The organism is Brevibacterium sp. MGP-B1 (assembly GCF_057766545.1).
The window spans coordinates 2,975,147-3,032,817 of sequence record NZ_CM173407.1; the positions used below are offsets into that span (position 1 = coordinate 2,975,147).

49 protein-coding genes (1 of these 49 cut by a window edge) are annotated in these 57,671 nt (G+C 66.0%); 17 read left to right on the forward strand and 32 right to left on the reverse strand.

Translation table 11 applies throughout. The features are described 5' to 3' along the window. The first annotated feature begins 47 nt into the window (after positions 1–47). On the forward strand, positions 48–1,127 hold the full coding sequence (locus tag AC3CD9_RS13620) for a Fic family protein (protein WP_488364414.1): 1,080 nt from the start codon (positions 48–50) through the stop codon (positions 1,125–1,127). 23 nt (positions 1,128–1,150) lie between these two features. On the opposite strand, the gene AC3CD9_RS13625 is transcribed toward AC3CD9_RS13620, so the two are convergent. From AC3CD9_RS13625 to AC3CD9_RS13650, 6 genes are read right to left on the reverse strand one after another with little or no spacing between them, the layout of a single operon-like run. Then, complete coding sequence (locus AC3CD9_RS13625; protein ID WP_488364415.1) at positions 1,151–2,317, reverse strand: MFS transporter; 1,167 nt, start codon at positions 2,315–2,317, stop codon at positions 1,151–1,153. Then, complete coding sequence (locus AC3CD9_RS13630) at positions 2,304–3,659, reverse strand: Wadjet anti-phage system protein JetD domain-containing protein (RefSeq protein WP_488364416.1); 1,356 nt, start codon at positions 3,657–3,659, stop codon at positions 2,304–2,306. The genes AC3CD9_RS13625 and AC3CD9_RS13630 overlap by 14 nt, the downstream gene beginning before the upstream one ends. Continuing rightward, the gene (locus AC3CD9_RS13635) at positions 3,656–7,189 is read right to left on the reverse strand and encodes an ATP-binding protein (RefSeq protein WP_488364417.1); all 3,534 of its coding nucleotides are present in this window, start codon (positions 7,187–7,189) and stop codon (positions 3,656–3,658) included. The genes AC3CD9_RS13630 and AC3CD9_RS13635 overlap by 4 nt, the downstream gene beginning before the upstream one ends. Continuing rightward, positions 7,186–7,995, reverse strand: a complete 810-nt coding sequence (locus AC3CD9_RS13640) for a DUF4194 domain-containing protein (protein WP_488364418.1) — start codon at positions 7,993–7,995, stop codon at positions 7,186–7,188. The genes AC3CD9_RS13635 and AC3CD9_RS13640 overlap by 4 nt, the downstream gene beginning before the upstream one ends. Next, positions 7,992–9,455 (reverse strand): DUF3375 domain-containing protein, encoded by a 1,464-nt coding sequence (locus tag AC3CD9_RS13645; RefSeq protein WP_488364420.1) that lies wholly within the window; start codon positions 9,453–9,455, stop codon positions 7,992–7,994. Before AC3CD9_RS13645 ends, AC3CD9_RS13640 begins: the two co-directional genes overlap by 4 nt. Before the next feature lie 55 nt (positions 9,456–9,510). Continuing rightward, positions 9,511–9,945 carry an MmcQ/YjbR family DNA-binding protein gene (locus tag AC3CD9_RS13650; protein WP_488364421.1) on the reverse strand — a complete coding sequence of 145 codons (435 nt, stop codon included), beginning with the start codon at positions 9,943–9,945 and terminating at the stop codon, positions 9,511–9,513. Between the two features lie 53 nt (positions 9,946–9,998). Between AC3CD9_RS13650 and AC3CD9_RS13655 the strand changes: the two genes are divergently transcribed. After that, on the forward strand, positions 9,999–11,000 hold the full coding sequence (locus tag AC3CD9_RS13655) for an asparaginase (protein ID WP_488364422.1): 1,002 nt from the start codon (positions 9,999–10,001) through the stop codon (positions 10,998–11,000). 7 nt (positions 11,001–11,007) lie between these two features. On the opposite strand, the gene AC3CD9_RS13660 is transcribed toward AC3CD9_RS13655, so the two are convergent. After that, positions 11,008–12,015, reverse strand: coding sequence for a LacI family DNA-binding transcriptional regulator (locus tag AC3CD9_RS13660; protein WP_488364423.1), 1,008 nt, complete (start codon positions 12,013–12,015; stop codon positions 11,008–11,010). Positions 12,016–12,332: 317 nt separating this feature from the next. Between AC3CD9_RS13660 and AC3CD9_RS13665 the strand changes: the two genes are divergently transcribed. From AC3CD9_RS13665 to AC3CD9_RS13685, 5 genes are all read left to right on the forward strand, one after another. Continuing rightward, positions 12,333–13,694, forward strand: a complete 1,362-nt coding sequence (locus AC3CD9_RS13665) for an MFS transporter (protein WP_488364424.1) — start codon at positions 12,333–12,335, stop codon at positions 13,692–13,694. 1 nt (position 13,695) lies between these two features. Further along, the gene (locus AC3CD9_RS13670; protein WP_488364425.1) at positions 13,696–14,049 is read left to right on the forward strand and encodes an L-rhamnose mutarotase; all 354 of its coding nucleotides are present in this window, start codon (positions 13,696–13,698) and stop codon (positions 14,047–14,049) included. An 84-nt stretch (positions 14,050–14,133) separates the two neighbouring features. Next, positions 14,134–15,303 (forward strand): L-rhamnose isomerase, encoded by a 1,170-nt coding sequence (gene rhaI, locus AC3CD9_RS13675; protein ID WP_488364427.1) that lies wholly within the window; start codon positions 14,134–14,136, stop codon positions 15,301–15,303. 103 nt (positions 15,304–15,406) lie between these two features. Further along, on the forward strand, positions 15,407–17,443 hold the full coding sequence (locus AC3CD9_RS13680) for a bifunctional aldolase/short-chain dehydrogenase (RefSeq protein WP_488364428.1): 2,037 nt from the start codon (positions 15,407–15,409) through the stop codon (positions 17,441–17,443). Positions 17,444–17,472: 29 nt separating this feature from the next. Further along, entirely contained in the window at positions 17,473–18,927 is a 1,455-nt protein-coding gene (locus AC3CD9_RS13685; RefSeq protein ID WP_488364429.1) for a rhamnulokinase, read from the forward strand. A gap of 96 nt (positions 18,928–19,023) precedes the next feature. Here AC3CD9_RS13685 and AC3CD9_RS13690 read toward each other — a convergent pair whose 3' ends face one another. Both AC3CD9_RS13690 and AC3CD9_RS13695 read right to left on the reverse strand, forming a co-directional pair. Then, entirely contained in the window at positions 19,024–20,046 is a 1,023-nt protein-coding gene (locus AC3CD9_RS13690) for an NADP-dependent oxidoreductase (RefSeq protein WP_488364430.1), read from the reverse strand. Positions 20,047–20,121: 75 nt separating this feature from the next. Beyond that, entirely contained in the window at positions 20,122–20,964 is an 843-nt protein-coding gene (locus AC3CD9_RS13695) for a ribonuclease FAU-1 family protein (protein ID WP_488364431.1), read from the reverse strand. 69 nt (positions 20,965–21,033) lie between these two features. Between AC3CD9_RS13695 and AC3CD9_RS13700 the strand changes: the two genes are divergently transcribed. Next, positions 21,034–22,044 (forward strand): amidohydrolase family protein, encoded by a 1,011-nt coding sequence (locus AC3CD9_RS13700; RefSeq protein ID WP_488364432.1) that lies wholly within the window; start codon positions 21,034–21,036, stop codon positions 22,042–22,044. A 3-nt stretch (positions 22,045–22,047) separates the two neighbouring features. Here AC3CD9_RS13700 and AC3CD9_RS13705 read toward each other — a convergent pair whose 3' ends face one another. The 14 genes from AC3CD9_RS13705 to AC3CD9_RS13770 form a co-directional block, all read right to left on the reverse strand. Next, positions 22,048–22,587, reverse strand: a complete 540-nt coding sequence (locus tag AC3CD9_RS13705) for a DUF421 domain-containing protein (RefSeq protein ID WP_259357258.1) — start codon at positions 22,585–22,587, stop codon at positions 22,048–22,050. Positions 22,588–22,688: 101 nt separating this feature from the next. After that, a complete protein-coding gene (locus AC3CD9_RS13710; RefSeq protein ID WP_488364433.1) occupies positions 22,689–23,438 on the reverse strand; it encodes an SDR family oxidoreductase in 750 nt (249 codons plus the stop codon). A gap of 68 nt (positions 23,439–23,506) precedes the next feature. Further along, positions 23,507–24,442: a DUF4097 family beta strand repeat-containing protein gene (locus AC3CD9_RS13715; protein ID WP_488364434.1), complete on the reverse strand. Its 936-nt coding sequence runs from the start codon at positions 24,440–24,442 to the stop codon at positions 23,507–23,509. Between the two features lies 1 nt (position 24,443). Next, positions 24,444–25,088, reverse strand: a complete 645-nt coding sequence (locus tag AC3CD9_RS13720; protein WP_139909223.1) for a response regulator transcription factor — start codon at positions 25,086–25,088, stop codon at positions 24,444–24,446. Further along, entirely contained in the window at positions 25,076–27,013 is a 1,938-nt protein-coding gene (locus AC3CD9_RS13725) for a sensor histidine kinase (protein ID WP_488364435.1), read from the reverse strand. The genes AC3CD9_RS13720 and AC3CD9_RS13725 overlap by 13 nt, the downstream gene beginning before the upstream one ends. Before the next feature lie 276 nt (positions 27,014–27,289). Then, positions 27,290–28,576, reverse strand: a complete 1,287-nt coding sequence (locus tag AC3CD9_RS13730) for a trans-sulfuration enzyme family protein (RefSeq protein ID WP_488364436.1) — start codon at positions 28,574–28,576, stop codon at positions 27,290–27,292. A gap of 263 nt (positions 28,577–28,839) precedes the next feature. Then, positions 28,840–30,870 carry an FAD/NAD(P)-binding protein gene (locus tag AC3CD9_RS13735; protein ID WP_488364438.1) on the reverse strand — a complete coding sequence of 677 codons (2,031 nt, stop codon included), beginning with the start codon at positions 30,868–30,870 and terminating at the stop codon, positions 28,840–28,842. Beyond that, positions 30,863–31,828 carry an LLM class flavin-dependent oxidoreductase gene (locus AC3CD9_RS13740; protein ID WP_488364440.1) on the reverse strand — a complete coding sequence of 322 codons (966 nt, stop codon included), beginning with the start codon at positions 31,826–31,828 and terminating at the stop codon, positions 30,863–30,865. Before AC3CD9_RS13740 ends, AC3CD9_RS13735 begins: the two co-directional genes overlap by 8 nt. Then, complete coding sequence (gene ssuE / locus AC3CD9_RS13745; protein WP_488364442.1) at positions 31,825–32,442, reverse strand: NADPH-dependent FMN reductase; 618 nt, start codon at positions 32,440–32,442, stop codon at positions 31,825–31,827. Before ssuE ends, AC3CD9_RS13740 begins: the two co-directional genes overlap by 4 nt. Position 32,443: 1 nt before the next feature. Beyond that, entirely contained in the window at positions 32,444–33,874 is a 1,431-nt protein-coding gene (locus AC3CD9_RS13750; protein ID WP_488364444.1) for an NtaA/DmoA family FMN-dependent monooxygenase, read from the reverse strand. After that, positions 33,867–35,795, reverse strand: a complete 1,929-nt coding sequence (locus AC3CD9_RS13755) for a dipeptide ABC transporter ATP-binding protein (RefSeq protein WP_488364446.1) — start codon at positions 35,793–35,795, stop codon at positions 33,867–33,869. The genes AC3CD9_RS13750 and AC3CD9_RS13755 overlap by 8 nt, the downstream gene beginning before the upstream one ends. Then, positions 35,792–36,730 carry an ABC transporter permease gene (locus AC3CD9_RS13760; protein ID WP_488364451.1) on the reverse strand — a complete coding sequence of 313 codons (939 nt, stop codon included), beginning with the start codon at positions 36,728–36,730 and terminating at the stop codon, positions 35,792–35,794. Before AC3CD9_RS13760 ends, AC3CD9_RS13755 begins: the two co-directional genes overlap by 4 nt. Then, entirely contained in the window at positions 36,727–37,797 is a 1,071-nt protein-coding gene (locus AC3CD9_RS13765) for an ABC transporter permease (protein ID WP_488364452.1), read from the reverse strand. Before AC3CD9_RS13765 ends, AC3CD9_RS13760 begins: the two co-directional genes overlap by 4 nt. Continuing rightward, positions 37,797–39,431, reverse strand: coding sequence for an ABC transporter substrate-binding protein (locus AC3CD9_RS13770; RefSeq protein WP_488364453.1), 1,635 nt, complete (start codon positions 39,429–39,431; stop codon positions 37,797–37,799). Before AC3CD9_RS13770 ends, AC3CD9_RS13765 begins: the two co-directional genes overlap by 1 nt. Before the next feature lie 512 nt (positions 39,432–39,943). On the opposite strand from AC3CD9_RS13770, the gene AC3CD9_RS13775 reads away from it, so the two are divergent. Continuing rightward, the gene (locus tag AC3CD9_RS13775) at positions 39,944–40,309 is read left to right on the forward strand and encodes an ArsR/SmtB family transcription factor (RefSeq protein ID WP_488364454.1); all 366 of its coding nucleotides are present in this window, start codon (positions 39,944–39,946) and stop codon (positions 40,307–40,309) included. Next, on the forward strand, positions 40,306–40,797 hold the full coding sequence (locus AC3CD9_RS13780; RefSeq protein ID WP_488364455.1) for an SRPBCC domain-containing protein: 492 nt from the start codon (positions 40,306–40,308) through the stop codon (positions 40,795–40,797). The genes AC3CD9_RS13775 and AC3CD9_RS13780 overlap by 4 nt, the downstream gene beginning before the upstream one ends. On the opposite strand, the gene AC3CD9_RS13785 is transcribed toward AC3CD9_RS13780, so the two are convergent. After that, a complete protein-coding gene (locus tag AC3CD9_RS13785) occupies positions 40,766–42,346 on the reverse strand; it encodes an acyltransferase family protein (protein WP_488364456.1) in 1,581 nt (526 codons plus the stop codon). The two genes, AC3CD9_RS13780 and AC3CD9_RS13785, sit on opposite strands and share 32 nt — an antisense overlap. 267 nt (positions 42,347–42,613) lie before the next feature. On the opposite strand from AC3CD9_RS13785, the gene AC3CD9_RS13790 reads away from it, so the two are divergent. Beyond that, a complete protein-coding gene (locus AC3CD9_RS13790; protein ID WP_139469095.1) occupies positions 42,614–43,645 on the forward strand; it encodes an NAD(P)H-dependent flavin oxidoreductase in 1,032 nt (343 codons plus the stop codon). Between the two features lie 48 nt (positions 43,646–43,693). Here the strand turns inward: AC3CD9_RS13790 and AC3CD9_RS13795 are convergent, their stop codons facing one another. After that, positions 43,694–44,425, reverse strand: coding sequence for a response regulator (locus tag AC3CD9_RS13795; protein ID WP_216657057.1), 732 nt, complete (start codon positions 44,423–44,425; stop codon positions 43,694–43,696). Positions 44,426–44,593: 168 nt separating this feature from the next. On the opposite strand from AC3CD9_RS13795, the gene AC3CD9_RS13800 reads away from it, so the two are divergent. The 3 genes from AC3CD9_RS13800 to AC3CD9_RS13810 all read left to right on the forward strand — a co-directional run bounded on the left by AC3CD9_RS13800 (position 44,594) and on the right by AC3CD9_RS13810 (position 48,494). Further along, positions 44,594–45,505: a hypothetical protein gene (locus AC3CD9_RS13800; RefSeq protein WP_488364458.1), complete on the forward strand. Its 912-nt coding sequence runs from the start codon at positions 44,594–44,596 to the stop codon at positions 45,503–45,505. Beyond that, positions 45,502–47,496: a sensor histidine kinase gene (locus AC3CD9_RS13805; protein WP_488364459.1), complete on the forward strand. Its 1,995-nt coding sequence runs from the start codon at positions 45,502–45,504 to the stop codon at positions 47,494–47,496. The genes AC3CD9_RS13800 and AC3CD9_RS13805 overlap by 4 nt, the downstream gene beginning before the upstream one ends. 74 nt (positions 47,497–47,570) lie before the next feature. Continuing rightward, on the forward strand, positions 47,571–48,494 hold the full coding sequence (locus AC3CD9_RS13810) for a hypothetical protein (protein ID WP_488364460.1): 924 nt from the start codon (positions 47,571–47,573) through the stop codon (positions 48,492–48,494). Positions 48,495–48,499: 5 nt separating this feature from the next. Here AC3CD9_RS13810 and AC3CD9_RS13815 read toward each other — a convergent pair whose 3' ends face one another. Both AC3CD9_RS13815 and AC3CD9_RS13820 read right to left on the reverse strand, forming a co-directional pair. Next, positions 48,500–48,901 (reverse strand): hypothetical protein, encoded by a 402-nt coding sequence (locus tag AC3CD9_RS13815; protein WP_488364461.1) that lies wholly within the window; start codon positions 48,899–48,901, stop codon positions 48,500–48,502. Further along, on the reverse strand, positions 48,901–49,911 hold the full coding sequence (locus tag AC3CD9_RS13820) for a CPBP family intramembrane glutamic endopeptidase (RefSeq protein ID WP_488364462.1): 1,011 nt from the start codon (positions 49,909–49,911) through the stop codon (positions 48,901–48,903). The genes AC3CD9_RS13815 and AC3CD9_RS13820 overlap by 1 nt, the downstream gene beginning before the upstream one ends. A gap of 181 nt (positions 49,912–50,092) precedes the next feature. On the opposite strand from AC3CD9_RS13820, the gene AC3CD9_RS13825 reads away from it, so the two are divergent. Together AC3CD9_RS13825 and AC3CD9_RS13830 are read left to right on the forward strand one after the other, a co-directional pair. Beyond that, positions 50,093–51,496 (forward strand): sensor histidine kinase, encoded by a 1,404-nt coding sequence (locus tag AC3CD9_RS13825; RefSeq protein WP_488364463.1) that lies wholly within the window; start codon positions 50,093–50,095, stop codon positions 51,494–51,496. A 2-nt stretch (positions 51,497–51,498) separates the two neighbouring features. Then, complete coding sequence (locus AC3CD9_RS13830; RefSeq protein ID WP_488364464.1) at positions 51,499–52,131, forward strand: response regulator; 633 nt, start codon at positions 51,499–51,501, stop codon at positions 52,129–52,131. A 14-nt stretch (positions 52,132–52,145) separates the two neighbouring features. Here AC3CD9_RS13830 and AC3CD9_RS13835 read toward each other — a convergent pair whose 3' ends face one another. From AC3CD9_RS13835 to AC3CD9_RS13845, 3 genes are all read right to left on the reverse strand, one after another. Next, positions 52,146–52,907, reverse strand: a complete 762-nt coding sequence (locus tag AC3CD9_RS13835) for a 3-hydroxyacyl-CoA dehydrogenase (RefSeq protein WP_488364465.1) — start codon at positions 52,905–52,907, stop codon at positions 52,146–52,148. A 219-nt stretch (positions 52,908–53,126) separates the two neighbouring features. Then, positions 53,127–53,705 (reverse strand): NADPH-dependent FMN reductase, encoded by a 579-nt coding sequence (locus AC3CD9_RS13840; RefSeq protein WP_488364466.1) that lies wholly within the window; start codon positions 53,703–53,705, stop codon positions 53,127–53,129. 8 nt (positions 53,706–53,713) lie between these two features. Next, positions 53,714–54,100: a hypothetical protein gene (locus AC3CD9_RS13845; RefSeq protein WP_488364467.1), complete on the reverse strand. Its 387-nt coding sequence runs from the start codon at positions 54,098–54,100 to the stop codon at positions 53,714–53,716. A 1-nt stretch (position 54,101) separates the two neighbouring features. Here AC3CD9_RS13845 and AC3CD9_RS13850 point away from each other — a divergent pair, with 1 nt between their 5' ends. Then, a complete protein-coding gene (locus AC3CD9_RS13850) occupies positions 54,102–54,761 on the forward strand; it encodes a TetR/AcrR family transcriptional regulator (protein WP_488364468.1) in 660 nt (219 codons plus the stop codon). Between the two features lie 76 nt (positions 54,762–54,837). Here AC3CD9_RS13850 and AC3CD9_RS13855 read toward each other — a convergent pair whose 3' ends face one another. Beyond that, positions 54,838–55,905 (reverse strand): IS110 family RNA-guided transposase, encoded by a 1,068-nt coding sequence (locus AC3CD9_RS13855; RefSeq protein ID WP_488364469.1) that lies wholly within the window; start codon positions 55,903–55,905, stop codon positions 54,838–54,840. A gap of 309 nt (positions 55,906–56,214) precedes the next feature. Then, on the reverse strand, positions 56,215–57,671 hold the 3' portion of the coding sequence (locus tag AC3CD9_RS13860) for a dipeptide ABC transporter ATP-binding protein (protein WP_488364470.1). 343 nt of this gene lie beyond the right edge of the window; only the last 1,457 of its 1,800 coding nucleotides appear in the window; its start codon lies beyond the right edge, outside the window — the gene reads right to left on this strand; it ends in the stop codon at positions 56,215–56,217.

Genomic DNA, 57,671 nt, shown 5'->3' on the forward strand with positions numbered 1-57,671 from the left:
CGCCGTTTTTTTTACACGTTTCGTAAACGTGGCAATAGACTTATCACATGTGGACACCGACTGAGCCATACAACGAACTGAGCAACCCACCCGTTGAGAGTCTCGAATCCAGGGACGTCCTCAAGTCGACAACGGAGGCGCGAGCCGGATTGGCCGCACTTGACCAGGCGGTGCATCGTCTGCCCAATCCGTCGATTCTGCTCAACGCGGTCACACTGCTCGAAGCACAGGCGAGCTCGGAAATCGAGAACATCGTGACGACCACAGACGAACTCTTTCAGCTCGCATCAGTCGAGGGAACTCATGCCAACCCTGCTACCCGAGAGACGCTCCGATACAGGACCGCGCTGTATACAGGAATCGCTTCGCTGAATTCTCGGCCTCTGTCCACCACCACTGCCACGCAGGTCTGTTCGAGCGTCAATGGTCGAGACATGCAGATCCGCGATCTTCCGGGGACTTTCATCGGAGACCCCGTCGCGCACACTGTTCGGTACACCCCACCAGATGGCCCCGTCGTCATTGCCGAAATGCTCGACGATTGGGAACGTTTCGTCCACGGGCACCACGAGCTCGATCCTCTGGTAGTCATGGCGGCAGCTCATTATCACTTCGAAGCCATCCACCCGTTCCCCGATGGGAACGGACGCACTGGGCGAATACTCAACATCCTCATGCTCATCGAGTTCGAGCTTCTGAGAGAACCGGTCTTGTACCTCTCCCGGTACATCATCGAAAACAAGAACGAGTACTATCGGCTGCTGCTTGAAGTCACGAAGAATTCGGCGTGGGAGGAGTGGATACTCTTCATGCTCGAAGGAGTCCGGCAAACGGCAGAGTTGACCCTCGGTCTCATCGACGAGATTCAAGCACTGCAGGAAGATTTCCGAAACGAGATGAGAGCGAAGACGACAGTCGGCGCCAATTCCGACGTGCTCGACCTGCTGTTCGAACGCCCTTACTGCCGCATCGTCGATGTCATCGAACGCAGTGATGTCTCTCGACCGACAGCCTCCAAATGGCTGAACGAGCTCGTATCCCAGTCGATGCTGGAGACCGTCAAAGTCGGCAGAGACCGCCTCTTCATCAACTCACGACTGTTGAAGGCGCTGACCCGACCTTCCTGACCCACCACGCACCGCTCCACCGCTCACGTCCGCGCCGACAGCAGGGTCGCCAGCGTGAGCAGCCCGGCCATGGTCACCGCCATCATCGGGTACCCGCTGAGTACCCCGGCCAGCGCCGGACCCGCGACCGGTGCGAGCGCCGTGCCCGCGGTGATCGGGGCAACGAAGACGCCGTTGACGGCCCCGAAGTTCCTCGTCCCCCACCGGTCGGACACCGCCGTGGCCTGCAGCAATGTCATGCAGCCGCGCACTCCACCGCCTAACATGGCGATGCCGATGAGCAGCCAGATCGGGCCGGGAACCAGGGCGAGCAGCCACAGACCGACCGCGCCCGAGGCGAAGAGGATGACCGTCCGCGACCGTGTCGACGAGTGCCGTTCCAGACTCGGGTAGCCGAATCGACCGGCCACCTGACCGAAGCCGACGAGGCCGAGGGCGACAGCCGCCAGACTGTAATCGGCACCGCGTTCGATGATGAGCGGGATGATGTTGATCGTCACCGCGAAGAGGGTGAACGTGGCGATCGCGACGGCGATCTGCAGGGTGATGAAGCGCGGGTGTTGAGTGACGCGGCGCAGTTCGGCCCGACTGGGCTTCACCGTGGATGCGGCCGCCTCGTCGGTCCAGGTCCGATTGAGGAAGAACAGGTGCATCGGCAGTGCGAGTGCGGCGAGCAGTCCGGCGAGCACACCGTAGGTTCCCCGCCAGCCGAGGCTGTCGATGAGCCACGCGATGATCGGGGCGAAGACCGTCGAGGCAAGCCCGCCGACGAGCGTGATCGTCGTCAGGGGCTTCGTTCGTTCCGCCCCGTACCAGCGGGTGATGACGGCGAAAGCCGGTGGGTAGAGCGTCGCCGCCTGGGCGAATCCGGCGAGGACCCAGGCGGCGAAGAACACGAAGAGGTTCGGCGCGACCGCGACGAGTCCGAGTGCGACGACCCCGATTACCGCGCCCGCGCCCATGATCAACTGCGGCCCGTGCCGGTCGAGCATCCGCCCGACGCTGGGTCCCATGAGCGCTGAGACGATGAGCCCGACTGTCAGCGCCGCCGTCACCGTCGTGTGGCTCCAGCCCATATCGTCTGAGATCGGAGTGACCGCCACCGGCAGGGAATAGTAGAGCAGGCCCCAGCACACCAGTTCGGCGACGCAGAGGGCGGTCAGTCCCCCGCGCGGCTTATCGGTCGTCATCGAGGCCCTCGCCGAGGCGGTGCTCCGTTCCCACGCCACGTCCCGTTCCTTCGCCGAGGTGACCCGAGGTCTCCACCTCGGCCGCGGTCCGCAGACGGTTCAGAGCCGCATCCCAGGGGATGCGTTCCTGTTCGAGCCGGACGCCTCCTTCAGCATGTAGTCGTTCGAGGGCACGTGCTTCGGTGCCGGTGAGATGCGCGAAAGTGCCGGTGCTCGGCTTCGGTTCCGGCACCCAGAGATCCTGGTGTGCGAGCAGAGTTGCTTCGTCCATGAGCACGGATTCGACCTCCGGCAGGTGGCTACGCAGGCGGTTGAGGATCGCGAAACCATGGGAGTCGAGGTCGCCCCAATAGATCACACGCGCACCGGCGATCCAGTCCAGTCGAGCGACCCCGTCGACGGCATAGCCGGAGCCGTGCACGGCCACGGCACCCGGCCATTCCGGCATGGCGAGCACGGATTCGAGGTTCTCGAAGACGAAGACCAGCCTCGGCGATATGGGCAGTCGACCGAGTTGGGAGATCGGAGCGGTCACGTCGTCGAGGGGCGCGGCGGCTGCTCTGACCGAGGTGCGATCGGCGATGACCTCGTGATCCGCGCTACCGATCAGGGTCGCGTCGAGGATGCGCAGTCGCGGTTCGGCGTCGAGGACGGTCACGGCACCGGCGTGGCCGATCCCGATCAGCAGGGCAGTGACGAGGCCGCGGTAGGTCTCGAACCACTTCGAGTCCACCCCACGGATGGGCAGCTGTCTGGGCCGGAGCGACCCCAGCGGATGGGTACTCAGCCAGTCGACGACGTCGATGACAGTAACGAATGCGGCGTCGGACAAGGAGAGGATTCGCTTCGACTGGGAACGTATCGCTGCGGCAAGGGAGTCCCCGTCCGAGTTGGCCTCCGCGTCTGCGTCGCGAGTCGCTGCGGTGCCGTTCGATACGGACCCGAATCGCTGCCGGATGCAGACGGCACGGTCTCGCAGTCTCCGCCATTCTCGAGCGGTGTCGCCGCCGACGAAAGCGGCCACTGCATCAGGGGTCATCAGGCGCAGTCGGACCGGGACGCGTTGCCTGCCGACGCGGGCCCAGCTGCGTTCTTCCCAATCGATCTCGAGTTCTGCAGGTGCGCCCGCGGCTGCCGCCCCCGCATGCTCCCGGACCGTCCGCCAACTGCCGGCCCAGTCGGCGGCAGCAGCCTGATCGGAGAGCACCTGCTTCTCCGTCGGTGGTTTGAGGGCGATCTCAACACGCACCTCGCCTGTTGCCTCCGCCGCCCACGAGGCCATGGACGAACTCAGGCGAGCACGGGCCTTCGTCCGAGCCTCGGCGACGGGGAGCATCGTCATCGGGCGTCCGACTCCTCGAACTCAAGCTCGACTTCACCGGCCACACGGACACTCTCGGAACTGTCCGAACCCTTGGAGTCACCGATCCCACCAGATCCAGCCGGCTCCTCGTCCGCACCGTCGGCCGATACTGACTCCGAGTCCGACTCCGCTCCAGAAGCCTCCCCGCGCTCTGTCTCGTCCCACACCATCGTCGAGGTCAGGGTCTTCTGCCTGCTCGGATTCTCGATCGAGGTCGCCGCTCCCACATAGGGTTCGATCGTCTGCAGCAGCTTCTGCGGAGTCGCCAGCACCATGTGGAATCCGAACTCGATGAAGATGTCCAAGGCCATACGCGTATACCGCGTATCTGCTTTGTCGAAGGCCTCGTCGAGGATGATCGTGCCGTACTTCGAGATCGCCTCATCCGGGTCGGCGAGCTGATACCGCAACGCTGCCGCCAGGCAGAAGATCACGAGCTTCTGCTGCTGACCGCCGGACATCGCCGCACCCGAATCGTAGGTGGCATGTGCGCGCCCGTGGTCGTCGATCTCTTCGGCGAGGAAGCTCACGTGCAGCCGTGTGTCCAGACATTGGGTCTTCCAGACCTTGTCGACGTGCTCACTGGACGCGAATCGGCGCATCACCTCGGCGAGGGTGTCGTACTTCCTCTCCGCAGTCTCCATATCGTCCTCACCCCAGCTGCCGCTTGCCACGAGGCGGAGATCGGCGATGAAGGCGTTGACGGTCTCGGACCGCCGGGTCTTGACCTTCAGCCGCAGGTACCGGTCCTCGTCGAACTGCGACCGCAGCAAGGAGGAGTTGATCGGCGCGACCCGGTCCTCGATCTCACGCGGGGCGGCATGGATCTCGTTGAGGAGTTCGCCTATGAGGTCCCGGGACCTCTGCTGCAGCAGATCCCGGAAACGGTTCTCATGATCGGGCAAGCCGTGTGCGAGGATCTCATCGAGCATCGACAGGTAGGCGCGACGATCATCGACTTCCGCGGTGAGCTGGGACGATACCGACGGCCACGCGGCCTTGAACTCGGCAGCCAACCGAGTCACGGACTGCCCCGACCGACTTGCATCGGCTTGCGCCCGGTCCTTCTCCTCCTGCAGCACCTGCGAGACCTGCTGGCCCACCTCGGCGAGGTTCTCCCGCTTGATGCTGCGCTGGTTCTTCCGGAACCGTTCGTCCAATTGTTCGCCGAGGTGGCCCTCGACTTCCGCCACCCGACCTGCGTTGACGTCGTCCTCGATCCGGGTCATGTTCGAGCGCAGACCCGTCGATTCCTCGTTCGCCCGGCGAAGGGCATAGTCGGCTTCGTTCTTCGCTGTCTCGGCCGCGTCCTTGACCGCCTTGGCTTCGCGTTCGGCGCCGATCGCCTGCTGCAGGTCGCCGTCGGCATCTTCGAGTTCGGCCAGCTGCCGCTCGAGAGTCGCGACCTTCTCGGCCGCCCCGTCTCGGTCGACGTCGCGCCAGGACTGTTCGCGAATACCGGCGAGGATGCCGCGGCGACGGTGAGCCTGTGCGGTTTCGGCATCAGCAGCCGCGACCACCTGTTCGGCCGCGGCCAGTTCCGACTGAGCCTCCTTGAGGGATTCGACGAGGGCTTCGAGTTTCGCTTCGCGGTCGCCGAGGACCCATTGGCTGCGATCGTCGATGGCCCGCCGGTCGTCCTTCTCGTACCGGGTCCGTGAGGTCTTGACCTGGCCCTTGACGGTGACGGCGCGCGGATGGTCGTCGAGTTCGTCCGGGTGGTCGACACAGGCGAAGTCGAAGCGTTCGGACAAGGTGGTCCGGACCCAGTCGCCGAAGCCGGTGTCGCTGACATTCACCTTGTTGACCAGCGACTTCTCACTGCCCACGGGGCGGGGGCTCGGCACTGAGCGCGGGATCTCCTCGAAGACGAGGCGTCCGCGGATGCGGTGGGAATCCACCCAGGTGCGCACGGCCGAGAGGTTCTCAGAACGGACGAGGACGGTCAGAGCCATGGGCCGCAGCACCCTCTCGATGGCACCCGTCCACCGGGCCTCGTCGGGGTCGACTTCGATGAGTTCGGCCGCGAACGGCAGCGCCTTCTCGCTCAGTCCGGTGCCGGCGGCGAGCTCGGACCTGATCGTCATGAGGTTGTTCGGCACGGTCGATCCGGACCGCCGCAGGGATTCGATCTCCCCTTCGAGTTCGCGGACCTTCGCCCGCGCCTGAGAGAACCGGTCGTGATCGGCGTGGCTGGGTCCGGCGACCTGCGTGTCGTCGTCGAGGTTGGAGGCGATCTGAGCCTGCAGTTCGGCGAATTCGGCGGCCGTGGTCGGGGCGTGCTCGATGCCGGCCTGCTCAAGCTGGCGAGCCAGCCCAGACCAACGTTCGGCGATGGCGCGGCGTTCGGTTTCGGCGGTGTCGATGCGCTGCTGAAGGTGTTCGGCCTCGGAACCACCGAGTTCCAAAGTGGCCCGTCGGGCTAAGTCGTATTCGTCGACTGCGGCGTCGAATTCACGTTTGGCGCGGTCGGCGGTGACTTCGAGTTCGACGATCTGCCTGGTCAGCGCCGAAAGGTCGGCGCGGAGGATATCGAGCTCGCGCCGCTTCTGGTACGGCAGCAGAGCTTCGGTGAGCGCGATCGACTTCGCGGCGATGTCGTTGGCAGTCTCGAAACGGGAGGCGGCTTCGCGCAGCTGCAGCAGATGATCGCGCTGTTTGCGCAGTTCGACGACATGGTCATGAGCGTCCTTGAGGTCACCGAACTGTGCGACGGCAGTCTCGGCGAGGTCGAAGGTCACCGGACTTTCGAGCATATGGTCTCGGAAGAGCCGGTCGAGGCTGTCCAGGCTCTTCGCCGATTGTGTCTTGTGCAGCAGCTGGAGTGCGGACTCGTCGGCCATGCCGAAGGTCTTGCGCATCCGTGCATAGAACTTCCCGTGGTGGCCGTTCGAGGTGACCACCGCATCAGGATGGTCGGCCTTGAGTTTGCGGGTCTCGAGTCCGGAGCGCGCATAGTGCTGCAGGTCGGAGAGGTCGAGGTCCGCGCGCTCGAGGACACAAGCGTCGGAAAGGTCCGTCGTTTTCGTGCCCGAACCCTTGATGAAGAAGAGTCGGGCCAACGACAGGGGCTTGTCGCTGCCGTTGTCGTAGCGGAGGATGATTCCGCTCCAGGTGGCGCGCGGGCGCAGATATTTGCTGACGACCCGGTCCTCTTCGGAATCCGCGGTGCGAGTCCAGGCCCCGCGGACGTAGCTGACGAGGCTGCGCTGGTCGAGGCGAGCGCCCGCGGTCTGAGCGGCGACGTTGAAGCGCAGCCACTTGTCCGGGGTGAGGACTGCGGCGATTCCGTCGAGGAGGGAGGACTTGCCCGAGCCCGAGGGACCGGTGATGAGGTGGCCCTTGTGGGAGACGGGGATGCGGTGGATGTCGGCGTCGAAGGTGCCCCAGTTCGCGATCTGGATCTCGCTCAGGCGCCACTGACTGCCGACGTCGGGCCGGTTCGCTCCGCGAGCACGCGCCTGGTCGGCGACGAAGGCGGCATCGAGCGGGAAGAGTGCCTCTGTCACGCTTCGTCCTCCTCGGTGTCGGCGTCGATGTCGCTATCGGCATCGGATGCATCGGTGGCGGTATTGTCGACGACCGCCTCGGCGATGGAGTCCTCACCGTCATCGATCTCGTCAGCGTCGATTTCTCCAGCATCGGCTTCACCGGCGGCGATGCGTTCGTAGACGGCGATGAGCTCGCGCACGCGATCCTCGTCGATGAGGAACTTCACCATGGGAGAGATCTCGAAGCGGTCTTCACCGGCTTTGTGGAGCACACGCAGTCGGTTGCTCATCCGCGACCACGCGCCGTTGAGATTGCGCTGGAAGGTCGATTCGTCCCCTGTGCGGTAGATCGCGAGTCGTTCATAGACCTCTTCGCGATCGACGATGACACGCTTCTCCCCCGGCGCGGCCAACAGCAGCTGCCGGAGCACCAGCAGCATTGCCGTGTCGAGGAAGGTGAGTCGTTCGCTGCGCACCGCGGCGGGCGCGTCGATCTCGTCGGTGACGATCTTGCGGGTGAATGCGAATTCGTCGACCCGGTCGATGACGAGGTCGAGGAACAGATCGTGCAGGCGCGAACGGACGAGGCCCTCGTCCGCGACGAGAGCGGCCCACAGCTGCGGGGCCTGCGTCCCGGACACATACGGCCCTTTGAGCAGTTCGAGCAGCACTCGGCGAGTGCGCTCTCCCAGCGTTCCGGTGTCGCCGGACCACAAACCGCTGGGGTTGCGGCTGAGGTCGTCCGCGGAATCGGTGGATTCCATCGCCGAGGCGGCCCCCACCTCGGCGGGAGCTGTGTCGTTGTCGTGGTGGGTGGGGCTCATAGGGTGATGCCTTCGGTGAAGTAGTGGCGGCGGATCGCGGCGGTGCGGACGATGCCGTCGATGCCGGCCCAGGTGAGGATTTCGCGGTTGCCGACATCGACGTGGCCATAGGTGCTGGCCAGGGACAACAGGCCGACGACGCTGGCGAGGCCCTGTGTGGCGGGGAAGGTTTCAAGCACTTCCGCGACGGAGGCTTCGTGGGCGGAAGTGACGACGGAGTTGATGTTCTCGGTGAGTTCGGCGAAGTCGATTTCGGATTCGCGGGCGACTGCGATGAGTTCGGCGAAGTCGATCTCGGAGTCCGTGGCCTCGCCGAGTTCCGCTCCGGCGTCGAACTCCTCGGGATCATGGAGGATGACCTCACCGACGCTGCCGAGTGAGACGCTGGAGAGTTCGAGGTCGATGCCGATCTCGTCGTAGGGTTTGAGCTCCTGCGACACGGGAGCGGCCGCGGCGAGACCCTCCTGGAGGAGAGTGCGCATGACGCGGTCGCGTTGGAATTCGTGGGAGTGGACGTAGCGGCGCAGTCCACGGGCGAACTCGGTGAGGATGTCCGAAACCTCGTGAGACCCGTCCTTCATCTGGCGCATCAGGGTGCGCAGGGAACGGCGGGTGGCCAGAGAGAGGGTGGCGGAGAAGTCCCGGTCGAGGATGGCGGCGATGTCGTCGTCGAAGGCCGCGGACTGTTCGGGGTCGCGGACGAGGGCGGAGAACGCCGAGAACGTCCGACCTTCGTCAGATGACTCGATGAGGTCGACGCCGCGGAACACTTCGTCGAGCACTTGGGACTGGGAGTCCTCGGCGGCGAGGATCGAGACCCGCAGTTCCTGATTGAGTTCTTCGAACCTTGCGCGCACGCGGGCGAAGTCGGAGGGCAGTCCCTGCGCCTGCTGGAGGATGTCGGAGACGCGTTCGTTCGCGCGGCGCCGGTCGAGGACGACGGAGCGCGGATCGCCGCGGCGCACACGGGCGATCTCGGCGTCGATGCGGTCGCGTTCGGCGCGCAAGGAGGCGAGGCGGCGGGAGCTGTCCGGGTCGGTGTCGATAGCCAGCTGTCGCACGGATTGGGCGAGGCTGACCAGCCGGGATTCGGTGGCGGTCTGTGGTGGGGTGCGCAGCTGCTCGAGCATGCGGATGGCATCGAAGCCGGCGGCGGAGAGTTCGTAGGTTTCGCCCCTGGCGGCGGTGGCGGGACGGCGGACGAGGATTTCGGCGCGACGCCAGTCATCGCAGTAGGCCTTCGCCGTCCGCAGCGAGAGGTCGAAGTGGTCGCGGAGCTCTTCGAGGTCGGCGTCGATGCTTTCGTGCAGATCCTCGGTGTTCATCCTGGTGCCGGGCTTGCCGAGATGAGCGTCGAGGGTTCCGGCCATGACAGCGAGGTTGTCGGCCCGGAGCATGCGCAGGGTGGCATTCGATTCGAGCAGTCGCCGAAAGGCGAGCGCGGATGACAGGGCGGACATAGGAACTATTCTCTGCGTCAGGGCGGGTGCGCGCCAATTCGCGACTCGAGTGAGGTCAACGGCCGTCGCTCCTCCCGCCGAAGGTGTCCGGGTCAACAGGTCGGTCCTTCTTGGGCATCTTGGCCACGACAAGACAATAGGACTCGAGCACGAGGTCGTGGAGAAGATCGGGATCGAGACGAACGCCAACCGCTGCGGCGCCGGGGTCGCCGCCGTCATCGCTTCCCTCCCCTGCGACGGTGATCCAGTGCTTCTTGTTCATGTGATAGCCGGGTGAGATCTCCGCATAGGCGTCTCGCAGCACTTCGCCGTCGAGGGGATCGATCTTGAGGTTGAGGCTGGGGATACCGCGCAGTTCGAAGGCCATCATGAACATCTTCCCGCGCACTTTGTACACGGCATTGTCCGGTCCGAACGGGTGGTCGAGTTCGACCGAGGGGTACTGCATGGCTTGGTCGTGGGACAGTCGGAGCACGGTGGCGGGGTCCATGCGTGGAGACTAGCAAAGGCCACTGACGTAGGAACTGACGTTAGACTCGAATCATGCCTGAGACCTCACCGCACACCGCCCCTCACCTGCTCTTGGCCGCTCTCGGCGGGACCATCGCGTCGACCGCCAATGCCGCAGGTGGGGTTGCTCCAGCGCTCAGCGGCGCGGAGATCGCTGCGGCCGCGGGTCTCGATCAGGTCTGGCCGGATCTGCAGGCCGATTTCACTCAGGTTGCTCAGGTTTCGAGCGCGAATGTCACCCTCGAGATGCTCTTCGACGTCGTCGAGCTCGCCCGTACGTCCGGGGCCGATGGAATCGTCCTCACCCAAGGCACCGACACTCTTGAAGAGTCCGCGTTCGGGCTCTGGCTGCTCAATGACTCGAGCACTCATATCGCTGTCACCGGGGCCATGCGCAATCCGACCCTGCCCGGAGCCGACGGGCCGGCGAATGTCCGGGCCGCCGCGCTCACTGCCCTGTCCGACCAGGTCAGAAACCTGCCTGCGTCCCTTGTGTTCAACGACGAAGTCCACGATCCGAGGTTCGTTTCGAAGGCGCACACCACCTCGACGGCCGCGTTCTCCTCCGGGCCCATCCTCGGCGCGATCGGATGGCTGAGCGAAGACGATCTCCATCTCCCGCACGCGCCCCAGCCTCCGAAATCACCGTTCGCCGGACTTCCCCGTCCGTCTCAGCTGAGCAAGGTCGCCCTCGCCGAGGTGGGGATGGGCGAACCGGAAGAGACCGTTGATCTCATCGCCGGTTCCGGATTCGACGGCGCCGTGCTCTCCGGGGTCGGCGGCGGCCACGTCCCCGAGGAGCTGCTGCCCGCGGTGACCCGTCTTGCCGATGTGATGCCGGTCGTCCTCGCTTCCCGTACCGGTTCGGGTGCGAGCCTGCGCCGCACTTACGGCTATCCGGGAGGAGAGATCGGCCTGCTCGAAGCGGGACTCGTTCCCGCTGGCATCCTCGATGCCCGCAAGGCCCGCATCGTGCTCAATCTGGCACTGAGCTTCGGCCTTGACCCCGCAGAGGTGTTCGCTCACTTCGCGTGACACCGGTTCACACCGGTCGGGTCGACCCCCGAATCACGAGTTCCGGGGTGAACCGGCGATCGTGATGATCGCCCGACGCCGATGCGTTCTCCTGCAGGAGTGTCTCCACCGCTGTCCGTCCGAGCAGCGCGGCCGGTTGCCTGACCGATGTCAGCGGCACGATCGTTGAGAACGCATAGTCGATGTCGTCATAGCCGAGGATCGCAATGCCATCAGGGATGCGCAGGTCGCTGAACATGATGACGGCCTGCATGAAACCGACCGCCAGCAGATCATTGGCGCAGAAGACCGCATCGGGTCGCTGGTCTGCCGGCAGACCGACGACTTTCTCGCCCGCATCGCGCCCCGCCAGGATCGTCAGTTCCGGGGTGCTGTACACCGGCAGATCAAGTCCGGACTCATGCGCCCTCTCCGCAGCTCCGGCCAAGCGATCGGCGACCTGCGGCAGCGACTGCGGTCCCCCGATGAAGGCCGGACGTCGGCAACCTCCGGCAATGATGTGGTCGAGCGCCATCCGCCCTCCGGCGATATTGTCCACCGTCACCGAGGACAGGCCGTAGCCATTCGAGTCACGGTCGACGAGCATGACGGGAGTGCCCCGAGACGCGATCGATTCGAGGCGCGACAGATCCGAGGCGGTCGGAGTAACGAGCAGACCATTGACTCGCTGTTCGGCGAAGAGGTCGAGGTACTTCCCCTCACGCTGTTCGTCGGTACCGGAGTCCCCGATGAGCAGCGCCATTCCGGCCTCGTCACAAGCCTGCCTGGCACCATGCGCAACAGAGGCGAAGAAAGGGTTCGACGTATCGAGCACGACGAGTCCGAGACTGTTGCTGTGCCCCGAGCGCAGCTGCCTGGCGGCGGCATTGCGCACGAAGCCAAGTTCCTCGATTGCCTCATTGACTTTCCGCGCCGTCGCTTCGGCGACCTTCGACGACCCGTTGACGACGTGGGAGACCGTGCCGACCGAGACTCCCGCGCGATCGGCGACCTCGCGCATGCTCACTTTCGCCATGGGTCTCCCTTTGTCATCCGTACTGCTTCAGCCGTCCGCACTGTGCCCGCAATCAGTACCGTGGCTCTCTGGAATATTGTCGGCAGGCATGTCTCATTGTGCCTGACGCACCGTCACTCCGGCCGTCGCGCCCTCCTCGACCCACACAGCCGCCAACAACTGCCTTGATGTGACCTGAACGACATGCTAGTGTTCCGAGCAACACTATTGAAACGTTTCAATACTATCGATTTTCACACTTACACCTTTCACCGTCACCATCGTCAAACCCGTCGGATTCGCGAAGTCGCGATCACCGAGCCATCCTGGAGGAACCTATGAAGGACACAACGACGTCGTCCAAATGGAAGGCCACGGTCGCCGTGGCTATGTCGAACTACATCGAAGCCGGCTCGATCATCGCGATCGCCACGAGCATCAGCCTGTGGCAGACCGAATTCGGCCTCGACAGCATGGCCGTCGGCCTGCTGTCCGCTTTGAGCGCCAACGCTTTCGGCGCCGCGATCGGAGCGGCCATCGGCGGACCGCTCTGCGACCGCTACGGCCGGAAGTTCATCTACACCTACGACCTGCTCCTGTACATGTTCGGCACCCTGTTCGCCATCTTCGCCTTCAACTTCGCCTCACTGCTCATCGGCTTCGTCCTCACCGGCATCGCCGTCGGTGCCGGTGTCACCGCCGCTTGGACCTATATCGCCGAGGAGGCCCCCGACGGCCGTCGAGCCGGCCACGTCGGAGTGGCCCAGTTGGCCTGGTCGATCGGGCCGATGATCGGCTTCCTCCTTGCAGCCCTGCTCGAACCCATGGGCCTGCTCGGCTCCCGCATCATCTTCGCCCACCTCTTCGTCATCGCTTTCATCACCTGGTGGGTCCGCCGCGGGCTGAGCGAATCGCGTCGCTGGACGGAGAAGCAGGCCAACCCGAACACCGTGGGCACCTACCGCGGAATCTTCGAGATGTTCACCAAGAAGAAGAACATCACAGCACTCCTCTTCCTCATCGGCGTCTATGGTCTGTGGAACACGGTGGCCGGTCAGGCCGGAATCTTCCAGCCCCGCATCTACGAGGCCACGGGGCTCACCGATGCTCGCTCCCAGTACCTGCTGCAGGTCCTCGTCTGGGGTCTGACCAGCGCCGCAACGTTCTTCGGCTTCATGCGCTACGGCGACAAGGTCTCCCGCCGCTGGCTCTACGGCTTCGGCGCCGGACTCGGCGTCATCGCCTGGGCCGTGCTCATCTGGGGACCGGCCGGTTGGTTCTCCCTCCTCGTCTTCGCCATCGGCTGGGGCATCTCCTCCGGACTGGGCGCTCAGGCCTTCTACGGACTGTGGGCGGCCGAGCTCTTCGCCACCCGCTACCGCGCCTCGGCCCAGGGCTTCATGTTCATGATTGTCCGCGTCATGGTCGGCGTCCTGTCCCTGTGGTTCCCGCTCATGCTCGAGAAGACCGGCATCCACGGAGTCGGATTCCTCATCGTCGGACTTCTCGTCGCCGCGCTGCTCATCGGCATGATCTGGGCCCCGAACACCCAGAACAAGACCCTCGAAGAGATCGAGATCGAACGCTACGGCCGACTCCTCGATGCCGATCACGCCACCGAGGTGGCCGCGGGCAATATCCGCACCGACGGAACCGCAACATCCGGTTCGACCGATTCCACCGCAGTCAAGGAACGCTGAGATGGAGCGGGTGTGCTTCCGCATGCAGGTCGATCCGGCCCGCCTCGACGAGTACATCGCGGCCCACCGAGCCGTATGGCCGGACATGCTCGAGGCTCTCGAAGCCACGGGCTGGCGCAACTACTCGCTCTTCGCGGATCCGACCGGCATGGTCATCGGTTACCTCGAAACAGACGACTACGAAGCCGCGCAGAAGGGAATGGAGCTCACCGAGATCAACGCCGCTTGGCAGCAGTCGATGTCGCCGTACTTCGCTGCCGGAGGATCGTTCGATGCCGGCCCTGAACGGCTGCGCGAAGTCTTCCATCTCGAAGACCAGCTCACCGCGACCCGGGCGGCAGTCCACCCCGATTGACCACTGCATCGGTTCCCAGCGCCCCGCTGATTCTTCAGCCCCACAATGCACCCAGCACCACCGCAACAGTAAGGAACACCGACCATGAGCACTCGCCCCACCTTCGCCGACATCACCGATCAGCTCGCCGCACAGGAGATCGAACTGCCCTCCTGGGCGTTCGGCAACTCCGGCACCCGCTTCAAGGTCTTCGGCACCCCGGGCACACCGCGGGACCCGTTCGAGAAGATCGCCGATGCTGCAAAGGTCCACGAACTCACCGGACTCGCTCCACAGGTGGCCCTGCACATTCCGTGGGACCTCTGCGATTTCGATGAGCTGGCTGCCCATGCCGCCGGACTCGGGGTGCGTTTGGGCACCGTCAACTCGAACACATTCCAGGACGACGACTATAAGTTCGGTGCTCTCACCCATGAGGACGAGCGCATCCGCGCCAAGGCCATCGACGCTCATCTCGAATGCATCGACGTCATGGATCGCACGGGATCCAGGGACCTCAAGATCTGGCTGGCCGAAGGATCGAACTATCCGGGTCAGGCGGACATGCGGGACCGTCAGGACCGCCTCCACGATTCGCTTTCCCAGATCTACGACCGCCTCGGCGAGGAACAGAGGATGGTGCTCGAATACAAGTTCTTCGAGCCCTCGTTCTACCACACGGATGTGCCCGACTGGGGTACGAGCTACACCCAGGTCGCAGCACTCGGCGACAAGGCGCTGGTCTGCCTCGACACCGGCCACCATGCTCCGGGCACGAACATCGAATTCATCGTCATGCAGCTGCTGCGCCTGGGCAAGCTGGGCTCGTTCGACTTCAATTCCCGGTTCTACGCCGATGACGACCTCATGGTCGGCGCCGCCGATCCATTCCAGCTCTTTCGCATCATCCACGAAGTGATTCGCGGAGGCGGCCTCAACAGTCCCGATATCGCGTTCATGCTCGACCAGTGCCACAACGTGGAGAACAAGATCGAAGGACAGATCCGCTCGGTGCTCAACGTCCAGGAGATGACCGCCCGAGCCCTCCTCATCGACACCGAGGCGCTCACTGCGGCTCAGCGGACAGGCGATGTCATCACCGCCAACGACATCTTCATGGATGCGTTCTACACCGATGTTCGCAGCGACCTCGCTGACTGGCGCGTCTCCCGCGGACTGCCGGCCGACCCTATCCGTGCCTTCCGCGAATCCGGCTACCAGGAGCAGATCGCAGCCGACCGCGTCGGCGGCACCCAAGCCGGCTGGGGCGCCTGAGCGCGGAGACAGTGGGCGTACCGACATCGCGGCACTCACTGTCTCGACCCGCCTCGCTGCATCACGCACTTCGACACCCGCACCATCTCTTTCGAGGAGAACCATGACCCATCCGACCGTCAACGAACTCATCACCCGCTCGAATTCGCTCGGCGCCGACCGTCGCAATACGAACTACGCCGGCGGCAACACCTCGGCCAAAGGCACCGATGTCGACCCGGTGACCGGCGAAGACGTCGAACTCATGTGGGTTAAAGGCTCCGGCGGAGACCTCGGAACGCTGTCTCCCGAAGGTCTCGCGGTCCTCCGCCTCGACCGGCTGCGGGCGATGGAGAACACCTACCCCGGTGTCGACCGCGAAGACGAGATGGTCGCGGCCTTCGACTACACCCTGCACGGCAAGGGCGGAGCCGCACCCTCGATCGACACCGCCATGCACGGACTCGTCGATGCCGCCCACGTCGACCACCTCCATCCGGATTCCGGAATCGCCATCGCCACTGCGGCCGACGGTGAGGAACTGACACAGACGATCTTCGACGGCTTGGTCGTCTGGGTGCCGTGGCGTCGGCCCGGTTTCCAGCTCGGCCTCGATATCGCAGCGATCAAGGCAGAGAACCCGCAGGCCATCGGCACCATCCTGGGAGGTCACGGGATCACGGCGTGGGGAGCCACCTCGGCGGAATCCGAAGCCAACTCACGGTGGATCATCGACACCGCGGCGGCCTATATCGCCGAACACGGCCGTCCCGAGCCTTTCGGCGCGGGCCGCGCCGACTTCGCGGCTCTGCCTGCCGATGAGCGGCGGGCCAAGGCCGCGGCCCTGGCTCCGCACCTGCGCGGGCTCGCTTCGGCGGACAAGACGATGGTCGGGCACTTCACCGATGAACCGGCAGTGCTCGAATTCCTCGCCGGGGAGAAGCTCAACGCTCTGGCCGAACTCGGCACGAGCTGCCCGGACCATTTCCTCCGCACTAAGGTGAAGCCGATGGTCATCGACCTGCCGGCGGCCACCTCGGTGGAAGAAACCATCGCCGCACTCCCGGCACTGCACGAGGCCTACCGAGCCGATTATGCGGCCTATTACGACCGCCACGCCGATGCTGAATCACCCGCCATGCGCGGGGCTGATCCGGCGATCATCCTCGTTCCGGGGGTGGGCATGTTCTCCTATGGCGCGGACAAACAGACAGCGCGAGTCGCTGGCGAGTTCTACGTCAATGCCATCAACGTCATGCGCGGAGCCGAAGCGCTGTCGACCTACGCTCCCATCAGCGAGGCGGAGAAGTTCCGCATCGAATACTGGGCCCTCGAGGAAGCCAAGCTGCAGCGCAGGCCTGCACCCAAGTCGCTGGCCGGTCGCATCGCGTTCGTCACCGGTGCCGCGTCCGGCATCGGCAAGGCGATCGCCACTCGCCTCGTCGCCGAGGGGGCGTGCGTCGTCATCGCCGATCTCGACCGGGCCAAGGCGCAGGAGGTTGCGACCGAGCTCGGCTCGACCGATGTCGCCATCGGTGTCGCCGCCGATGTCTCCGATGAGGGCGGAGTGCAGGCGTCCTTGAATGAGGCGGTGCTCGCCTTCGGCGGTCTCGACCTCATCGTCAATAATGCCGGGCTGTCCCTGTCGAAGTCGCTGTTCGACACGACCGAGGCCGATTGGGACCTCCAGCACAATGTCATGGCCAAGGGGTCGTTCCTCGTGTCGAAGAATGCCGCCCGGATCCTCGTCGACCAAGGGCTCGGCGGTGACATCGTCTACATCTCCTCGAAGAACTCCGTCTTCGCCGGACCGAACAATATCGCCTACTCGGCGACGAAAGCCGATCAAGCTCATCAGGTGCGTCTGCTCGCGGCTGAACTCGGCGAACACGGAATCCGTGTCAACGGCATCAACCCCGACGGCGTGGTGCGCGGTTCGGGAATCTTCGCCGGCGGTTGGGGTGCGCAGCGCGCGAAGACCTATGGGGTGGAGGAGAAGGACCTGGGCAAGTTCTATGCTCAGCGGACCATTCTCGGCCGCGAGGTCGTTCCGGAGAATGTGGCCAACGCCGTCTACGCGCTGTGCACTTCCGACTTCTCGCATACGACCGGCCTGCACGTACCCGTCGACGCCGGTGTCGCCGCGGCCTTCCTGCGCTGAGCCACGTGCGAACGGAGAAACACACGCAAATGGACACCACTGATTCCGCTGTCGGCCTGACTCTCGCCGCGGTCGATCTCGGCGCCACGAGCGGCCGCGTCATCCTAGGCGGGGTGAGCGATGGAGTGTTGCGGATGAAGCCCGTGACTCGGTTCGCCAATGTGCCGCAGCTCTTGCGCGAGAAAATGCACTGGAACATCCAGTCGCTCTTCGCCGAACTGAGCACGGGCCTCCGGGAAGCCATCCTCAGAAGTCCGGGACTCGTGAGCATCGGCATCGACTCGTGGGCCGTCGACTATGGGCTGCTCCGCGGCGGAGAATTGCTCGGGATTCCGCATCACTACCGGGACGGACGGAATCTTCGTGGAGTCGAGCTCGTCCACGAGCGTGTCGCCCCCGATGAGCTCTTCACCCACAACGGGTTGCAGCATCTTGATTTCAACACCGTGTTCCAGTTCGCGGTCGAAGCCGAATCCGGGTTCCTCGACCTCGCCGAGGCGGCACTGCTCGTTCCCGATCTCATCGGCTTCTGGCTGACCGGGCAGATGCGCACCGAGCTGACGAATGCTTCGACGACTGGGCTGCTGTCGATCCGCGACGGAGACTGGGACGCCGATCTCATGGAACGGCTCGGGCTGCCGGCCGATCTTCTGCCCGCCCTCATCTCCCCCGGCGAGAGCATCGGGGAACTGAATGCACCGGTGGCTGCCCGTCTCGGGGCGGCCGACCCGATCCAGGTCACGGCCGTGGGCAGCCATGACACCGCCTCTGCGGTGGTGGCCGTGCCGATGGAACGGCAGAGCTCTGCTTATATCTCCAGCGGCACCTGGTCCTTGGTCGGTCTCGAAATCGACGAACCGGTCGTGACCGAAGAGGCGCGCCGAGCGAACTTCACGAACGAAGGCGGAGTCGACGGAACGATCCGGTTCCTCAAGAACGTGTCCGGTCTGTGGCTGCTCAGCGAATCGATGCGGCAGTGGGAACACGACGCCACCGACGCTCAGCGCAGCTCGGATCTCGAGACCCTCCTCGCCGAGGCAGCCGCAATCACGACGCCTGTGGCTGTGTTCGACCCGTCCGATGACCGATTCACCCCGCCCGGGGACATGCCCACCCGCATCCGCGACTGGTGCCGTGAGCACGGCATCGACCCTCCGCACACCCGCGCCGAGGTGGTCAGGTCCATCCTCGAATCGCTTGCTGCCGCTTATGCTCAGACCATTGCAAAGGCCGAGAAGCTGACGGGCCGGAGTGTGGAGACGATCCACATCGTCGGCGGCGGTTCGCAGAACACGCTGCTCTGCCAGCTCACCGCGAACCGCTCCGGTCGGAAGGTGCTCGCCGGTCCCGTCGAGGCGACGGCGATCGGCAATCTGCTCATCCAGGCCCGAGCGGTCGGTCAGGTCGATCCGACCAGCAGTTTGGACGAGCTTCGTCAGGTCGTGAGGAACTCGTTCGCCGTCACCGAATACCTGCCTGACTGAACAGCGTTACGAACCGCAACGCAAGAAAGAGGCGGCGCCGACCAATTCTGGTCGACGCCGCCTCCTCGTTTCCGATTCAGTGATGAACTGACAGTCTCAGCTCTCGGCACCCACGGCGACGACCATCTTGCCGAAGTTTCCGCCGGTGAGCAGATCGTTGAAGTATTCGGGAGCCTTGTCGAGACCGGGACGGATGTCCTCGCGGAAGCGAACCTTGCCCTCCTTGAGCCAGCCGCTCATGTCCGTAAGGAACTGCGGGGTCAGACGCTCGGCGAACTCGGTCTGGATGAATCCGCGCACGAGCAGCGACTTCGTCAGGATGTTCCCCATGAGCGCTCCCGAACGGTCCGGCCCTTCGGGCAGCGAGGTGAGGTTGTAGTTGGCGACGAGACCGCACACGGGCACGCGAGCGAACGTATTGAGCCGCGGCAGCACAGCGTCGAAGACCTCCCCGCCGACGTTCTCAAAGTAGACGTCGATGCCCTGCGGGACCGCCTCCTTCAGCTCCTGCCGCAGGTTCCCCGTGCGGTGGTCAAGTGCCACGTCGAAGCCGAGCTCTCGCAGGTGAGCGACCTTGTCCGGTCCGCCGGCGATGCCGACGGCAGTCGCTCCCTTGATCTTCGCGATCTGACCGACGACGGATCCGACGGGACCGGTCGCAGCGGCCACGGCCACGGTCTCACCCTCCTTGGGCTGACCGATCTCGAGCAGGCCCGCATACGCAGTGAACCCGGGCATGCCGAGCACACCGAGGTGGGTGGAGATCGGGGCGAGCTCCGGGTCGATCTTGCGCAGGTGTCCGGTCGACTCCACCGAATACTCCTGCCAACCGCCGTAGCCGAGCACGATCTCACCGGCGGCGAAGCCCTCGGCATTGGATTCGACGACCTCGGACACGGTGGCGCCGACCATGACATCGCCGACCTCGACGGGCTTGGCGTAGGACTTCGCGTCCGACATGCGACCGCGCATGTACGGATCGAGCGAGAGGTAGAGGGTGCGCAGCAGCACCTGCCCCTCGCCCGGGGTCGGCACAGGCACCTCGTCGAGCAGGTAGTTCTCTGCAGTGGGAGCGCCCACGGGGCGCGAGTTCAGGCGAATCCGATGGTTGGTCGTCATGGAGACGGTTCCTTTCAGCAGCAGATCATTCTTCACTTGTGTGCTTCATTGAGGTGACAGGCGCATCCGCGACGATCACCGATGCTGTCGGTCATAACAACCATTCGGGATCGCCCGATGTTCCTGATCGAACGATTTTTCTGACACCGAGGCGGCACCCAGTCGAGCCTTCCCCACCAGATCGCGAGCCACCGTCTCCCAATCGGGATCGAGGGCCCACCCGAAATCGCCGAGGTGGTTGAGCAGATGGCTGCCATTGTCCCGGATGATCTCCGACCATTCCTTCGGCCACGCGCCAAAGTTCGCCGCCGCGGCGAGTTCGTCGACGTCCTTGAACACGGCACCGGTCGGATCGAGCCGGCCGTCCTCGGTATGCAGTGGCATAGAGGCGATCGGGAAGGTGATATCGAGGATGTGATCGCTGGTGAACAGCGCATCATCGCTGCGGCGGTGCGTGGTCTCAAGATTGATGTACCACTCGACCCGCACGCCTCCGGACTCTGGACGATCGACATCATCCCCAGCATCTTTGAGCAGCACCCATACGGAGAACGGAGCTTCGGGCGGGACGATCTTGAGCACTCCACGACCCTGCCACGTGCCCTCGACGTTGATCCTCGTCGGCGCCTCGGCGATGGGACGAAACCGTGCCTTCAACGGCACATCGTGGGCGTTCGTGTCTTCCCACCCGACGATGCGGGTCTCCTGCGTCGGCGTACCCCCTGCCAACCACAGAACAGAACCGGACGGCCCGTCGGCGATGACACGCATCGGGCGGGCCACCTCGGCGAGGTCGCGGTCAAAATCGAAACGCCGGAACGTCCAGGTCACGGTCTGTCCCGGAGTCCAGTACGGCGCCTTCCCCACGGGTCTGACCTGGGACGGAGTGGGGATCGTGAATGGATCGCGCAGGCTCATGCGGGCAGTCTATGCGTCGGGCATGGGCGAGCGCTGAAGACCTGGGCGGCGAGGTCATAGAGTGGGGCCATGAACGACTCCGATGACGCAGCGACTCAGACTCCCTCGGCCGCCCAGACCGCACCCACTCTCCCGACCGCGAACCCCGCCCCGGGGACGACGATCGGTCGGACTTTCGAGGTCCCGGACACGATGACTGCTCCCCCACGCACCGATGCCGAGGTGCCCGACTACGTCCGCGCCCTCGGCCTGCCCGGACTCGCCGACATCCATGTCCACTTCCTTCCGCAGAACGTGCTCGACAAGGTGTGGGAGTACTTCGACAACGCCTCGGACAACTACGGCCGCGACTGGCCGATCACCTACCGGTACGATACGGACACTCGTCTGGATATCGTCCGCGAGCTCGGCCTGCGCGCAATCCCGGCCCTGACCTACCCGCACAAACCCGGAATGGCCGCGTGGCTGAATGAATGGAACGCCGAGTTCGCCGCCGCCCACGACGATGTCATCCACTGCGGCACCCTCTATGCCGAACCCGAATCGGCCGATTACGTCCCGGCCACGCTTGCCGCCGGGGCGAAGCTGTTCAAGGTCCACGTTCAGGTCGGTGTGTTCTCTCCCGACGACGAGGTCCTCGACCCTGCGTGGAAGGCACTCGAAGAGGCCCGAGTGCCGATCGTCATCCACGCCGGATCCGCTCCCCTGCCGGGCACGTACACCGGGCCGCAGGCTGTGGCGAACGTCCTGGCCAAGTTCCCGCAGTTGAAGTTCGTCATCGCCCATATGGGAATGCCCGAGTACGATGAGTTCGCCGATCTCGCCGAGAGCTTCGACAACGTCTATCTCGATACGACGATGTTCGCGTCCGGGTATTTCTCCACCCCCGCCGAGGTGATCCCCGCCTACCGCGAACGACTGGCCAGGCTTGAGGACAAGGTCATCCTCGGCTCTGATTTCCCGAACATCCCCTATCCCTATGTCGATCAGATCTCCGGACTGGCAGGGCTGGGTCTCGGCGATGATTGGATGCGCTCGGTGCTGTGGACCAACGGCGCGAAGGTGCTCGGGCTCGGCTGAGTCTCAGCCGTCGCGGGGCACTCGGTCGGCGCCGACGACCCCGGTGAGCATCTCCTCGGCGATAGGTGCACCGCGTCGGATGACGCTGATCTGACCGGTCGATTCGAGGATCACGCACGCCACCTCATCGCGGTTGCGGATGCCGGCAGATCGCAGTTTGGCGATGAGTTCGTCGTGGTCGACGTGGCTCTTCGACAGGTTGTCCGTGAGGATCTCACGACCGGCCATGAGCACCACCGCCGGGGAGTTGACGACGCTACGCACGAACCCGAAGCGTCGGCCGAATCCGCTGAGCGCCTGCAGGATCAGCAGGGTCGCCAGACCCAGGATTCCGGCCGCCAGGGTCGGGGTATCGCCGAGGATGGACCGCCCGATGATCGCTCCCATCGCGATGATCGCGGCCACGTCGAAGCTCGACAGGCTCGCCAGAGTGCGCTGGCCGAAGATGCGCAAGAGCAGAATGATCCCGAAGTAGAAGGCCACGCATGAGACGACGATCCTGACTGCGTCGACCCAGTTGAGCCCGTATTCCATCCAATCCATGACAACCTCCGGAACGGATGATACGCCTGCCCCGGAATCGGGGCTCTGCATTGCGCCTGAAGTTCAGTGCCTCGCACCCGGTTCAACGCCTCGTCTGGGCCTCAGACCGAGCGCAGCCATTCGTCGACGGTCACGTCGGACATCCTCGGTGACGGTGGGATGAGTCCGTCGCGGGCCATCGGTCCGGGCAGGGGAATGCCCACGATCTTCGAACGCCTGGTCCCGGCTTTCCGGGCACGTGCCTCGGCAAGTCGGCGGGCGATCTCAGCGAAGTCGCTGATCTCAGGACCGGCGACCTCGATGGTGCCCCGCTCGCGCGCGTCGATGGCTTCGGCCATCATGCGGGCCGCCTCGGTGACTGCCAGGGCCCGCACGCGCATCTTCGGCACGAAGCGCAGCGGCCCGGCCTTGATCGTCATCGTGTCGACGAGTTCGAACCACTGAGCCGACCGGAACATCAGCAGCTGCTCCTCCGGGATGAGCCGGCGAAAGATGCGCTCCTGCATGGCTTTGCCCTGGTAGTAGCCCATCAGCCGCGACTCGGCTGCCTCGGGGCGGAACGCAATCGACAGGACGGCCACGGAGGTGCCGAGCCTCTCAGCAGCAGCCTCGGCGATCGAACGGGAGCTGCGTGAGAAGAAGTCAATCGCCTTCTGGGCGTTCGTCGTCAGCTGGTTGACGCAATCAACGAGGACGTCGCTGCCTTCCGCCGCCTCGGCGACTCCCTGCCCGGTCACCGTGTCGACCCCGCTCCCGCGGTGAGCGGCGATAACAGTGTGTCCGCGTTCGCGCAGCTGGGGCACCAACTGCGCGCCGAAGGTTCCGGTGGCTCCATAGACGGTGATCTGCATGATCGTCGGCCCCTCAGACGAAGCACGGGCGGGCCCGAAGTCGAGCCCGCCCGTGCGCCGGTCGTTTCTCAGTTCTGGTTGACTGTGACGGTACCAGTATCGGCTGTGGCCGAGATCGGAACGAGGATCTTGCCCTTGGCTTCCTTCGGGTCGTCCGCCACGTCGTACTTCTTCAGATCGGAGGCGAGGTCGACGGTGCCGTCATTGGACTTCGCGTTGATCCGGTAGAAGAAGTCCTTATCCAGCTCTTCTGAGGTGAGCTTGAGATTCGGCACTCGCATGTCGATCGAGCCCTCTTCTGTCTTCGCGATGATTCCGCCGGTGGGCATCGCCTGATTGGTGAAGTCGAGGTCGACGGTTCCCGTCGAACTGACCACGTCGATGCGGTCGCTGACGGTGAGGTTCTCGCCTTCGATGGCACCGACCCCGGTCTTGGCCGACACCGTCCCGAAGTCACCGTCCAGGTAGGTGGCACCCCAATCGCTCGTGGTCCGCACCTTCTCAGCCGAACCGGTCACGTTCGCGGTTCCACCGCCGGTGTCGGCGTTGATCTCGGCGAAGTCACCGGTGACATCGAAACGGCCGTAGTTGCCGTCGAAGTCCAGCGCAAGGTCTTTCGCCTCACTGGTCGGGATGGTGACGGTCAACCGGGTGTTCTCGAGTTTTCCGCCGTTCTTCACGGCCACCTCGGCGGTATCGGCTCGACTGTCGACCTCAAGGTTCGCGGAGCTGTCACGGGGACCTGTGCCGGTGAGCTTCACGGTCGCCTCGGCGACGTCGGCGGTCTTGATCTCGACGGCACCACCGGAGTCGAGGCCGATCTTGAGTTCCTTCATCGCCTTCGGCAGCGGTTCGGACGATTCGATCCGCCCGTAGTCGAGGCGGGAAGCACCTTGGGCGGTGCTGACGATGACGGGGACGAGGAGGACGACGGCGGCGAGGATGATCAGGACCGCGCGCAGACCGACGCGAGCGGATTCGCTGATGCGCACTGTGGCAGGCATTCTAGGCTCCGAGGAATGTGAGGACGGCGAGGACTCGGCGGTTCTCCGAGGTGTCGGCGGTGAGGCCGAACTTCGTGAACACCGAGGAGATGTGCTTTTCTACGGCACCGGCACTGAGGTAGAGGGTGCCGGCGATCGCGGCGTTGGACTTGCCTTCGGCCATGAGCTGGAGGACTTCGATCTCGCGGGGGCTCAGGGTCGAGAGTCCGTCCTTCTTGCGCGTGCGCACGAGGATCTGGGACACGACCTCCGGGTCGAGAACGGTGCCGCCGCCTGCGACCTCGTCGACGGCGGTGAGGAAGTCTTCGACGTCGGCGACACGGTCTTTGAGCAGGTAGCCGAAGCCGCCGGTGTTCTCGGCGATGAGTTCGGACGCGTACTGCTCCTCCACGTACTGGCTGAACACGAGGACCTTGACGTCCGGGTTCTGCTTGCGGATGAGTACGGCGGCGCGGATGCCTTCGTCGGTGAACGTCGGGGGCATGCGCACGTCGATGACTGCGAGGTCCGGCGGATCGTTGTGGACGACTGCGAGGAGTTCGTTGGCGTCGGGCACGGCGGCGATGACCTCATGTCCGGCGTCGGCGAGCAGCCTTTCGAGTCCGGCCCGCAGGACGGCAGAGTCTTCAGCGATTACGATGCGCATGGCACCTCCACAACTACAGTCGTTGGCCCACCTGCGGGGCTGGTCAGGTTCAGTGTGCCACGAGCGGCTTCGACCCGGTCGATGAGACCGGCGATCCCGGTGTGACGCCCGGTGCGGTCGACACGTGCACCGCCGTGGCCGTTGTCGGTGACGACGATCTGCACACCGGTCTCGGTCGGGGCGATGAACACGCTCGCCCGGGTGGCGCCGGAGTGCTTGGCGATGTTCGTCAGGCATTCGGCGACGACGAAGTAGGACACGGCCTCGGCTTCGCGCCCGATCCGACCTTCGAGGCGGACATCGACGTCGACGGGGATCGTCGACCGTCCGGCCAGGGCGGAGACGGCGGCGTCGAGTCCGCGGTCGGTGAGGACGGCGGGGTGGATTCCGCGGGCCAACTGGCGGAGTTCGTTGACGATGCCCTTGGCTTCGGTATGGGCTTCGGCCACGAGTTCCTTCGCCTTCTCCGGATCGGAGTCGATCTTCGACTTCGCCATGCCCAAGGTCATGGTCAGAGCGACGAGGCGGGGCTGGGCTCCGTCGTGGAGGTCGCGTTCGATGCGCAGACGTTCCGCCGCGGCCGCCTCGAGGCCTGCCATGCGGGCCCGGTCGAGTTCGGTGACTTCGGCCTGCAGCGCCACGGTGCGGGCCGGTGCGAGCAGCGCCCGGTCGAGGGCGCGATCGAGCAGCGGGGCGAACCACAGGATGGCCAGGGAGCTGGCGAGGACGATGACGGAGCCGATGGCCACACCGATGCGGGCCGGTCCGTCGATGGTTTCGCCGATGAAGAAGGTGTTGACTCCATGGGGGTTGATGGCCGCGAAGATGCCGAAGATGGAACCGCAGATTGCCGCAATGGTGCCGGCGACGACGATCAGGCCGAGGAGCATCTTGATGTAGTGGTGGGCGGTCGAGCGCCAGAAGGCACCGGATTTCACCTGCAGCCAGCGATTGTGGAGGAAGCGGCCCATGCCGGGATCGCGATTGCTGCTTTCGATCTTCGGGACGGGGATCTTATCGGAGTAGATGAGTTCGGCCCGGTAGCGTTCGGCATTGTTCGCGCCCTGCTGGACGAGGACCCAGACGAGGAGAGCGAGGACGCCGAGCCCGAGGGCGAAGATGCCGCCGATTCCGGTGAACAGCAGACCCAGCGGGATCCACGCCCAGATCAGGGCGAGGACGGCGGAGAGCACGAGGTTCGCGACGCCGATGATTCCAGTCGGGCGTTTGGGCCAGGTGATGGGTCCGTCGGCGGGGATCTCGGTGACCTCGTCCCGGCTCAGCGGCAGTGAGCCGGTGACCGGGGCGTAGGCAACGGGGTCACGTTTGGGCTTCATCCGCCGAGGCGGCCGCGGGCGTGGCATCGGCTGTGCCATCGGCATGGGCTGTGCGTGCGGAGCGGACTGTGCATGCGGCATGGGCTGCGCATGCGGCGCGGGTTGTGCGTGCGGAGTGTGCCCGCCGAACTGCGGGCTGGGTTGTGGTGCTGGGCGCGGTCCGGGTTGAGGGGCGCGGCCGGTGGGGTAGTTCGGGTTGCTCGAAGGCGCGTACCCGGATGATGCGGCCTGAGCCGAGGGATGGGTGCGGGGGCCCGGCCTCGCAGGAGCCGTCGGATGGGTGTAGGTGACCGGCCTCGTGGGATTCATCGGCGGGTGGTCAGGACGCTGGGCCTGGTCACCGGCCCCCATCACTCGGGTCGAGCCCGTCGCGAACGGCACGTCGAGGTCGACGGGTTTCGTCCGGAACTCTCCTGCTTCGCGAGCGGTCGGTTCGTCGACGGCTGCTGCGTCGACTTCGGTGGTCGGCGGTGCATTGACGATCGCTTCGGCGCTGATTGACTCTTTGCGCTGTGGGGGTTGAGGCTCCTGCGGATCGGGGCCGAGCGGCTCCTGATCCTGCGGGTTCTCGGGGGTCTTCTCACTCATAGCAAATACGCTACGGGAGCCGCGGGCTCGCGAACAGCACGAAGACCTCCGACCCCACGTCGGGTTTTCCCGACACCCTGTGACCGGCCCCACTGGATCTCCAGGTGGACGCTGGAGCCCCGGACCGCATCAGCCGCGTCTCTGCGCGCGACGTGTCTGAGCATCCCTCACCCTTCGCGACGAATCACCTCGCTGCAACGCGGTGGTGTGCAGCGAAGGGTGAGGGACGCCGAAGCACCGGGAGGAAGTGTCGCTCCCGGTACGTGATGCCGTCGGCTATACGGGGACCGCAGCCGCTCGAGACGAGACGTGGCGCTGTCCCGCAGAAGCGGTATGTGCGGCTCCGTCGGCAGGACTCGCGCCCGCATCACCGGACGTGGCGTCGAGCGCCTGCGCAAGATCGGCGAGGATGTCTTCGACGTCTTCGATCCCGACGGACAGCCGGATGAACCTGCCGGAGACGCTCACCTCGCTGCCGGCCACGGACAGGTGCGTCATCGTCGCCGGGTGGTCGATGAGGGACTCGACTCCTCCGAGCGATTCGGCCAGAGTGACGAGCTTCGTGTTCGCCACCAGGGACAGCGCCCGCTCCTCGGTGTCGGTGCGCAGGGACACCACTCCTCCGAACCCACTCATCTGCCGCTTCGCCACCTCGTGCCCCGGGTGCGAGGGCAGGCCCGGGTAGATCACTTCGGCCACCTCGTCGCGGGTCTCGAGCCATTCGGCCACCGCCTGCGCGTTGGCACAGTGCGCTTTCATCCGCACCGGCAGGGTCTTGATCCCGCGCCTGGTCAGCCACGCGTCGAACGGGGAGATGCCCAGCCCGACGGACGCGAGGTGGCCTTCGAGACGGTCGACCACCTCGGCGGCGCGGGGACAGCTCGTCCCGTCACCGGTGAGGACCGCCCCGCCGATGACATCGGAGTGCCCGTTGATGAACTTCGTCGTCGAGTGGACGACGATATCGGCGCCGAGCTCGAGCGGACGCTGGAGCACCGGAGTCGCGAAGGTGGAGTCCACGGCCAGGAGCGCGTTCGCTCGGTGGGCGAGGCGGGCCGCCTCGGCGATATCGATGATGTCGAGCCCGGGGTTGCTCGGGGTCTCGACCCAGATGATCGCGGTGTTGTCGTTGATGGCGGCGGCGAGCGCCGCGGTGTCGGTGAGGTCGACGGTGCGGATGACCACGCCCCAGCGGACGTACTCGTTCTGCAGGAGCCGGAAGGTCCCGCCGTAGACGTCGCGGGGCAGGATGACCTCGTCACCGGGACGCAGCAGAGAAGAGAACACGGCCACCTCGGCGGAGGTTCCCGAGTTGACGGCCGCGGCGAACGACGCGCCTTCCAATTCGCACAGCGCCTGCTCGAGGTCGCTGCGGTTCGGCGTGCCCGTGCGCGCGTAGTCGAAGCCGGCGCGGGTCTCTCCCGGGGTGTCCATCATGAAGGTGGAGGTCTGGAAGATCGGGGCCACGACCGAACCGGTGTGCGCCTCGGGCATGGCTCCCGAGTGCACCGATCGGGTCGAGATTCCGGCGGGTGTGGTGGGTTCGAAACGGGGTGAACTCACGGCGGATCCTTCCTTCACTGATGGGCACCGCTGCATCTGCGGTGTGATTCAGTGTGAGTGCCCCAGATGCGCTCGCGCGAACGCGCCGTCTCGGATGGTCACGTCGCGTCATATGTCGTCGATGAATGTCATTTTTCGACGTAGAAGGTCGGCATCCCTCGCCGAGGCGATCCGCCGACTCGTACGCACGCGACGTGATCGTCGTTCGTTCCCACCGTGGCAGCTCTCTGTGACGATCGAGCAGTCCCACTGCCGGTCGCCGGTCACCCGGCCAGGAGCTCCCGACGGTAGGACCCTGCCGCCACGGCGTGGAGGATCGCCCCGGCAATGCGCTCATTGTCAGCGAACACGGGGGCACCCGTCTGCGGGCGGGTGAAGGCCTCGGCCGTCGATCCGGAGACCGCGGGACCCAGCAGGAACAGATCGCCTTGTGTCCGACCGTGTGCGTCGAGCGCGCGACCGGCCCCGTCGGTGCGCAGCTTCGCGCGCGCCGCGGTCTCGAGCAGCAGTCGGCCGTCCGCCCGCAGTGCTTCGAGGACCGGATCGGCTGCCTTCTCCGCACTCTGCCGAGCCAGGCGGGCATCGACGAGGTGAGTGAAGGTCTTCGCCTCCGGGTGAGCAGTGGAGCGGGCGGTGAAACCGGCAGCATCGGCGTCGATGCTCAACCCGGGACCGAAGAACCGAACGAGACCCGCTTCGTGGAGAGCGAGGATCTGTCTGACTCTCTTCGGCGGCGGGCCGCTGCCGATGAACGAGAACAGGGAATGAAAGCTGCCTTCGACGGACTCCGTGCGATCGCCATTGCTGACTCGACCGTCGCGGACGAGCATCCTGATCTGCACATATGCCTTGACCAGAGCGGTGAAGACGGCGAGGTCGGCAGAGTGGTGCACATCGGCACTGCGCTTGAGTTGCCCGGAGATGTGGTTGCGCACGCTCGCCTCTGCAGAAGAGAGATCATCGCAGCGCAGATCGGCCAGCGGACGGTTGATGCGGTCCAGGTCGAACAGATCGGCCTCGTCTGTGATGACGTCGCGGGCGGCCTCGGCGATGGTCTCGAAGACGGCGCCGGTGGTGGCTTCGGCCCCGTTCGCACCGATGCGGCCTGAACGGACCCGTTCGGCGGTTGCGTCGATGCGCTCGAGCAGTTCGGGAGCGTCGATGCCGCGCTTCCACAGCACGTGTTCGTAGTGGGCATAGGTGAGTTCGAGTTCGAACAGCGGACCGAGCACCGCATCGAAGTCGATGAACCGGAAACTCTCGCCGAGGCGGTGCCCACCTCCGCGACGGCCCCCTCCCACGCCGCCGGTTCCGTCAGCCACGCGGTCCAAGTACCGCAGTGCCACCGCCGGTGCGCCTGGAACATCGGCCTGACTGTAGCCGAGCTTCGGACTGTAGGAGACCCCACGGGAGGATCCCACCCACAGCACCGGTTCGGTGCCGGAGGGCCGGTAGCGAAGCCGTTCTCCGTCGTCGACGAACTCACCGCCGCGACCCTCGGTGACCATGACCATGAAGTCGAGGAACGCGAGTCCGAAACCGCGGGTGAGCACCTCAGCGCCGGCCGGGATGCTGCTGAAGTCGAGGTCGGCCGTGTATCCGGGAGCCTGGTAGTACAGGTCACGTCCTGCCGAGGCGGCCGCACGGTCGGCCAGGACCGCATCCTGCTCGGCGGTGTGCATATCGAGATGCCCCTGAGCCGAGACCAGGACATCGGTGGCGATCTCCCTACCGATAGAGGTGGTGACCACGAAGCCGCGGTCGTCATCGCCGCGGCGCACCTCCTCGGCGCGGGCACGGTGGATGTGCACCTCGGCGCCGAGCCGATCGAGAGCGAGTTCGAAGGCCGCCGACAGGTAGTGGCCCTGGACCCGGCGGCTGGCGAACGATTGGGAGTCGAGCCCTGCCGCCTCGCAGCCGAGGCCCACCTGCGTCAGGCGCTCCCGACCGGGCCCGTGAATCCACTCATGCAGGGTCGGTCCCATGATGCCGGGATTCTCGAGCAGGCAGGACTCGTCCGGGAAGATCGTGATGTCCTCGGTGCGTGAGTTCATCCACAGGTGCGGCGACTGCTCGGTCCGCCAGATCCGCCCGGCTCCGGCCGGGTACGGGTCGACGAGGTGGATGCGCAGGCCTGCCCCGGCGTTCGCGGACGCGGCGATCGCAAGCAGGATGCCCAGGGTCTTCGGACCGGCCCCGATGAAGGTGAGGTCGGCGCGGTGCCTGCCCGAATCGGATGCCGTCGACGCATCACCGCCGGTCGTGAGGTCCACCGCAGCCGACGTCTTACGCATCGGCATAGAGGCTCACGGCCGGGACGAGTCCGAGGCGGCCGCGCAGATCGCTCGCGTTGCTGCCGCCGCCCAGTGCCGCGACGACCTCAGGGGTGTCCCGCAGTCCCGCCGCGTGCAGGGCTGGCAGGATCTCGGAGACGAGGCGGACGCTGAAGTCGAGTTGATTCTCAGCTGACGCGGTCAGCAACACCCCCGAGGCCCCGCGTTCGACGAGGATGCGCACGGAGCCGACGAGCTCGGCCACCTCGGCGCGGGTCGTCGGTGCCGGCAGGACGGTGAGCACCGGCACTCCGGGGTCGAGTTCGGTGCGCAGATCCTCGAGCGAGACGGTGCCGGCGGCCTCGTCGGCGAGGACGACGTCGGCGGCGCCGCGGGCCGCCTCGTTGCCGGTCTCGGCGCGGACGATGATCGGCGGGTGGCCCTGCGGCGGGCGCGGCGTGATCGAGGGGCCGAGCACCGAGTAGTCGACTCCCGTCGAGTCCTGGACCTGCGCTTCGATGTAGTGGAGGCGGTCGCGATCGATGTACCGGTCGGTGGCCTCGTCGCGGATGATCGCGTCGTCGTCCCAGGAGTCCCAGAGTCGGCGGATGACGTCGATGACGGATGCGGCCTCGGCCCAGGCAGCGGGTGCAGGGGCGGGGCCGCGTCGACCGAAGAGGGCCGCCTCGGCGGGGGTGGATGAGATGCCCACGGCGAGTCCGGCACGGGCCCGGGCCGCGTAGTCGAGCGTCGCCGAGGCGGTCGCGAGGTGGAAGGGCTCGAGATGGGTGGCGCGGACCTCGGGGACGATCCCGAGCCTGCTGGTCAGCGGGCCGAGCCAGGAGGCGAACTCGAGCGCGTCGTATCCGGTGAAGTCATCGGGGACGAGGGCGAAGTCCGCATGTCCGTCAAGGGTCTTCGCGGTCGCCGGGCCCGTGGTCGGGTCGGGAGTCAGCGTGGTGGCGATGATGACGCTCATGAGGGGTTCCTGTCGGTCGTGATCGGGGCGGTGATGAGGGATTCGGCGGCGGTTGCCTCGGCGTGGGTGCAGGACCGTGCGCGGACGGTCAGTTCCGAGTCGAACTGGTCGATCGCGTCGATGACGTCGCGTTCGACGGACTGATCGATGCGCGGCGGGGTCGTGTCCGTGGCCGGGAGGATGTTGCTCGATGCGACGAAGCGTCCGCGGCCGATCGAGCTCGCCCCGAGGGTGGCCAGCAGCGGTTTGAGGCCGTAGTCGAGGGCGAGGACGTGGGCGGCGGATCCGCCGGTGAGCAGCGGCAGCACGGGTTTGCCGTGCAGGGCGTCCATCGGCAGCAGGTCGACGAAGACCTTGAGCAGTCCGGTGTACGTGGCCTTGAAGACCGGGGACCCGACGACCACCGCGTCGGCGGCGGCGACCGTGGCCTGCGCCGAGGCGATGAGACCGTCACTTCCATCGCCGGCCAGGAGGGGGCCGGCGGGCAGGTGGCGGAGTTTGATGAATTCCGCACGGTGGCCGTACTGGCCGAGCCTGCGGGCGATGAACTCGAGGAGCGCTTCGGTCTTCGAGTTCTCCGAGGGGCTGGCCGAGAGCAGGACGACACGCGACATGTCAGCCCACCTCCTTGAGTTCGCGGGTCGGAGCGTCGGGGGTGCCGGCGACACCGATCTCTGTGGTGTCGGTTTCTGCGGCGGCGGTGCTGCGGGCTTCGCGACGGGCGTCGGCCCAGTCGGCGGCGGTGCGGGCGGCGGGCAGTCCGATGTTCTCGCGCAGGGACCCGTCCGGATACTCGGTGCGGTAGACCCCGAGTTCCTGGAGTTCGGGCACGACCTTCTCAACGACCTCGTCGAGTCCGCCCGGGGTGAGGTGGGGGACGAGGATGAAGCCGTCGGCGGCTTTGGTGCGGACCGCCTCGGCGAGGTCGGTCGCGACCTGGTGCGGGGTCCCGACGTAGGAGTGGCGGGTCGAGACCCGGATGACGAGCTCACGGGCGGTGAGGTTCTCGGCCTCGGCGATCTTCCGCCAGGATGCGATCGTCGCCTCCGCGTCCTTGATGTGTTTGACCCTGCCCTGGGAGATCGAGTCGGCGGCCGGCGGCACATCGGGCAAGGGTCCGTTGGGGTCGAAGGCGGAGAGGTCGCGGTCCCACACGCGTTCGAGGAACGCGATGGCACCGGCCTCGCTGACCTGTTGGGCGGCGACCTCACGGGAACGTTCGACCGCCTCGGTGGGAGTGTCCCCGAGAATGACGGAGATTCCCGGGTAGATCTTCAGGGAGTCTTCGGTGCGGCCGTAACGGGCCAGCCGGGATTTCACTTCCGCGTAGAACTTCCGTCCGGATTCGGGGTCGGAGTGGCGGGTGAAGATGACGTCGGCCGAACCGACGGCGAAGTCACGGCCGGAGTCCGAGTCCCCGGCCTGGAAGACGACGGGGTGACCACCGGGCAGGGCACCGGCGGGGAAGCGTCCGGCGATGTCGAAGAAGTTGCTGGCATGGGCGAATGACCCGTCACCGGCAGCGGTGTCCCAGAGTCTCCGAGCCACGTCGATGAAGTCTTCGGCTCGGCGGTAGCGGTCGGCGTAGTCGAGGTAGCCGCCGCGGCGGAAGTTCTCCCCGGTGAAGACGTTGGAGGTGGTGACGACGTTCCAGGCGGCGCGACCGTTCGAGAGGTGGTCGATCGTCGCGAGCCGGCGGGCGATGTCGAAGGGTTCGTTGAACGTCGAGCTCAGCGTCCCTGCCAGGCCGATGCGCTTGGTCACAGCGGCGAGCGCGGACAGCACGGCCGTGGTGTTCGGACGACCGACGACGTCGAGGTCGAAGATCTTTCCCTGATGTTCGCGCAGGCGCAGGCCTTCGGCGAGGAAGAAGAAGTCGAAGAGTCCTGCCTCGGCGGTCTGTGCGAGGTGGGCGAAGGAGTCGAATTCGATGTGGCTGCCCGAGGCGGGATCAGACCACACGGTCGTGTTGTTCACTCCCGGGAAGTGAGCGGCGAGGTGGACCTGCCGCGGCTGGCCGGGGATGGTGGTGGCGAAGTCAGGCATGGGATGCTCCTGTCAGTTCGGTGGGGTTCGGGGTCGGCGAGGCGTCGCCGGTGTCAGTGGCGGTCGCGCGTACGTCGGTGTCAGTGGTCTCTGTCGAGGTCGTGCGCACGGCCGTACGCACGGCCGAGTCGTCGAAGCACGGCACTGCGTCGATGAGCGCCCGCGTGTAGTCGTCACGGCTCTCGTGCAGCACACGAGCGGTCGGCCCGGATTCGACGACGCGACCGTCCTTCATCACGATCACCTCGTCGGCGATCTGCTCGATGACGGCGAGGTCATGGGAGATGAAGAGGTAGGCGACGCCGAGGCGGGCCTGCAGGTCGACGAGCAGCTGGAGGATCTGTGCCTGCACGCCGACGTCGAGTGCGGAGACGGGTTCGTCGAGGATGATCACCTCGGGATCGACGGCCAGCGCGCGGGCGATCGCGAGCCGCTGCCTCTGACCTCCCGAGAGCTCCCGCGGGGTGCGCTGGAGGAGGCTGTGATCGAGGGCGACGGAGTCGAGCAGCTCCCGCACGCGTCCCGGCCGGTCGGCTCGGGTGCCGATGCGGTGGCCGCGCAGCGGTTCGGTGAGGATCCGCTCGACCGTGTAGTGCGGGTCGAGAGCCGCGCTCGAGTCCTGGTGGACGTAGCGGATGCGCCGTCCGAGGTCCTTCCGCCGGTAGTCATTGACGGGTTTTCCGTGGAGGGTGATCTCGCCTGAATCCGCTCGGTCGGCAGCGAGCAGGATCCTCGCCGAGGTGGTCTTCCCCGACCCGGATTCGCCGACGATTCCCACCGTCGACCCGGCCCGCAGATTGATGTCGAGACCGTCGACGGCGGGACGATCCCCGCCGAAGTTCCGTACGATGCCGCGCCCTGCCAGGACTGCCTCGGCGCCGTCGTCGGTGCCGGAATCGGCGGTGTCGGCGCCCCGGGTCGGGGACGCGCTCGACGAGGCGGTCGTGCCGGCTGTGTCTGCGCTCGGCCGCAGCCGACCCCACCCGAGGTGCGGGGCCGCGGCGAGCAGCGACTGTGTGTAGGTGTGCTGAGGGTCGGCGAGGACGGCCTCGGTGGGCCCTGTCTCGACGATGCGGCCGGCCTGCATGACCAGCAGCTTTGCGGCGCGTTCCTTCGCGACGCCGAGGTCGTGGGTGATGAGCACGAGCGCGGTCTGCGACCCGGCGACGAGGCCGCCCAGCACATCGAGTACCTGTTTGGCCACGGTCGCATCGAGCGCCGAGGTGGGTTCGTCGGCGATGATAAGCGCCGGGCGGGCGGCGATCGCATTGGCGATGAGCACGCGCTGCCGCTGCCCGCCGGAGAGCTCGTGCGGATACCGCCGTCCGTGGGTCGCCGGATCGAGTCCCACGGCGGTGAGCACCTCTGTGATGCGGGGTCTGATCTGCGGTTTCGCAAATCCGTTGACCGTGAGCGTCTCGGCCAGGGCGGAGCTGATCGTGCGCACCGGGTTGAGCCCGGCACCCGCGTCCTGCGGCACGTAGGCGATCCCCGTGCCGAGGATCCGCTGCCACGTGCGCGGCTTCGCCAAGGTGAGATCCTCGCCGAGGTGGCTGTGCGTGTCAGCGTGGACCTTCGTCCCAGCCGGGAGAAGTCCGGTCAGCGCCGCGGCCGTCGTGGACTTGCCAGATCCGGACTCGCCGACAATGGCGAGCGTATCGCCGGCGGCGAGACTGAGGTCGATGTCCGCAATCGCCGGGGTGGGAGCACCGGGATAGGTGACGCTCAGTCCCACAACCTCGAGGGCCGCGGAGGCCTGAGGCGACGGGGTCGGCTGGGCCTGGGTCAGGCCCCCGGTCGGGGTCGGCTGGGCCTGGGGCGGCTGGGTCTCCGGGGCCTCGGTGGTCTCCGGGCCGGCATCGTCGAGGAGTTCGGTGCCGGCGCCGGCCGAAGGCCAGGAGAGGAGATCGGTGTTGATCATCGGAATTCCTTCTCGGAGTTGACGGCGTGGGAGAGACGGTTGGCGGCGAGCACCACCGCCGCAACGACGAGTCCGGGGAAGGTCGTCATCCACCAGGCTGCGGCGAGGAAGTCGCGCCCCTCGGAGACGAGCAGACCCCATTCGGGCTGCGGCGGCGGGGCACCGAAGCCGAGGAAGCTCAGGGCCGAGACGGCGAGCACAGCCGACCCGAATTCGAGTGCGAGCAGCGCCCCGATCGGGCCTCTGACCTGCGGCAGGATGTGCCGGGCGAGGACCGATGCGGCCGAAAGTCCATCGGCGCGGGCGGCGCGGACGAATTCGGTCGAGCGCCACCGGATCACCTCGGCGCGGGTGAGACGGGCGAACGAGGGCACGGCCGCGACGCCGACGGCCACGGCGACGTTGAGGGTTCCGAGGCCGAGCGCGGTGATCACGGCCATCGACAGCAGCAGGCCGGGCACGGCCTGGAGGACGTCGACGGTGCGCATGAAGATCGCGTCGAGGACTCCGGTGAAGAAGCCGGCGAGCAGGCCGATGAGGACGCCTGCCCCGACCCCGATGAGCACGGCGGCGAGGCTGGCCGACAGGGTCTGCGCGGAACCGTGGATGGTGCGGGCGTAGACGTCGCGGCCGAGTTGGTCGGTGCCGAAGATGTGCTCGGCGCTGGGCGGCAGGAGCCGGTTCGCCGGGTCGCCGGTGAGCGGATCGACGCTGGTGAGCAGGGTCGGCCAGACGGCGGCGAGTGCTGCGAGTCCGAGGACGATGATCGCGATGACTTCGACGATCCCGATGTGGGAGGAACCCACCGCCGAGGTGAGGCGACGCAGCCGACCGGGCGTGCCGCCGCCGGGGACCCGGTCCTCGTGGCGCCGGCCCGCACTGGGCCCGGTCGGTGCGATCTGGGCGTTCTTCTGCAGTTCGGTGGCCAGGCTCATGCGCGCGCTCCTTCTGTCTCCGTCGATGCGGACTCTGCCGTCGAGCCGGCCGGGCTCGCACCGGCGGGTGCGTCCTCACGGTCGGCCGCCTCGGCGAGGGTGTCCCTGGCCTTGGTTTCGAGCTTCCGGCGGGCGGCGCGCAGCCGCGGATCGAGCAGCGGGTAGGTGAGGTCGGTGATGAGGTTGACGAGGACGAACACGGCCGCGGCGAAAAGGACGATGCCCTGGACGAGCGGGATGTCCTGCCCGGTCACGGCGGTCTGCGCGAGCCGGCCGAGGCCCTGCCGGGAGAACACGTTCTCGACGACGACGGACCCGGCGAGCGCCTGGCCGAAGAGCACCCCGCCCATTGTCAGCGCCGGCAGCAGCGCCACGGGCAGGGCCTGGCGCAGCAGCAGCCGCAGCCGCGTGTAGCCCGATGCGTGGAAGGTCGTGACGAAGGGCTGGATCCAGGCGTTCTGCAGCGAGCGGAAGAGGACCTGGGCGATGATCGCCGACAGCGGGATCGCCAGGGTCACGGCCGGCAGCACGATCGCGGCAGGGGTGCCGGTGCCCACCGCAGGGAAGAGCGGAAGGCGGAAGGAGAAGATCTGCAGCAGCATCAGTCCGACCCAGAAAGTCGGCAGTGCGACCCCGAGTCCCGGCAGAGCCGCGAGGGTGTCGCGCAGCCACGGGCGGCGGGTCAGGGTCGCGGCAACCGCGATGATGGCCCCCACCGCGAAGGCGAGACCTAAGGCCAACGCGGCGAGCGCGAGCGTCGAGGGCAGGGCGGCGGCGATCGCCTCGGTGACTGGGGTGCCGGCCTGGATCGAGGTGCCGAAATCAAGGCGGACGACGGCCAGGAGGGCGAGCAGGTACTGGATGGGCAGCGGCTGGTCGAGGTTGAACTCGGCACGAAGCCTGGCCACCTCGGCGGGGTCGAAGCTCTGCAGCTCTCCCCCGGCGCCGAGCATCGTGATGACCGGATCGCCGGGCAGCCAGTAGAGGAGGAAGAAGCTGAAGGTGAACGCGATCCACAGGACGAGCAGTCCTTGGGCCAGCCGGGAGGCCAGGTAGCGCAGGCTCATCACTGCTCACCGTCCAGCCAGGTGTCATAGAGCTGGAAGCGCGAGGAGGCCTCGTACTTGAAGTCGTGGACATTCTTGCCGGTGCCGATCACTCCGGAGAGTTCGACGATCGGAATCGAGTAGCCTTCGTCGATGAGGATCTTCGCGGCCTTCGTGAAGTCCGCCGTGCGTTCCTTCTCGTCGAGCGTCGAGGTCGTGCGGGCGAGGATGTCGTCGAGTTTCTCCTTCTTCTTCCTCGCGTTGCCGTTCTGTTCGTCGACGCCGAAGTAGTTGCGCAGAACATCGCCGTCGGCACGGGTGAGGTTGCCGAAGGTCAGCTCTTCCTTGCCCTCGGCCTGCTGGGCGGTCACCTCGGCAGTGGTCTTCTTCTCGAGTTTGAGGTCGAAGCCGATCTCTCGCAGCTGCTGCTGGACGAGCTCGAGGAATGGGGCGTCCTGCCAGTAGGTCAGCGTCGTCGACAGCTTCTTGCCGTTCTTGACCCGGATGCCGTCGTCGCCGGTCTTCCAGCCGGCATCGTCGAGGAGTCTCTTCGCCCCGTCCGGGTCGTAGGCGAGCAGATCGGAGAGGTCCTCGTACTCAGGGGTCGACTTCGCCAGCACCGAGGTGGCCGGAGCCTGGTGCTGCGAGATCACGCTCTGCAGCTGGTCGCGGTCGATGCCCTTGACGAGCGCCTGACGCACCGACCTGTCCTTGGCGATGTTCCCGGTGAGCTTGGGCACGAGGTTGTAGACGACGCCCGGGTTCGGGCGGGAGGCGATGCCCAGTCCCTGCGCCTCGAGGGTTTTCTCGTCCTGGGACTGGACGGAGAAGTCGACATCTACCTGTCCCGACAGCAGTGAACCGTTGCGCACCGAGGCCTCGGGGACGATGGAGAATTCGATGCCGTCGAGGTGGGCCGGCCCTTCGTGCTCGGCGATCGATGACGGCCAGTCGTAGTCGTCGAACCGGGCGAGCTCGATCGACTTGTTGTGTTCGAAGGACTTCACCTGGAACGGGCCGGTGCCGACGATGTCTCCGGTGCAGCGTTCCTCGGGGGACTTCGCGAGTGTGTCCGAGGAGTAGAAGCCCAGCGACATCGTCGACGTCGCCTGGAGGAACTGGGCGTTGGACTTGTCGAAGGTGAATGTCACGGTCTGCTTGTCGGGAGTCTCGATCGACTTCAGCCCGTCGAGGTAGGTCTGTCCCAGGGAAGCCTTCGCCCCGAGTTCCTGGATCGCTTCGAAGTTCTCCTTCACCGAGGCGGAGGTGAAGTCCGTGCCGTCCTGGAACTTCACCCCGTCACGGAGGTGGAAGGTGAAGGTCTTCGCATCTTCGGAGACATCCCAGCTCTCGGCGAGCCACGGCTTGATCTCCTGCGTCTCCGGATCCTGATCGGTGAGCGAGTCCGTGATCTGACGAGTGACATTGAGGGTGACGTTCGTGCCCTGCTGCTGTCCGTCGAGGCAGGTCGGATCGACGTCGTAGGCGATCTTCAGTGTCCCGCCGTCCTGAGGTGTGGCATTTTCGTCCTCGGCCTGTGCCGATCCGGAGCACCCGGCGAGGAGGAGGGAACCTGCTGCGAGCACGGCGAGAGCGAAGTGAGAGCGGCGCTGCGGCGAGCGGGTCGGAGCGGCGGGAGAGCTGATGGTGGTCATGGGTGTCCTGGGTGGTGTCAGTGGTGGATGTGAATCAGAGGTGGTTGCGAAGGTGTCGGCGCGAGTTGCGACGATCACGGGCCGACCGTTCGGCAGTGATTGCTCAACATATCGCCGGAAAGATCAAGCGCTTTCGGTTCGGCGCCCCAGAATCACGCGAGAACGCGGAGCGTCCGGCGAGGCGAGGCGAGCGAGACCCGACAGCCTCCGCCGCAGAAAAGCCCGGGCGCCCGGAGTCGGCGAGAAATCAGCCTTTGAAGAGGCGTAACATCGGCATGGTCATGCAACAGTCAAGAGCCTCGAACCGTGCGGACAGCGCCCAGGTCTGCGAATTCTTGAAAGCGATCATCATGCCCTCTGCTGAAGTGATGTCGTGGAATGTTGACGATTCACACCGTATCAGTAAACCCGATTGCTCAACAATAGTTTCTTACGGCGACCGTCATCATTCGTCACAGAACCTTCAGCCACCCTCTTCCCATACGCCGCCCTAGGGTGTAATACTTAGCCTCATGGTTAAGTATTCGGATGAGCTCGATGCGATGTTCTCAGCATTGGCCGACCCCACTCGCCGCAGCGTGATCGCGCGTCTCGGGCGGGGACCGGCCAGCGTCGGAGAGCTTGCCGAGCCGTTGTCGATCTCGCTGCCGTCGTTCATGAAACATGTGCGCAGCCTCGAATCGTGCGGCCTCATCCGGACCGAGAAGTCCGGGCGCGTGCGCACCTGTGTGCTCAACCAGGATCGGTTCCATCTGCTCTCGGGCTGGCTCGAAGAACAGCGGCGCATCTGGGAACGCGCCACCGACCGGCTCGAACAGTTCGTCACCACGGGTTCCGACGACTCCGACGGGCCCACCCCCACCAAGGAGGAATCATGACCGCTCAGCTCTCTCGCACACGAAATCAGAATCCAGACCTCGACCTCAGCATCCAGCGGATCATCAGCGCCCCGAAGCAGGCCATCTGGGACGCTTGGACCACGCCGGATCAGCTGGCCCAATGGTGGATTCCGGCGCCCCTGAGTCTGCGCGTGGATTCGCTCGAGCTCGCTCCGGGCGGTGCCTTCGTCACCCGGATGAGCGAGGACGGCACCGAATGGCATCCGCATGTCGATGCGGTGTTCCTCGTCATCGAGGAAGGCAGCCGCCTCGTGTTCACGAACGCCGTCAGCAGCTCCTGGCACCCGTCGCTGCCGGACCCGGTGGCGATGACCACCGAGATCATCCTCGGCGACCATCCCGACGGCACCGACTACCGCGCCATCGTGCGGCACGGCAGCCCGGAGCAGCGCGCCCGGCATGAGGAGCTCGGGTTCTTCGACGACTGGGGCACTGTCACCGACCAGCTGGCTGCCGCGGTGGAGTGAGCCCGGCCGACAGGATGAGCGAACCCATCAGCAGGCCGGCCGCCACGACCGTCCAGATCATCGGCGCGATTCCGACGAGGAGGGCGATCGCAATGCCCATCGTGGCCGCTCCGACAGCGACGACGGCACGCGCCCGCGAGCTGAATGCCTGGACCGGGAAACCCTGCGGAAGGACAGCACGGACAAGCGCTGAGAGGCTGCGACCGACTGCGGCCAGTCGCTGTTCGGCGGGGAACGGGATCCGCTCCGCCGCCATGGCGACCAGCGCGGAGAGTCCCATGACTGCAAGCAGCCACGGCAGACGCGTCGCCCACCACCATCCCGACTCGATCTCGGGAAGGATGAACTCGGCGACGGTGCCGGTCGGCAGGTCGAGCAGAATCCCCGTCGGGAAGCCGACGACTGTCTGCGCCAGCCATCCGAGAGCGCCGATGAGGACGACGACGACGCTCATATGCCACAGGTAGACCTGCATTCCGTAGGAATTGCCCCAGGCGATGACCCGCGCCCAGAACTGGGCGGTCAGAATTCGGGAGGAGGGGGCCGCCTCGGCGAGGGCTGCGGCGGCTTCTCTTGGAACCATCGTCGACTCTGCGGACGGCTGATCGACGTTGAGCGCCCGATTCAGCCGGGCGTGGCACAGCCGCAGCACGCAGAGCTGTGCGACGCCGAGCAGGACGAGGGCGCCGGTCGGCGGATTGAGGTTGACGAGCATATTCGGGCTGTACACCCCGGCAGCCACGAGTCCGCCGAGGAGACCCAGCGCGGCCACAAGCGCCGTCCACACCGCGGAACGGCTGATCGGGCGGTCAACGGCATCGGCGAAGAAGAACCCGAGCTGTTGGATCAGCGGCCAGACGACGACGAAGTTGAGATAGCCGAGGCCCGCAATCCCTGTCGTTCGGGCGAGAGCGTCGACGACGATGACGGCACCGGCGAGGACTGCCAGGGACCGCCTCGGCGCCCTTTCATGGAAATGGACCGCCACGGGCACCAGTGAGGACAGGCCGAGGTAGACGGCGAGGAACCACAGCGGTTGGCCGATGCGGCGGCTCGCCTCGACGATGAGATCCGAGGAAACGCCCATGTCAGCGGCCGCGGACAGTCCGAGTCCGGCGATGACGACGAGGGCTGCTGTGGGTACGGCGAGGCGGCGCAGTCGGGCGCGCAGATAGTCGGTCCAGATTCCGCCTCGAGCACGGGTGCGCCGCCATCCGGTGATGCCCGCGTATCCCCCGATGATGAAGAACAGGGGCATGACCTGGAAGAACCAGGACGCTGCGGCGAATCCGGCGGTCGTCGACAGCGCGACCGTCGGCGCCACTGTGCCGTCGGAACCGAGTACGGCCGCGCTCATCATCGAGTGGAGGATGACCACGACGACGAGGCAGCCGAACCGGATGAGGTCGATGGCCTGGTCACGGTGGGGTGTGGCGGCGGTGTGGGGTTCGCGAGTCCGAGGTTCGGCGGGCGGGGCGACCGTGCTCTCGGGGGTTCGACCGACCTCGGTGCCGGCGGGCGGGGCCGGGTCGTTGAGCATGAGTGTCATGGCAGTTCCTTGTCAGAGTCGTTCAGTGCCGATCACAGGGAATCGGGGCGATGACACCGAAGTTAGGAACCGCGTCTGCCTCGGCACATCACGCCGGAGAGCCCACCTCTCCCCCGCCGACCGATACTTCCGAGGGATACCTTCGACCGGTCACCTCATACTCGCCGCACCCGATCGTGTGAGAATGGCGATGAGCACGCACCACCACGCGGCCGCCTCGCTCGGCGACAGACGCCGAGCCCGGGCCGCCGATAATAGGAGAGAACCGTGACGATCGCATTCGCGAAGACCTCACTGCCCATCATCGGTGCACCCATGGCCGGTGGGACGACGACGCCCGAACTCACCGAGGCTGTCGCCCGGGCCGGCGGATTCCCCTTCGTCGCCGGCGGGTATCTCACCGCCGAGGCTCTCGCCCCTCTTATCACACGGATGCGCGAGACGACCTCGAACTTCGGCGTCAACCTCTTCGCTCCGAATCCCGTCCCTGTCGATCGCGAGGCTTTCGACGGGTTCGTCAGTGCGCTCGAACCGGCCGCTGCCGCTCGCGGGATCACGCTCGATCCCGAACCGGTCGAGGATGACGACAACTTCGACGACAAGCTCGACTGGCTCACCGAGCACCCCGTTCCTCTGGTCTCGCTGACCTTCAATCTGCCCACCGCCGAGGCGGTCGACCGCCTCCACGCCGTCGGCACTCAGGTCGTCGCCACGGTGACCTCGGTTGCTGAGGCCCGTGCGGCCGCCGAAGTCGGGGTCGACGGGCTCATCGTCCAAGGTCCGCACGCCGGCGGACATTCGGGTACGGCCGATCCGACGCGGACCATCGAGGACCGCGCGACCGTCGATCTCGTCCGTGACATCCTCGCCGAGGTGGACCTGCCCGTGGCAGCCGGCGGCGGAGTCGACGGTGAGGCCATGGTGGGAGAGCTCCTCGGTGCGGGGGCGAGCTCAGTCGTCGTCGGCACCCTGCTTCTGCGCTCCGACGAGGCAGGAACGGCACCCACTCATCGGGCTGCACTGGCCGACGACGAGTTCACGGACACCCAGCTGACCAGGGCGTTCACCGGGCGCCCCGCGCGTGCGCTGGTCAATGACTTCGTGCGGACGTTCGACCCGATCGCCGTCGACGCCTATCCGGCCGTGCACCATCTGACGAAGGAGTTCCGCGCCGCGGCGAAGAAGGCCGATGACCCGCACGGCCTGCACCTGTGGGCCGGAACCGGATACCGCAGCGCCCAGGACGGATCCGCAGAGACCATAGTCAAGGACCTCGGAGCCGGCTTCGCCCGCGAGTAGTCAGCGAGCCGGCGTCCCCCGCAGACGCCCCTCTCCGAACCGCGCCGCTCAGTTCCCGGCGACGACCAACCCGGACTCGTAGGCGGCGACGACGATCTGGGTGCGGTCGCGCAACCCGAGCTTCGACAGGATCCTCGAGACGTGGGTCTTCACGGTCTGTTCGGCGAGGTACAGCTGTTCGGCCACCTCGGCGTTGGCGTGCCCCTTCGCCACCAGGGTCATCACGTCGATCTCCCGGTCGGTGAGCTGACCGAGCACCGCGGTGTCCTTGGCCACGGTGGGCCCGGCGACGTATTCGGCGATGAGGCGGCGGGTCACCGAGGGCGCGAGCAGCGATTCCCCGCCGGCGACGACCCGGACCGCGGTGATCATGTCTTCGGCGGTGGCGTCCTTGAGGAGGAATCCGCTGGCACCGGCCCGAAGTGCGGAGAACACGTATTCGTCGGCGTCGAACGTGGTGAGCATGATGACTCGCGGGTGGTCGCCGGGCATGTTGAAGATCGCTCGGGTGGCGTCGAGTCCGTTGAGTGTCGGCATCCGAATGTCCATGAGGATGACATCGGGGCTCGTGCGGCGAACGAGGTCGACGACAGCGGATCCGTCATCGGCGCTGCCGACGACCTGCATGTCCGACTGCGCGTCGAGCAGTGCCCCGAACCCCTGCCGCACCATCGCCTGGTCGTCGACGATGGCGACCCTGATCGTCGTCTCCGACGGAGGCGGCACACTCGCCGAGGCGGCTCCCCCGTCTCCGTTCCCCGCGTCCTCAAATCCCGGCATGGTCCAAACCTACCGGACAGCGGGGTCGCAGAACCCTCGCAATCCCCGAGAATCCGCCGCTCGGGCCCGGTTTCGCGCAGATCTCATCCTCATGGGTGATACGTGCGGCACTCATTTCACTCCTGCGTATGATGTGCCGGCGCATACCGGCTCCCTAACGTTCGAGTCATGATCATCACCGCCGTCATCCTCGCCACCGCAGCAGCGTTCTGCCTGGCCTTGGGCACCCACTTCCAACAGCATGCCGTGGCCACGATGGCTCCGGGCCTGCGCCGTCGCGCCACCTGGGCCACCGGGCTCGGCCTCATGGGGCTGGTCACGGTGCTCAACGTCATCGCGCTCGGACTCGGCCCGGTCGCCATCGTCCAGCCCATCGGCGCGGTTTCTCTCGTCTTCGCCGTCCTCATCGGTCGGCGGTACTTCGGGCTCCTCCTCGGTGCTCCGCTGCTCATCAGCATCGCGGTCACGCTCTTCGGAATCTTCTCCTTCGTGGCCACCTCGGCGAGGTTCGCCCACGACATCTCCGTGAACGCACAGTCGGTGACCTGGCTGCTCGCCGTGCTCATCGCCCTCACCGTCTTCGCGGGGCTGTTCTCGTTCAGCTCCGCCGGCCACATCCCCCGGGTCGTCATGACCGGGATCGTCTTCGGCACGGTCGCCGCGGCCACGCACGTCCTCGCCCGATCCGTCGTCATGTCGGGGCTGCCCGGACTCGATACGTTCGGTCTGCGCTGGTGGGCGCTGTTGGGCGCGGTCGGCCTGGCCTCGGCGGCGGGATTCTGGCTCGTCCAGACCGCTTACGCCTGCGGCCCCGCCGAGACCGTGCTGGCCGGCCTCACGGTCATCGATCCGATCGTCGCCGTCATCATCGGTGCCGCATTCTTCGGCGAGTACACGGGCCTGACTCCGCCGGCCACCCTCGGTCTGCTCGTCTCCGCAGCCATCGGCATCGGCGGAGTGTGGATGCTCTCGCGCTTCCACCCGAAGGTCCTCGAATCCCGCAAGACCGCTCGCACTGAGACTGCAGTCGGCACCGCGCACTCGACCTCGCAAACAGCACAGGAAGGAATCACGCTGTGAACCACTCCCCCGATCTCACCTCCCCCGCACCCGCCGACACGTACGCTGGAGATGTGCCCCGCCCAGCAGAGCCTCCGCAGATCGGTCAGAACGCCGCGACGGCCGCAGATTCTCAGGCCGCGGCCGCGCCGCGTTCGCGGTGGGCCCGGCTGTGGCACAATCTCGGCCGTGATGCCGGCCTCGTCGCCCCGAGCCTGCTCATCTCCCTCATCGCGTTCCCGGTGCTCATCGCCCTGTTCTCCGTCTCGATCGCCACTGTCATCGTCTGGGTCGGCGTGCTCCTCCTGCCGCTGACACTCACAGTCGCCCGCGCGTTCGGCAACCTCTCCCGGGCCCGTGCCCGTGCGTGGGGTGCCGCCATCACCGAGGCGGCTCCCCGTCCCCGTGGACGCGGACTCCGCTGGTGGTTGGCTCCGCTCTCCGATGCGCGTGCGTGGTTGGATCTGCTCTACGAAGCCGTGTTCGCACTGCCGATCCGACTCTTCACGTTCTCCGTCTCCCTTGCCTGGTTCGCAGGCGGTCTTGGCGGGATCACGCACTTCTTCTGGGGCGCGTTCGTCCCGGACGGAGGCGGAAACACCGTCGACTGGGTCGTCGCCTGGGTGACGAACTCCCCGGTCACCGACCTCGGATTCGCCGCCGAGGCGACCTTCCAGTTCATCGTCGGGATCATCCTGCTGCTGACGTTCCCCTTCATCCTCCACGCCATGGCACTGCTCGAGATCGTTTCGATCCGCGCTGCCCTGTCGACTGATGGGGAAGCTGCGATGCAGTCGGCGCAGTCGGCGCACCCGACTCATCCGGCGCAGTCGTCTGCACTGTCGACCATCGCTGGGAGTCAGGGGTGGTTCTGGCTCATCGCAGCGTTCGTCGGGGGCGTGCTCGTCGCGGTCGCGTGGCCGGTGACCACCGTCCTCTACGGTGTCCCGACGGTCTTTGCGATGCTGCTCGCCTTCGCCCTCAGCGCCGCGCTCCTGCTGGCAGTGCGATGGCCCATCCCGGCGATCGGCCTCGGCCTCGTCGCTCAGCTGGCAGGCATTCTGCTCACTGCGGAGGTCTCGGGAGCGGTACGACCGTTCACGGTCACCTCGCTGCTGGCTCTCGTGTTCCTCCACCTCATCATCGGTCTGCGGCACCGCTGGATCCACCTCGTCGCACTGTGGTCGGGCAGTGCGCTCATCGGCGTGCTCGCTCTGGTCCTGCCTCATGCCGGCGAGCTGCCCGGGGCACAGTCGAACGTCATCACCACCGCGGCCGTCGCCGCTGGTGCCGGAGTCATCGGCGTCATCGGCAACCTCCTCATCAAAGGTCGCAGACAGCTCGAATCCGAACGCGAACTCAGTGCCGCGGAGCTGGCGAAACGGCAAGAGCTGGAAGAGCGCAACCGCATCGCTCAGGAACTCCATGATGTCGTTGCGCACAGCATGTCGGTCATCAGCGTGCAGGCGACGACGGCGAAGTACCGGCTGCCCGGACTCGATGAGCGCAGCCTCGGCGAGTTCGATTCGATGGCCTCATCGGCCAGGCAGGCGCTGACGGAGATGCGGGGATTGCTCGCGATCCTCCGCGGTGGCCGGGATGCCGACCTGGCTCCTCAGCCGACCGTCGACGACATTCCCGCTCTCGTCGATGTCACGCGCGGCTCCGGTGCGGTCGTCAATCTCGACTTCCCCACCGAACCCATGTCGCTGCCGCCGACGACGAGCCTCACGGCCTTCCGCGTGGTGCAGGAGAGTCTGTCGAATGCGCTGCGGCATGCCGCCGGCGCCCCCGTGGCGGTCACCGTCACGGCCATCGGCTCCCGGCTCGAGATCTCCGTGCTCAACGGGGAACCCGACGGCGGGGCGGATGCGGCTGGGCACAGCCACCTCGGCGGAGGTTTCGGCATCAAGGGGATGCGTGAACGCGTCGAAGCCTTGGGCGGAAGCCTGCGGGTGGGGCCGACCGAGCACCGTGGTTTCGAGGTCAGGGCGTCGCTGCCGATGGAGTGAGTGCCTGCGGATCGATGACATAATCGATCAGGGATCCCTGCTGTCTGAAATCCCCTCCGAAAGGTGCAGAAACAGTGACTCACTCATCCCCATCGACGCCATCTGCCCCCTCGACGCCGGCACCGGAACCCGCGGCGCGAGAGCAGTCCCGGTTCGTCCGGGACCTGCGGCGCACGATCGCCGTCATCATCGTCGTGGCCTTCAGCGTGGCGGCGATCGGCGGGATCATCGTCATGCTCGGCGATATCGAGTCCGAACCGACGTTCCAGGTCATCGCCACGACGGCGGTGACCGGCGCCTGCAGCGTCGCCGCCTTCTGCGGGGCGACGCTCATCGGTCGGCGAGCCCAATGGTTCGGCAGCGCCACAATCCTGCTGGCGTTCATCACCCTGCTGGTGAGCATTCTGTTCATCTGGGGCGATCCGTACGTGTGGGACGACCCCGTCCCCGGCTCCACCGGCCTGACCATCGGCGACATCCTCTACCAGGTGCTCGCGTCGATCGTGCTCGTCACCGCCGTCGCTTCGGTCAGTTCGCTCATTCTGCTGCTGGTGCCCCGGTCCCGGGTGGTGCGGATCGGGTTGCCGATCACGCTCTGCCTCCTCGCGCTCGGCACGAGCCTGGTTCTCGTCACGATTTGGGTGGAATCAGCGTGGGAACTCGAGTGGCTGACCCGCCTCAACGGCATCGTATGGATCCTCGCCGCGCTCGGAGTCGTCATCGTGCCGCTGACCTCGCTGCTGCTCAGGGCCGGGTCGAAGCCTGCGGGCGCCGACCGAGCCGGCGAGACGTCAGCCCGGTCGACTCAACCGTCGTCGTCCCAGCCGGCGTCCCAACCGGCGCCGGCCCTGTCGCCTTCGACGCTCGATCGCATCAACGCCGCCGCGCGGGCCGAGGGCATCACGGTCGACGAGCTCGTCGATCGTCTTCTGGCCGCCGACTCGACACCGCCGGACGACTCCGCATCCGGGCCGCAGTCCGAACATCCACGACACTGAGCCGGTCAGCGGTCGTTCGCGCGTGAGTCCTCGAACTCCTTGGGCACACGGGTGTCGATGAACCCTGCGACAAAAGCGCCGATGATGAGCAGGACGATGAGTGCGATGATGCCGCCGATTTCCCTGAACACGGGATTCGTGAAATCGAACAGCCCAGGCCAGATCGCAAAGACCGCCACACAGCACACTCCGATGAAACCGAAGACGTTGAGCGTCGTACCGCCGCGGGAACGATGACGTGGTCCGGTGTATTCGGAGGCCTTCTGTTTCGGCGTGCCGAACTCGGCCTCGGGTGTCGTGCCTGCCTTCCGCGTCGTTTCCTTGACCTCGTGGAGGACGGTGAGGACCTGGCCTTCTTCACACCCGCGCTTGCGCAGGTTCTGGGCGAGCTCGCTGTAGTAGCTCATCACCGACTCGATTCCATTGCAGTGTCGGCATTCGCATCCCCGGCCGCACCTGCGTCCGAATTTTCGGAACGATCCCCGCGGGGACGCAGCGGTTCACGGTCGGTCGGGCCGCCTCGGCGAAAGGACGATCCACCTCGGCGGCGATGATCGAGAACGACGATGATGCCGAAGACGATCGGAGCCGCGATCGACATGACGACCTCGACTGTGGGGGCGCTCGTCGCATTGAGGTCGGCACCGGCGAGCACACCCAGACCGAACGCAAAGACGTTGTTGACGATGTGGAAGGCGATTCCGGCCTCGAGACCGCCGGTGATGATCGTCAGGATGCCGACGATGACGGCGAAGATGCCGACGTCGATGAGTCCCGGCAGGTCGTAGACGTGACCGACGACGAAGAACGGCGCGGGGATGAGCACCGCCCATGCGGGATGACGCAGCCACGAGCCGATGATGTTCATGGCCAAGCCGCGGAAGACGACCTCCTCGGCCGTCGCCTGGAACGGAACGAGGAAGATGATTGCGACGAGCATGGCGAGCACTTGGCCGTTCCACACGATTCCCGAGGTCAGGTTACCCATCGCCCCGTCGGAGAAGGTGACCATGACGATCGCGCAGACCACCCACACGGCCGCCCCGACCAGCAGATACCGGCCGAGCTGCCCCCATCGCATGCCGCCGCGGAGCGAGATCATCGAGGAGAACGAGCGCCGGTAGATGCATAGGGTCGCGAGCTCGGCGGCCGGCCACATGAGGATGACGCTGACGAGTCCGAAGAGGACGCCCGTGGTCGTGTTCATGTCGATGAGGCGTTCCGACCACGTGTTGACGTCACCGTCGGCGCCGAGGGCGATCAGCGCCCAGACGAAGAAGCCGACGAACAGGACGACGATTGCAATGAGGTAGAACACCGCGGTCAGGAGCGCCACGAGGATCGGCTTGAACCACCGATTGTCCGGCAGTGCGGCGAACTGACGATGATAGTGCAGAGTGTGGGGTCGGTTTCTCATGTCTCCACCCTTTCGAAACCGGCGGCCGCCCACCATCGGTCAAGGGCATGATTCATGTCATCCGATCGAATGAATGCGCACGTCAGGGCGCATCCGGCCGGGCTGCCGCGCCCTCGCGTCCGCTCCGAATTCATCCTTTCGGGCGACAGACCATCCGCCGTCTCACCGGTAGGCTCGAAGGGTGACACCTCGCCCCGCCCGCCGCCCGCTCGCGCATGCCCTCCTCTGGACCGGCATCTCCGCGGTCGTCGGCGTGCTCATCCTCTTCATCGTCATCGGACAGCAATGGCCGAATCCTGATTCCACCGGTGCTGAGGCCGATGCGCTCAGTGCCGAAATCTTCGTACACATCGTCTTCGGGCTCGTATCCTTCGTCTGTCTGCCAATCGTGCTCGTCTTCGACGGACGCCGGATTCCGCGCAAACAACTGCGGCCGAAGGTCCTTGCCTCAGAAAAGCTGCGCGAATTCCTCACAGTCACCGGGCACGGCGGTGATGAGTTCCTCGCCGCCGACGGGTCCGTCGAATCGCTTCAGCGGCGTCCGGGAGGCTGGATTCCCGTCACAGTCGGGATCATCGGCATACTCCTCGGCACTGTCAGCATCCTCGGCGCCTTCGCCGCTTCGTTCATGCTCATCTCACTGTCGGCCCGACGCAGCTGGGCCCTCGACTTCGTCGCACTCGCCGCCACACTGGCAGCCTTCTCAGCGACCTATGTGCTCACTCCACAGGCGGCGGGAGCCTTCGATCTTCCCGTGTTCGTCTTCGGCGGCACGATGTACGCCATCATCGTCATCGTCGGTGTCATCCGCGGCGCCCGCGAACAGGGCTTCATCGATTCCGCCGCACAGACCCTGCTGCGCGAACGTTCCCGGCAGGACCGCGCCATCGCCGAGGTGCGACGCGGCATCGCCCGCGATATGCACGATTCCCTGTCCCACCATCTCTCCGTCATCGCCATGTATTCCGGTGCCCTGTCAGTGCGGCAGGACCTCGACCCCGACGAGGTCCGCGAAAGTGCTCGTCTCATCGCCGATGCCGCCCGCCGCTCCGGCGTCGAACTCCGTGAGGTGCTCACGATGCTGCGCAGTGATGACCAGGGCACGGTCATCGACCCCGACATCGACCGCCTCGTCGCGGCCAGGGGCGACACCGCCGAACTGCGATACCTCGAACCGGTGACAGCCGAGTCGCTCCACCGGTGTGGGGCGCTCGAGCAGACGACGATCTACCGCTTCGTCCAGGAGGCGATCACGAACGCGGTGAAGCACGCCCCAGGCCAGACGGTGACGATCAAGGTCGGCTTCGATGAGGCCGACGGTCACCTCGTGCTCGTCGCCAGCAATCCGCACACAGGTCTGGCCCCGGCCTTCCGCGCCGGAGCGCAGCAGCTCGTCTCCGGATCCGGGTTGGGACTGCTCGGTCTGCGGGAGAGAATGGAGGCCATGGGCGGCGATCTCACCGTAACGACCACTCCGGAGTTCACCCTCCGAGCCCGCATCCCCGTCGACGCCGACATCTTCACAGACGGCGACGCCCTGGGTATGACCGAAACGACCGACCCCCGCGACGAGCAGGAGACATAGCCATGAGCATTCGGGTACTCATCGCCGACGACGAATCGCTCATGCGCTCGGGTCTCAAGCTCCTCCTCGGCGCGGCGACCGATATCGAGGTCATCGCCGAGGCGGTCGACGGAGTCGAAGCCATCGACCTCGCCCGTCGGCTGAGCCCCGACCTCGTGCTCATGGACATCCGGATGCCCGGTCTCGACGGTCTCGAGGCCGCGCAGACGCTGCTGTCCGATCCCGAACATCCGCAGGTGCTCATGCTCACCGCCTTCGGCACCGACGATTTCATCCACCGCGCCCTGCAGTCCGGGGCTGCCGGTTACATCCTCAAGGACACCCCACCGGAAGAGCTCATCAACGCCGTTCGCGCGGCAGCCGACGGCACCCGCACCCTGTCGGCGACCGCCCTGGCCACGTTGATGTCGTCCCGTCCGGCCGCCTCGGCGCAGGGTCAGGATCCGCTGGCAAATCTGTCGACCAGGGAACGGGAGATCGCCGAGGCGGTCGCTCAGGGTTTGACGAACGCGCAGGTGGCGCGCTCGCTCTTCGTCTCGACGGCGACGGTGAAGACTCACCTGGCGCGCATCTTCGACAAGCTCGAGGTGACCTCGCGAGTGCAGCTGGCGCTGCTCGTCAACGCCCGCCGCTGAACCTCCCTCATCGATCATTTCGGAGCCATGCGAATGGCGCCGTCGAGGCGGATCGTCTCACCGTTGAGCATCGGGTTGGCGACGATCGATTCGACGAGCTGCGCGTACTCGGCGGGCTTGCCCAGCCGCGCCGGGTGCGGCACGGACTTGCCGAGGGATTCCTGCGCCTCGGCGGGCAGTCCGGCCATCATCGGGGTCTCGAAGATTCCGGGGGCGATGGTGACGACGCGGATGAGGGAGGCGGCGAGTTCGCGGGCCATCGGCAGGGTCACCGCGGCCACGGCTCCCTTGGAGGCCGAGTAGGCGATCTGGCCGATCTGCCCGTCGAAGGCCGCGACGGAGGCGGTGTTGACGATGACTCCGCGGTCTTCGCCGTCCGGCTCCTGCTGCTGCATGGCCGCAACGGCGAGGCGGCAGACGTTGACGGTGCCGACGATGTTGATGTTCAGCACCTTCTGGAATGCCTCGAGCGGCAGCGGTCCCTTGCGGGAGACGAGCTTTCCGGGGGTCGCGACGCCCGCGCAGTTGACGACGACGCGCAGAGCGCCGAGCCCGGTCGCGGTGTCGACGGCGGCCTGAACCTGCTCTTCGTTCGTCACGTCAGCGGTGACGAAGTGGGCGGAGTCACCGAGTTCGGCGGCGACCTGTTGCCCCACCTCGGCGTTGAGGTCGACCATGACGACCTGGGCGCCGGCGGCCAAGAGGCGTTCGGTGGTGGCGCGGCCGAGTCCGGAGGCTCCGCCGGTGACGAGGGCGACGGTGTTCGTGAGATCCATGAGTGTCCTTTGCATCGCTGAGCGAACAGTTGATCACTGCGACTCTAACGCAGATGTGGGGACAGTCACTGTGCACGGTCGGGTGGGGCCGCCTCGGTGAGGGATCACCCTGACGGCGGCGCCGGTCGCAACCGGAACGGTGTCAATCGACACGGGGACGACAAAGCCCGCCGGTCGGGTGACCGGCGGGCCTGTCTCAGCTCAGCTGCGAGGGCGGACTCAGGCAGCCTGCTCCTCGGCACCGGCTTCGCGCACGGACTTCAGGGCCTCGCCCCAGGCGACGATGTCGTCGACCATGGAGGCGAACGGGGCGGCCGAGACCTCGGTCGGGGCGAACGTGCCGTCGGCGACGTCGGTGAAGATCGAGAACGATGCCTGGTCGCGGACGACGGCGAGCTTGTAGTTCGCGAGGATGTGGCGCAGGTGCTCAGCGGCGCGCACTCCCTTGTCGGCGCCGTAGTTCACGATGCCGGCGACCTTGTGGTTGAACTCGGTGGCGACGAAGTCGAGGGCGTTCTTCAGCGAACCCGAGATCGAGTGGTTGTACTCCGGAGTGACGAAGATGAAGGCGTCGAACTCTTCGAGCTTCGCGCCCCAAGCCTTCGTGTGGTCGTTGGCGTACATCTTCGCACCGGCGGGGATCACCTCGTCGAGGAGGGGCAGGTCGAAGCTGCCGAAGTCGACGACCTCGGCGCGGACGTCATCATTGGAAGCCAGCTGCTGCTCGACCCAGTTCACGATCTGCGGGTTGAGCGCCTGCGGGCGGGAAGTTCCGGGAATGATGGCAATGTTGAGCATATGCGTCCTCAAATCGTTGAGCGGTGTCCACCGGCCGGGCGGCCATGGCGGTCGAGTTCACTGGTGGAGCCTGCGACCTCGGCGAACCGGATCGGCTGCAACTCCACACTGCCCAACATTGTTGAACACTCAATCATTCCCGGATAGAGAGTGACGCTGGTCACCGGTTGAGACTGAGTCAGGTCACTGACCAGGCACTGCTCGATCACTGTTCCGGTGACGGGGCCATACGAAGTCCGCGACCGGTCGCAACGGACGCCGAACACGGTGATACCGTAATTCCGCGCGAAATCAGGCCCGCAGAGACCGCCTGTCGTGTATGGTCGTTGGGCAAGTGAAAGACTGTTCGTTAAAAAGTCGGCTTCAACGGAAAACAAGGCAAGGAGTCCGGTCATCGTGCGCTCAACCAACGGCCGCAACAATATTCTCCGCTCGGCCCGGGACACCTTCGCGGACAAAGGATTCGACGGCGCGTCCATCCGCGATATCGCACAGACAGCAGGTCTGAGCCTCTCAGCGCTCTACTACTACTTCCCGTCCAAGCAGGAAGCTCTCTACGAGCTCGTCCACACAGCCTATACCTGGTACGTCGAGCACTGCCGAGCGGTCATCGCCGACGTCGATGACGATGTCGTCGATCAGTTGGCCGTGGCGGTGCGCTACCTCGCCCGCTATCGCATGGAGAACGTCTCGGTCTCCACCGTGCTGCTGCGCGACACCGAGCGGCTCACCGGCGACAACGCCATCCGCGTCAAAGAACTCCAGCGAGAGGCCCGCGAGATCATGGGCGATATCGTCCAGGCCGGCATCGATTCAGGGAAGTTCCACGTCAGCAGTGCGGCTCTGGCCACTCGCGCCATCCACTCGATCTGCAACTCGCTCTCGCTGTGGTACCGGCCGACGGGTGACCTGACGCCTGACATGATCGAGCGCGACTTCACTCAGTACTCGATGCGCATCCTCGGCATCGACCCCGACGAGGCCGAACTCGACCGCCTGCTGGCCCTGCCTGTCAACCAGGCCGGAATGCTCGACTTCATCGCCGACACCAACTGACCCCCTTACTACCTGACGGCGGCCCAGCAACCTCGCGCGAGGTTGCTGGGCCGCCGTCAGGATCCTTCTATGTCTGTCAAGCGGCCTGGCCGATCGGTTTCGTGGCCTCGAGAATCCGATAAACAGAACGAGCCACGTGACGCTTCATGCACCGGATCGTCTCCTTCTTCGTCTTCCCCTCACCAAGCCGTTTAGCCATGTATGCCTGGGACTTCTCCTGGTGAGAAAGCCGCGTGATGGCCACCATGTACAACGCAGAATTCAACCGCCGATCGCCACTGCGGTTAAGCCTAAACCTCACCACGTTCCCCGACGACGCCGGTATCGGGCAGACCCCCGCCAACTTCGCGAACGCTGCCTCGGAACGCACCCGCCCATGATGCGACCAGGCCAGGTAGAACACAGCCGCGGTGATCGGCCCGATCCCCGGCTCAGCCAGCAACACCGCAGCTGGACTGTCCTTGACCATCGCCCCGATCCGGGTGGCGTAGTCCTTGATGTCCGCCTCGAGTTCGATGACGCGTTTGGCTAACCGGATGGCTTCCCGACGAGCCTCGGTCAGTTCCACAGCCTCGTTCCTGAGCCGCCACTTCGCCACCGTCTGGATCTTCACGACCGACAGTTTCCGACGCGCATCCATACCGAGGTCATGAGTCCGCAACAGCGCGGTGAGTGCGTTGATGGTGCGTGTCTTCTCCTGGGTCATGGACTCCCGCGCTTTGACCAGGATCCGCAGTCCCTGGCGCGGCCCATCAGCCTGCCGGGGAAACCGCAGCCGTGACTCGTCCAAAGGCAGGACCGTGCCAGCGATCCGTCGGGCATCGATCTGGTCGTCTTTGCCCGTGGCGTGCCGGTCGCGAGCATTCATGCTGGCGGCCTCGGCGACCGTATAGCCTGCGTCGGCGACATGGTCGGCCAGGATCGCCCCGTAAGTGCCGATGCCCTCGATGACCCACAGGGTATCGAGGTCGCCGCGAGTACGGCGGCCAGCCCACGCCAGGGCCCGTTTCAGGCCAGCTTTCGTGGTCGGGAATGCGGCCGTGTCGACGTGCTCGCCAGTGTTGGTCAGCACGCTGTAGACGTGGTTCTTCGCGTGGGTGTCGACGCCAACGACAAACGCGTATAAATGCGAGATGATAGTCATGACGGTTCGTGACTCTCCTGTGTCAGAGCGGATGAGGTCCGACCGTCAAAGCGGTCGGCTCCGGTCCGGGAGATAGTCACGTCGAAACACTACTGTGATGAGTCACGTTCGGTCAGGAACGGACAACCTTCTGATCAAGTTATCGATGTGGGCCGAGCCGGTGCCGACCGCCCACCAATCATCAGACAGATCCCGACGAGGACATCGTTCGAGTCAGTAGCAATAAGAGTCATGATGATCGATGGGACGGTCAGTTCCTACTCTGCCAGCCAGTCCCAGACCAGCCACCATCAATACTCACAGTAGCAATTAGGGGCGGAGGGTTCTTGCCAGCTCGCGGCGCTTCGCCTGCTCCTTCGGGTCCGGGACCGGCAACGAGGCGATGAGGCGCTTCGTGTAGTCCTCCTGCGGCGCACCGAGCACCTGCTCACCCGTGCCCTCTTCGAGCAGCTCGCCGTGGAAGAGCACCCCGATACGGTCGGAGAGCATATCGACGACGGCGAGATCGTGACTGATGAACAGGGCCGCGAAGTCGAAGCGGTTCTGCAGCTCGACGAAGAGCTCGAGCACCTTCGCCTGCACGGACACATCGAGCGCCGAGGTCGGCTCATCGGCGATGAGCAGCTCCGGATCGAGCGCCAGTCCTCGCGCCAGGGAGGCCCTCTGCCGCTGACCGCCGGAGAGTTCGTGCGGATACCGCGCCGCATAAGCCTTCGGCAGCTGCACGGAATCGAGGAGTTCGAGCACTCGCTGCGACCGGTCGTTCGCACTCATCTCCCGACGGTGGATCGCGAACGGTTCGGCGATGCACTCCCCGATCGACAGATGCGGATTGAACGAGGCCGCCGGGTCCTGGAACACGAACCCGATCCGTCGCCGGATCTTCGAGAACTCACGCTCCTTGAACCCGACCATCTCGTGCCCGAGAACGGAGAGGCTGCCGCCGCTGGCCCTGGTCAGGCCCGCGATCGCACGCCCGATCGTCGTCTTACCCGACCCCGACTCGCCGACGAGCCCGTAGACCTCGCCGGCCTTGATGTCGAAGCTGACTTTCTTCACCGCGTGGAAGTCCGACTTGCCGATCCCGCCCGGATAGACGATGTCGAGCTCGCGCGCGGTCACGATCGATTCGCGTGCGTCCCCGTTCTTCGCCGAGGCGACTCCCTCCTTCGCCGAGGCAGCCCCGTCCGAGGTCTCCCCTGCCGATGCGACCCCGTCCGAGGTCTCCCCCGTCAAGTCAGTGCGCGCTGAGGCGGCGGCCGCCTTGCGGCTGCCGGCCACGGTCGACCCGATCCGCGGCACCGCGGCGAGGAGTTCGCGCGTGTACTGCTCCTGCGGATCGTTGAAGAGCTGCTCGACGGTCGAGACTTCGACGAGGTCGCCGCGCAGCATCACGGCCACTCGATCGGCGAGGTCGGCGACGACGCCCATATTGTGGGTGATGAGAACGATGGCCGTGCCCGTCTCGTCACGCAGCTCGCGCAGCAGGTCGAGGATCTCCGCCTGCACGGTGACGTCGAGTGCGGTGGTCGGCTCGTCGGCGACGATGAGCTTCGCCCCGAGAGCGAGGGCCATGGCGATGACGATGCGCTGCTTCTGCCCGCCCGAGAACTGGTGCGGGTAGTAGTCGAAACGGCTTTCGGCATCGGGGATCCCGACTTGCCGCATGGCCTTGACGACGCGCGCCTTGAGGTCGGCCTTGCTCGCCTTCCTATCGTGCGCGCGCAGACCTTCGGCGATCTGCCACCCGACCGTGAAGACGGGGT

Coding starts and splice junctions, on each gene's coding strand:
- AC3CD9_RS13630 (WP_488364416.1), bottom strand. CDS start 3,659: ATGACGATGCTCCCCGTCGCCGAGGCTCGGACGAAGGCCCGTGCTCGC.
- AC3CD9_RS13780 (WP_488364455.1), top strand. CDS start 40,306: ATGACCGCTCAGCTCTCTCGCACACGAAATCAGAATCCAGACCTCGAC.
- AC3CD9_RS13770 (WP_488364453.1), bottom strand. CDS start 39,431: ATGACCACCATCAGCTCTCCCGCCGCTCCGACCCGCTCGCCGCAGCGC.
- AC3CD9_RS13665 (WP_488364424.1), top strand. CDS start 12,333: ATGAAGGACACAACGACGTCGTCCAAATGGAAGGCCACGGTCGCCGTG.
- AC3CD9_RS13755 (WP_488364446.1), bottom strand. CDS start 35,795: ATGATCAACACCGATCTCCTCTCCTGGCCTTCGGCCGGCGCCGGCACC.
- AC3CD9_RS13695 (WP_488364431.1), bottom strand. CDS start 20,964: ATGAGCCTGCGCGATCCATTCACGATCCCCACTCCGTCCCAGGTCAGA.
- rhaI (WP_488364427.1), top strand. CDS start 14,134: ATGAGCACTCGCCCCACCTTCGCCGACATCACCGATCAGCTCGCCGCA.
- AC3CD9_RS13820 (WP_488364462.1), bottom strand. CDS start 49,911: ATGAGAAACCGACCCCACACTCTGCACTATCATCGTCAGTTCGCCGCA.
- AC3CD9_RS13735 (WP_488364438.1), bottom strand. CDS start 30,870: ATGCGTAAGACGTCGGCTGCGGTGGACCTCACGACCGGCGGTGATGCG.
- AC3CD9_RS13705 (WP_259357258.1), bottom strand. CDS start 22,587: ATGGATTGGATGGAATACGGGCTCAACTGGGTCGACGCAGTCAGGATC.
- AC3CD9_RS13660 (WP_488364423.1), bottom strand. CDS start 12,015: ATGGCGAAAGTGAGCATGCGCGAGGTCGCCGATCGCGCGGGAGTCTCG.
- AC3CD9_RS13785 (WP_488364456.1), bottom strand. CDS start 42,346: ATGACACTCATGCTCAACGACCCGGCCCCGCCCGCCGGCACCGAGGTC.
- AC3CD9_RS13650 (WP_488364421.1), bottom strand. CDS start 9,945: ATGGACCCCGCCACCGTGCTCCGACTGTCCCACGACCAAGCCATGCAG.
- AC3CD9_RS13830 (WP_488364464.1), top strand. CDS start 51,499: ATGAGCATTCGGGTACTCATCGCCGACGACGAATCGCTCATGCGCTCG.
- ssuE (WP_488364442.1), bottom strand. CDS start 32,442: ATGTCGCGTGTCGTCCTGCTCTCGGCCAGCCCCTCGGAGAACTCGAAG.
- AC3CD9_RS13655 (WP_488364422.1), top strand. CDS start 9,999: ATGCCTGAGACCTCACCGCACACCGCCCCTCACCTGCTCTTGGCCGCT.
- AC3CD9_RS13700 (WP_488364432.1), top strand. CDS start 21,034: ATGAACGACTCCGATGACGCAGCGACTCAGACTCCCTCGGCCGCCCAG.
- AC3CD9_RS13760 (WP_488364451.1), bottom strand. CDS start 36,730: ATGAGCCTGGCCACCGAACTGCAGAAGAACGCCCAGATCGCACCGACC.
- AC3CD9_RS13670 (WP_488364425.1), top strand. CDS start 13,696: ATGGAGCGGGTGTGCTTCCGCATGCAGGTCGATCCGGCCCGCCTCGAC.
- AC3CD9_RS13645 (WP_488364420.1), bottom strand. CDS start 9,455: ATGTCCGCCCTGTCATCCGCGCTCGCCTTTCGGCGACTGCTCGAATCG.
- AC3CD9_RS13690 (WP_488364430.1), bottom strand. CDS start 20,046: ATGACGACCAACCATCGGATTCGCCTGAACTCGCGCCCCGTGGGCGCT.
- AC3CD9_RS13725 (WP_488364435.1), bottom strand. CDS start 27,013: ATGAGTGAGAAGACCCCCGAGAACCCGCAGGATCAGGAGCCGCTCGGC.
- AC3CD9_RS13740 (WP_488364440.1), bottom strand. CDS start 31,828: ATGAGCGTCATCATCGCCACCACGCTGACTCCCGACCCGACCACGGGC.
- AC3CD9_RS13680 (WP_488364428.1), top strand. CDS start 15,407: ATGACCCATCCGACCGTCAACGAACTCATCACCCGCTCGAATTCGCTC.
- AC3CD9_RS13775 (WP_488364454.1), top strand. CDS start 39,944: ATGGTTAAGTATTCGGATGAGCTCGATGCGATGTTCTCAGCATTGGCC.
- AC3CD9_RS13720 (WP_139909223.1), bottom strand. CDS start 25,088: ATGCGCATCGTAATCGCTGAAGACTCTGCCGTCCTGCGGGCCGGACTC.
- AC3CD9_RS13840 (WP_488364466.1), bottom strand. CDS start 53,705: ATGCTCAACATTGCCATCATTCCCGGAACTTCCCGCCCGCAGGCGCTC.
- AC3CD9_RS13620 (WP_488364414.1), top strand. CDS start 48: ATGTGGACACCGACTGAGCCATACAACGAACTGAGCAACCCACCCGTT.
- AC3CD9_RS13800 (WP_488364458.1), top strand. CDS start 44,594: ATGATCATCACCGCCGTCATCCTCGCCACCGCAGCAGCGTTCTGCCTG.
- AC3CD9_RS13625 (WP_488364415.1), bottom strand. CDS start 2,317: ATGACGACCGATAAGCCGCGCGGGGGACTGACCGCCCTCTGCGTCGCC.
- AC3CD9_RS13815 (WP_488364461.1), bottom strand. CDS start 48,901: ATGAGCTACTACAGCGAGCTCGCCCAGAACCTGCGCAAGCGCGGGTGT.
- AC3CD9_RS13835 (WP_488364465.1), bottom strand. CDS start 52,907: ATGGATCTCACGAACACCGTCGCCCTCGTCACCGGCGGAGCCTCCGGA.
- AC3CD9_RS13715 (WP_488364434.1), bottom strand. CDS start 24,442: ATGCCTGCCACAGTGCGCATCAGCGAATCCGCTCGCGTCGGTCTGCGC.
- AC3CD9_RS13685 (WP_488364429.1), top strand. CDS start 17,473: ATGGACACCACTGATTCCGCTGTCGGCCTGACTCTCGCCGCGGTCGAT.
- AC3CD9_RS13710 (WP_488364433.1), bottom strand. CDS start 23,438: ATGCAGATCACCGTCTATGGAGCCACCGGAACCTTCGGCGCGCAGTTG.
- AC3CD9_RS13750 (WP_488364444.1), bottom strand. CDS start 33,874: ATGCCTGACTTCGCCACCACCATCCCCGGCCAGCCGCGGCAGGTCCAC.
- AC3CD9_RS13765 (WP_488364452.1), bottom strand. CDS start 37,797: ATGAGCCTGCGCTACCTGGCCTCCCGGCTGGCCCAAGGACTGCTCGTC.
- AC3CD9_RS13845 (WP_488364467.1), bottom strand. CDS start 54,100: ATGACCGGACTCCTTGCCTTGTTTTCCGTTGAAGCCGACTTTTTAACG.
- AC3CD9_RS13795 (WP_216657057.1), bottom strand. CDS start 44,425: ATGCCGGGATTTGAGGACGCGGGGAACGGAGACGGGGGAGCCGCCTCG.
- AC3CD9_RS13640 (WP_488364418.1), bottom strand. CDS start 7,995: ATGAGCCCCACCCACCACGACAACGACACAGCTCCCGCCGAGGTGGGG.
- AC3CD9_RS13855 (WP_488364469.1), bottom strand. CDS start 55,905: ATGACTATCATCTCGCATTTATACGCGTTTGTCGTTGGCGTCGACACC.